At 62.9% G+C, this 48533-nt stretch carries 22 protein-coding genes (1 of these 22 running past the window's edge); 11 read left to right on the top strand and 11 right to left on the bottom strand.

The features are described 5' to 3' along the window. The 4 genes from ODQ19_RS22775 to ODQ19_RS22760 form a co-directional block, all read left to right on the top strand. A partial coding sequence (locus ODQ19_RS22775) for an RHS repeat-associated core domain-containing protein (protein WP_330211285.1) occupies positions 1-718 on the top strand: 718 nt, incomplete at its 5' end. Next, positions 715-1026: a contact-dependent growth inhibition system immunity protein gene (locus ODQ19_RS22770; protein WP_330211284.1), complete on the top strand. Its 312-nt coding sequence runs from the start codon at positions 715-717 to the stop codon at positions 1024-1026. The genes ODQ19_RS22775 and ODQ19_RS22770, both read left to right, overlap by 4 nt. 49 nt (positions 1027-1075) lie before the next feature. Then, positions 1076-1360, top strand: coding sequence for a hypothetical protein (locus tag ODQ19_RS22765; protein WP_080643481.1), 285 nt, complete (start codon positions 1076-1078; stop codon positions 1358-1360). Continuing rightward, positions 1354-1770, top strand: a complete 417-nt coding sequence (locus ODQ19_RS22760) for a hypothetical protein (RefSeq protein WP_330211283.1) — start codon at positions 1354-1356, stop codon at positions 1768-1770. Before ODQ19_RS22765 ends, ODQ19_RS22760 begins: the two co-directional genes overlap by 7 nt. A gap of 260 nt (positions 1771-2030) precedes the next feature. Here the strand turns inward: ODQ19_RS22760 and ODQ19_RS22755 are convergent, their stop codons facing one another. The 5 genes from ODQ19_RS22755 to ODQ19_RS22735 all read right to left on the bottom strand — a co-directional run bounded on the left by ODQ19_RS22755 (position 2031) and on the right by ODQ19_RS22735 (position 6227). Continuing rightward, positions 2031-3260 carry a M20/M25/M40 family metallo-hydrolase gene (locus ODQ19_RS22755; protein ID WP_330211282.1) on the bottom strand — a complete coding sequence of 410 codons (1230 nt, stop codon included), beginning with the start codon at positions 3258-3260 and terminating at the stop codon, positions 2031-2033. Positions 3261-3307: 47 nt separating this feature from the next. Next, positions 3308-4366, bottom strand: a complete 1059-nt coding sequence (locus ODQ19_RS22750; protein WP_330211281.1) for a diguanylate cyclase — start codon at positions 4364-4366, stop codon at positions 3308-3310. A 79-nt stretch (positions 4367-4445) separates the two neighbouring features. Beyond that, the gene (locus tag ODQ19_RS22745; RefSeq protein WP_116665646.1) at positions 4446-5078 is read right to left on the bottom strand and encodes a LysE family translocator; all 633 of its coding nucleotides are present in this window, start codon (positions 5076-5078) and stop codon (positions 4446-4448) included. Positions 5079-5147: 69 nt separating this feature from the next. Continuing rightward, positions 5148-6017, bottom strand: a complete 870-nt coding sequence (locus ODQ19_RS22740; protein WP_330211280.1) for a sugar phosphate isomerase/epimerase family protein — start codon at positions 6015-6017, stop codon at positions 5148-5150. A gap of 27 nt (positions 6018-6044) precedes the next feature. Further along, positions 6045-6227, bottom strand: coding sequence for a rubredoxin (locus ODQ19_RS22735; protein WP_116665644.1), 183 nt, complete (start codon positions 6225-6227; stop codon positions 6045-6047). A gap of 158 nt (positions 6228-6385) precedes the next feature. Here ODQ19_RS22735 and ODQ19_RS22730 point away from each other — a divergent pair, with 158 nt between their 5' ends. Continuing rightward, on the top strand, positions 6386-7822 hold the full coding sequence (locus tag ODQ19_RS22730; RefSeq protein ID WP_330211279.1) for an aminotransferase-like domain-containing protein: 1437 nt from the start codon (positions 6386-6388) through the stop codon (positions 7820-7822). A gap of 495 nt (positions 7823-8317) precedes the next feature. Here the strand turns inward: ODQ19_RS22730 and ODQ19_RS22725 are convergent, their stop codons facing one another. After that, positions 8318-8788: an Lrp/AsnC family transcriptional regulator gene (locus ODQ19_RS22725; protein ID WP_014718112.1), complete on the bottom strand. Its 471-nt coding sequence runs from the start codon at positions 8786-8788 to the stop codon at positions 8318-8320. A gap of 123 nt (positions 8789-8911) precedes the next feature. On the opposite strand from ODQ19_RS22725, the gene ODQ19_RS22720 reads away from it, so the two are divergent. Together ODQ19_RS22720 and ODQ19_RS22715 are read left to right on the top strand one after the other, a co-directional pair. Next, positions 8912-10156 carry a methionine gamma-lyase gene (locus ODQ19_RS22720; protein ID WP_330211278.1) on the top strand — a complete coding sequence of 415 codons (1245 nt, stop codon included), beginning with the start codon at positions 8912-8914 and terminating at the stop codon, positions 10154-10156. Between the two features lie 229 nt (positions 10157-10385). Further along, positions 10386-11057, top strand: a complete 672-nt coding sequence (locus ODQ19_RS22715) for a helix-turn-helix transcriptional regulator (protein ID WP_330211277.1) — start codon at positions 10386-10388, stop codon at positions 11055-11057. Between the two features lie 146 nt (positions 11058-11203). Here the strand turns inward: ODQ19_RS22715 and ODQ19_RS22710 are convergent, their stop codons facing one another. The 4 genes from ODQ19_RS22710 to ODQ19_RS22695 all read right to left on the bottom strand — a co-directional run bounded on the left by ODQ19_RS22710 (position 11204) and on the right by ODQ19_RS22695 (position 39474). Next, on the bottom strand, positions 11204-13162 hold the full coding sequence (locus tag ODQ19_RS22710) for a MacB family efflux pump subunit (RefSeq protein ID WP_330211276.1): 1959 nt from the start codon (positions 13160-13162) through the stop codon (positions 11204-11206). Positions 13163-13165: 3 nt separating this feature from the next. Next, positions 13166-14317, bottom strand: a complete 1152-nt coding sequence (gene macA, locus ODQ19_RS22705; protein WP_330211275.1) for a macrolide transporter subunit MacA — start codon at positions 14315-14317, stop codon at positions 13166-13168. 909 nt (positions 14318-15226) lie between these two features. Continuing rightward, complete coding sequence (locus tag ODQ19_RS22700) at positions 15227-26554, bottom strand: amino acid adenylation domain-containing protein (RefSeq protein ID WP_330211274.1); 11328 nt, start codon at positions 26552-26554, stop codon at positions 15227-15229. Next, a complete protein-coding gene (locus ODQ19_RS22695; RefSeq protein WP_330211273.1) occupies positions 26551-39474 on the bottom strand; it encodes an amino acid adenylation domain-containing protein in 12924 nt (4307 codons plus the stop codon). The genes ODQ19_RS22700 and ODQ19_RS22695 overlap by 4 nt, the downstream gene beginning before the upstream one ends. 365 nt (positions 39475-39839) lie before the next feature. Here ODQ19_RS22695 and ODQ19_RS22690 point away from each other — a divergent pair, with 365 nt between their 5' ends. The 4 genes from ODQ19_RS22690 (at position 39840) to ODQ19_RS22675 (ending at position 42670) form a co-directional block, all read left to right on the top strand. After that, the gene (locus ODQ19_RS22690) at positions 39840-41234 is read left to right on the top strand and encodes a PAAR domain-containing protein (RefSeq protein ID WP_330211272.1); all 1395 of its coding nucleotides are present in this window, start codon (positions 39840-39842) and stop codon (positions 41232-41234) included. Further along, positions 41231-41623, top strand: coding sequence for a hypothetical protein (locus ODQ19_RS22685; protein ID WP_116665307.1), 393 nt, complete (start codon positions 41231-41233; stop codon positions 41621-41623). The genes ODQ19_RS22690 and ODQ19_RS22685 overlap by 4 nt, the downstream gene beginning before the upstream one ends. A gap of 415 nt (positions 41624-42038) precedes the next feature. Continuing rightward, positions 42039-42284: a PAAR domain-containing protein gene (locus ODQ19_RS22680; RefSeq protein WP_330211271.1), complete on the top strand. Its 246-nt coding sequence runs from the start codon at positions 42039-42041 to the stop codon at positions 42282-42284. Continuing rightward, complete coding sequence (locus ODQ19_RS22675) at positions 42281-42670, top strand: hypothetical protein (protein ID WP_116665305.1); 390 nt, start codon at positions 42281-42283, stop codon at positions 42668-42670. Before ODQ19_RS22680 ends, ODQ19_RS22675 begins: the two co-directional genes overlap by 4 nt. Positions 42671-42874: 204 nt before the next feature. Here ODQ19_RS22675 and ODQ19_RS22670 read toward each other — a convergent pair whose 3' ends face one another. Next, positions 42875-48533, bottom strand: the 3' portion of a protein-coding gene (locus ODQ19_RS22670) for an autotransporter-associated beta strand repeat-containing protein (RefSeq protein ID WP_330211270.1). The gene runs 5729 nt beyond the window's last position; 5659 of the gene's 11388 nt are visible here — the last part of the coding sequence; its start codon lies beyond the right edge, outside the window — the gene reads right to left on this strand; its stop codon occupies positions 42875-42877.

Raw genomic sequence — 48533 nt, 5'->3', positions numbered from 1 at the left:
TCCGCAAGAACTGACCGACACCGAAGGCGAAATCGTCTGGTCCGCCCACTACCGCGCCTACGGCCAGATCGCCCGGCTCGACGTGGGCAAAATCGACAACCCGCTGCGGTTTCAAGGGCAGTATTTCGATCAGGAAAGCGGCCTGCACTACAACCGCCATCGCTACTACAATCCGGATATTGGTCGCTACCTGACACCGGATCCGGTGAAGTTGGCGGGTGGGATCAATGGGTACCGGTACGTGCCCAACCCGACGGGATGGGTAGATCCCTTAGGGCTGAGCTGTAAGGTTGGAATTTGTCCTGGCTCAAAAATCGACGCTCCAGCAAAAAAAATACCCAGCGGCGTACTAGACGGGCATGAAAAAGCAGGCGGACATCTGATTAAGAAGCACGTAGAGCGGACTGACTATCAATTGGTAGAAAGGCTTGAGGTGGAGCCACATATACCTGCAGCGTCTACGTTCAAAACTTTAGAAGACGCAGAAGCACTTGTATCCAAAAGCTTGGCTTCGCACAGTCAGGAAATATCCAAATTCCTACAAGGAACGAAGGACAAGCATATTATCAGAGAGCATTCGAGCCAACCCGTAGGGTTGAGCGTTATAAGAGGCACCACAGAATCCATACCTGTTTATAAGTTTATGCTAGTTTTAATTCGAAAACCAAAAATGCCAGACGGCTACCTTTTACTGACAGGATACCCAATAGAAAAATGAACAAACAACTAACTGAACTTCAGCAATTCTTTGGAGCTTACTTCCATCAAGACTGGGTAGATGAGCACGCCACAGCTGACGAGGTCATTGATGCTTTTCTACTAGACTCATCTACGGATGTAATCATCACCGTAAAAGAAGAAATTCTAGAACTGCTCAAATACTATACAAACGAATCAAATCTTTTGGAGAACCTGCTACACAAACAGTATTGCTATTATTACTATCCGCACGAGTGGGCATCAGGGCCGCTTTGGCTGAGCCACATCGTAAGAAAAATTGAGAACTACTTACTCCTCAAAAAATAATCGATCGCCCCCCTAAACAAATCAGCACCGCCACTAAAGGAAAAATCCTATGCAGTTAAGTACGCAGTTTAAAAGTCATCGAGCGCAACTCGCTGTACTAAATGAGGTAACCACCAGAGCAGAACGCAACCTACCGCCTTTTACCGGGGAAGATTACTACGGCAACCCAGTTGTCCGAATCGAAATGCAGGGTTGCGGAAGAGGATACATACCAAACCCTTCTGACCGAAACAATCCAATACTTGATGAAAACATGGATGCAGCGATCGCAAAATTTGATCGCGAAACCAAAGAACTTTATACCGTATTCCCTGTGAGTAATGACCAATGCTGAAACACCCTTTTCTAGATATCCCGTACGCACCGAAACTTCGACACTTACTCAGCCCGTTCGATATTTATGATCGCGAAGAGACTTTAGGTGAAGAGTTTGCACGTTACGACATCAACCTTGACACAGACAGAAGACGACTGATCAAAAAATACATAATTGAGAAATCTTCAGATCTAAGCTATCGACATCGCAAGGTTTTATGCGACAAATTGGGGGCTGCACTTAGCGACGAAACCTTTGATTTTTCGCACTTATTGAGACAGGCTCCCGGCTATTATTGCACCCTGCCGTGGGGATGGAGTGAAATGGACAATCCAAAAGGTTTTTTCGAAGAAATTTATAGATTAACTAATGAATGGTGGAAAGAAGACCTCCAAAAAGCCAGCCTCGAAGACCCTGCCACAGGGTGACTTCCACATTGAATACACCGAGTACTCAATGTGGGACGGGGCAAGCCCCAATGCCAATCAGTCAAGCGAACACAACGCTCAAATCAACAAATACCAAATGTGGGAGCTGGCTTGCCTGCGAAAGCGGTAGTGCAGTGATAGATTCTGCGACTGACACACCGCCTTCGCGGGCAAGCCCGCTCCCACAGGGGATCTGCGTTTGCCTGAGGGGCATTCCTCCCACATTCAAATCTGCTTCGTTAGATCATCCAGTGCTCTGATCAGCGCTTGGACAACTCCATAATCATCCGACTCAACAAATAAACCCGCGGTACCACACTCTCCACCTCTGCATATTCCTCCGGCGTATGAATATTGCCCCCCACTATCCCAAACCCATCCAACGTCGGCGTGCCTACCCCGGCGGACAAGCTGGCATCCGCCGCGCCGCCGCTGCCTTCGATGGTCAACTTGCGTCCCAGTTCGCCATAAATCCCTTGGGCCATCGCCACCAACTTATCCGACTCGGCCGTCTGTGGCATCGGTGGCAGGCCGCGCTGCAGGCTGGTTTTCACTTCGGTTTCCGGGATCAATTTGTTGGCTGAAACCCGGGCCAGGTCTTTCTCGATCCGGTCGAACTCTTCCGGCAAGGCCGCACGCACGTCGGCCTTGGCGGTGGCCTGGTCAGGGATGACGTTGGTGCGGTCACCGGCCTTGAGCACGGTGAAGTTGATGGTGGTTTTCTTGTCTTCATCGCCCAGCTTGCCCAGCTGTAGGATCTGGTGTGCAGCTTCCATCGCGGCGTTGCGTCCCAGTTCCGGGGCGACGCCGGCGTGGGCGGCCTTGCCTTTGACTTCGACCACGGCGGTGGCGCTGCCTTTGCGCCACACCACCAGGCCGTCGGCGGGGCGGCCAGGTTCCAGGTTCAAGGTCACGTCGTGGCCCTTGGCAGTGTTGCGGATCAGTTCGGAGGCGGCGTCGGAGCCGGTTTCTTCGCTGGCGTCGAGCAGGAAGGTGATCTGCGCGTAATCCTTGAATCCCTGGTTTTTGAGGACTTTGAGCGCGTAGATGCCCGCGACGATGCCGCCCTTGTCATCCATCACGCCGGGGCCGTAGGCGCGGCCGTCCTTGATGTGGAAGGGGCGCTCGGCAGCCGAGCCTTCCTTGAATACGGTGTCCATATGGGCCATCAACAGGATCTTGGCCTTGCCGGTGCCTTTGAGGGTGGCAACCACATGGCTGTTATTGGCGGCTTTATCCGGCACCAGTTCGATGGTGAAACCCAACTGTTTCAACTCATCCACGGCGATATCGCGCACTTGGGTCAGGCCCGGCTCGTAGCCTGAACCCGAGTCGATATTCACCAGGCGCTCCAGCAGCTTCAAGGCTTGGGCCTTGTATTGTTCGGCCTGTTGCTGGATCTGTTTATGAGGCTGGGCGCTGTAGGCCGGCAGGCTGAAAGACAAGGCCAGGGTAGCGGCCAACAGGGTACGCGGGAAGGTGAAGAGCATGGACCGATCCTTGTTTTTTGTTGGAGGGTGCCCGCCACCCTACCCCACTAAACTGACCGCAACCAACTGCCCTGTACCGAACTGACCCGGTTGCGCCCGCTGCTCTTGGCCTCGTACAGCGCCTGGTCGGCATCGTTGAGCCAACTGATGGAGTCGGCGTGGCTCGGCTGGTACGGCGCCAGCCCGATGCTCAAGCTCACCCGCAGCGTAGGGTCCTGAGCGTAGGCCAAGGCGTTGAAGCGACCGCGCAAGGCCTCCATCACCTCGGTGGCACGGTTGAGGGGCATGTCTGGCAGGATTACACAGAACTCATCGCCGCCATAACGGCCGGCCAGGTCGGTGGCGCGCAGGTTCTGGCGCAGCACTTTGCTCAGTTGGCGCAGGACGATATCGCCGGTCACATGGCCGTAGGTGTCGTTGATGGTCTTGAAGTGGTCGATGTCGATCAACGCGATGGCGGCACCGGCCGGGCCACGGCGGCAACGTTGAAACTCGAGATCCAGATGGTCCTTCCAGGCGCCGTGGTTGAGCAGGCCCGACAGGCTGTCGGTGCGGCTCAAGGCCAGCAGTTCACGTTTATGCCGGGCCAAGGTGACGGCCTGGCGATAGCAGATCCAACCCAGGGCCAGGGGATACAGCATCAGGATCGGCAGGCAGGCATACAGCTGGGGCTGGGTGGTCACGGCGATAAACCCAGGTGTGAACAGCAGCAACGCGGTGCCCAGCCCCAGCGCCTGCGCCGCCCAACCCGCGAACAGGAAGCGCGGCCCGCCGATGGCGACGTTGTTCATGCTCATCATCGACAGGGTGGTGACGCTGGGCAGCGGGTTGAAGTGCATCGCGCCAACCCAGAACCCACCGCAAAAGGAATCGAACAACAGGCTGCGGCGTTCGCTGCGCAAGGTATTGGCCGAGCGCAACGAGCATTGAAAAGCCAGGTGCGGCCACGCAAAGGCATTGATCAGCATCCAGGCCCACACCCACAGGGAGGGGTTCAACGGATACATGCCGAACGCCACGCACACAAAGCCGAGCGTCAGCCCCAGCAGACGAGATTTGTACAAGCGCAAAGCGAGTGGAAGTCCTTTTCCTCCGACGGCTGGCATGGTGGGGGCGATCCTGGGTGAATGCCTGGAGTCTAACAGGGCGACGTCAAATCGCCACTACCGCTTATTGGCTAATACTTCAGTGCGAAAACCCACGTGCCAGCATCAAGGCGACGCCCAGCAGCAACACCGCTGTGATCCGCTGCAACAGCACCCGGCGCTTGGGGTTTTCCAGCACGTGCTTGATGCGCTGGCCGAAATAGCAATACAGGCAACCGCTGGCAAATTGCAGCAGCAGGAAGGTTGCCCCGAGAATGGCGATGTCCGCCGCCGAGCTGTGTTCACCGGCGCCGGCAAACTGCGGGAACACGGCGCTGAACATGATGATGGTCTTGGGGTTGGAAAACCCGGTCAACAGCCCTTTGCCAAACAGGCTGCGCGAGCCCTCCACAGCACCCGCGTTGTTGATCGACACACCGCTGCTGGTCCACTGCTTGTAGGCCAGGTAGAGAATATAGGCCACACCGACAAACTGGATGGTCTGGGTAATGGCAAGGTTGCCCTTGATCAGTTCCGAGAAGCCCACGGCAAAGATCAGGATGGAAATCAGGTAAGACACACTGGCGCCGATCTGCGCCGGGATCGAACTGCGCAGGCCGTCCTTCAGGCCCAGGCTCAGCAACAACAAGGTCATGGGGCCGGGGCTGAAGGTCATGGTGGCGCAAAACAGCAAAAAGTAGAGAAACGACGACAGGGTTAACGCACTTGTCATGGCCAGGGACCTTGAATTAAGAGAACAACAGCAACGGGGCGAGTGCCTCAAGCGCCCGCCCCAGGCCGGTCAGGCGACGGCGATTTCAGTCGTCAGGGACTCGCGGTACATCACCGCCAGGTCAGCCAGCGCGGCCTTGGCGGTCTGGTTACGGGTTTCAAACGCCACCAGGCCCTTCCAGTTGGTCTCGACAATGGCCTGCACTACATCGGCGTAATCACAGTTACCGTCATGGATCCCGAAGTGCTGGTCTTGCACGCCGTTGTTGTTGCTGAAAGAGATGCCCTTGATCAGGTGGTGATACTTGCGCACCACTTCTGCCGGCAGGCCGTTCTCAATGTTGGCGTGGCCAGCATCGAGGAAGAAGTACACATTGCGGTGGGCTTGCAGGCGCTCGAACACAAAGGCGTATTCCGCTTCATGGGTAAAAATGTAGTGGAACGGCCGATAGTTGACGTAGTTGGACAGGTTTTCCAGGTAGATATCCGTGCCCTTGGCCTCGGCGTAGCGCGCCAGTTCCTGCACCGACTTGAGGTAATGTTCCAGGGCAACCTTCTTGGCCATCAGCACCATTTTCGGCTCGACGATGCAACCGCCGTGAATGATCAACGGCGCGCCCAGGCGGCTGGCGATGTCGATTTCTTTCTTCACATACTCCACGGCCGCGCTACGGAAGGCTTCGACATCACTGCCCAACGGCGCCTTGAAGTTGCCGTGAAAGATCGGCTTGGCGCCAGTGGCTGCGATTTGTGCTTGCAGGGCTTCGATACGCGCATCGGTCCAGTCGTCGACCATTTCGCCAAACAGGCTGCCGTCGATATACCAGTGGGTGCACTCACCTTCGATGGCGGTTTGCAGGCCCTTTTCGGCGCCGAGGTATTTCTGATGAGCTACGCCGGTGCAGAACGGTACGGTGGCGTTGATCAGTTTGCTTTCCATGGAGCGATTCCTTTCGTTGATGGAGTGTCAGGCGAATTGACGTTCAGGAAGATTGATGGCCATGAAATCAGCCTTGGTCACGCCGCAATCCGGGCATGTCCAGTCGTCAGGCACCTCTTCCCAAGGGGTGCCTGCGGGAATTCCGTCCTCCGGAATACCCAATTCTTCTACGTACATAAAACCGCAGGGTGCGCACATATAAGTCTTCATGGAAATGCAGAATCCATTGCTCAGGTGTAGGAAATTTCGCCATCTCCTGGCGAGATGCCGCGCAGTCTAGGGGAGTGGCATTGCGCAAGGCAGGTAAAGTAATGCCTAATCCGGCCTAACTTCACCGGTAAAAGCACCGGCAAACACAAGGACGCGTCATGTTTGTATCCGCCATCGATTTTGTAGAAGGCACGCCCAAGGTCCAGCAGATCGTCGAAGCGTTCAGCCACGCCATCGAAAATGGCGAATGGGCACCGGGAAGCAAACTGCCATCCGTGCGTGAGCTGACCCAGATCCTCGGCGTCAGCAAGTTCACCCTCAATGAGGCACTGGACCGCCTGCGCGGTCGCCATTTGCTCACCTCAAGCCAGGGCCGTGGCTACTTCGTGGCGATGGACAGCGCCCGGCCGGCGACGGCGACCTGGGTCGACTTGTTGCCCCAGGACCTGCTCAGCGTATTGCGTCGCCCGCTGGTCACCGCCAGTGGCGAACTGCGCCCCGGCGGCGGGCACTTGCCGGAGGACTGGCTCAATGGCGAAGCGATCCGCCAGGCCATGCGCAGCGTGGTGCGTGCGCCGTCGCTGCGCATCGCCGGGCTGGGCACGCCGGCGGGGCTGTTGCCGTTGCGCCAGGCGCTGCAACAGAAACTCCATGGCGAAGGCTTGTCGGTGCCGGTGGAACAAATCATCACCACCCCCAATACCGTGCAGGGCCTGGACATGCTCATGCGTCTGCTCGCCCGCCCTGGCGACACGGTGTTGCTCGACGCGCCGTGCTATTTCAACTTCCACGCCAACCTGGCGCTGCATGGGGTCAAGGTCGTTACCATTGAGCGCCGCCCCGATGGGTTCGATTTCGCGGCCCTCGAACAGTTGCTGGCCGAACACCGCCCCAGCCTTTACCTGACCACCAGCGTTCTGCATAACCCCACCGGGCATTCCTTCAGCCCCAGCCAGGCGTTTCGCCTGCTGCAACTGACCCAGCAATATCACTGCCATATCGTCGAGGATGATCTTTATGGCGACCTTCACCCCAACCCACCCCCACGCCTGGCCGCCGTCGCCGGGCTGGAGCAGGTCACCTACCTGTCGGGGTTCTCCAAGATCCTCAGCGCCAACACCCGCGTCAGCTACGTCGTGGCCGCGCCGCAACTGGCCGCCAACCTCACCAATATGAAATTGATGAGCGGCGGCGTGACCTCCGAACTGTTCGAGCAGATCGTCTACCGCATGCTCAGCGAAGGCAGCTACGCCAAACACCGCAAACGCATGGTGCAGCGCCTGATGGAAGCCGGAGGGCGCGTCGAACAATGGCTCAAACGCTGCGGGTGCGAACTGCCCATGGCGTATGAAGGCGGGATGTTCATCTGGGCGCGCCTGCCGAAGGGGGTGAACGGAGAACTGCTGGCCCAGGAGGCGTTGAAACGCAGCATGGTGCTGGCGCCCGGTGCACTGTTCGGCTACGACCCGGCCCATCGCGACTCGATGCGCTTCAATGTGGCCCACAGTGATGAACCACGGGTGCAGCGGGTGTTTGAGGCGCTGTTGTTGCATGGGGTGGCACACAAAAGCAAAAGCCCCCCACCCCCGACCTAACCACGATGCGAAGCGAGTAGCTCTTGATCTTGATCTGCTTGTGATCTTGATCTCAGGCGCCCCGTTAAACCACGCTGGCCGAACGCAGGCTTGAATTCGTGGGTAACCCGGCAGGACGCCGGGTTAGCCGCCCCGCGCCATGGATGGCGCGTGGCGGCGGCCCACGGATTCAAGCCTGCGTTCGGGCACACCGAGCCCTAGCGAGGTGCCGAGTGGTGGGGCAAGAGCGTTTTGCTTACTTTGCCGCTTTTGCAAAGTGAGCCGCCGTCAGGGCGGAACCCTAGGTGGCCGTTACCGCAGGAATGGATATGTACACAATCCAACTGTGTCGCCTGCCAGGCCGCCTTCGCGAGCAAGCCCGCTCCCACAGGTTAATCGTGGGGTGCCAGGTAGATAGGTGGCGGCTGGCAGGCCGCCATCGCAGGCAAGCCAGCTCCCACAGTTGGATCGCGGGCGTCAGGTGCATACACATCGGCTCGCGCCGTAAGCCCCCCGTCAACCCGGCAGTGGAATCACCCGTAACGGCCGCACCGACTTGTATGAAAAACTCGAATAGATCTCCTTGACGCAGGGCAAGGTCTGCAAAACCTCCCGGGCAAACTCGCCAAACGATTCCAGGTCTTTGGCCACCACTTCCAGCAAAAAATCATAGCGGCCCGAGACGTTATGGCACGCCACAATCTCCGGAATCGCCAACAGGCGCTGCTCGAACGCGCGGGCGATTTCCTGGGTGTGGCTCTCCATCATGATGCTGACAAACGCGGTCACCCCATAACCCAGCGCCTTGGGAGAAAGGATCGCCTGGTAGCCACTGATCACCCCGCTCTCCTCCAGGGTGCGCACCCGGCGCCAACACGGTGAGGTGGTGAGGGCCACCCGCTCGGCCAACTCGGCCACGGTCAGGCGGGCGTTGCCTTGCAGCGCGTTTAAAAGGGCTTTGTCCGTACGGTCCAGCTTGATGGGCATAACGTGCCTCTAATCATTATTTTTATCGATGTTTGATCCACAAACGCGGGTTTTTCCAGGCTTTTATGCAAAGTTCATCTGTGGTTATGAGCATAGCATTGTAGGAAATAAGGAGCGCCCGACATGCACACTAAACACACCAGCTTCGGCTTTTGCACCCGTGCCATTCACCATGGCTATGACCCTGTTGACCATCACGGCGCCCTCGTTCCACCCATCTACTTGTCTGCCACCTTCGCCTTCCCCACCGTCGAATACGGCGCCGCCTGCTTTGCCGGCGAAGCCAGCGGCCACTTCTATACACGCATTTCCAACCCCACCCTGGCCCTGCTGGAGTCACGCATGGCCAGCCTGGAAAACGGCGAGGCCGCCGTAGCATTCAGCTCCGGCATGGGCGCGATTGCCGCAACGTTCTGGACCCTGTTGCGCCCGGGCGACGAGATCATCGTCAGCCAAACGCTTTACGGCTGTACCTTCGCCCTGTTGCACCATGGCCTGGGCGAATTCGGCATCAAGGTGCGGCATGTCGACCTGACCGACCTCACCGCCCTGCAAGCAGCCCTCTCCCCGGCCACCCGCATGCTCTACTGCGAGACCCCGGCCAACCCCAACCTGCGCCTGATCGACATCGCCGCCGTGGCCGAGCTGGCCCATCAACAGCCGAACGTCACCGTGGTGGTCGATAACACTTACTGCACCCCCTACCTGCAACGGCCCCTGGAACTGGGCGCCGATGTGGTGGTGCACTCGGCCACCAAATACCTCAGCGGCCACGGCGACATCACCGCGGGCATCGCCGTGAGCAACCAAACCCTGGCGCAGCGTATTCGCCTGCAAGGGCTCAAGGACCTGACCGGCGCGGTGATGTCACCCCAGGACGCGTCGTTGTTGATGCGCGGCCTCAAGACCCTGGCCCTGCGCATGGACCGCCATTGCAGCAACGCCCAGGCGGTGGCCGAGGCATTGCAGGCACACCCGGCCGTGCAGTGGGTGACCTACCCCGGTCTGCGTTCCTTCCCACAGTACGAACTGGCAACCCGGCAAATGAAACTGCCTGGCGGCATGATTGCCTTTGAACTCAAGGGTGGCATCGAAACCGGCCAGCGCTTCATGAACGCGCTGCAACTGTTCACCCGTGCGGTCAGCCTGGGGGATGCCGAATCACTGGCCCAACACCCGGCGAGCATGACCCACTCCACCTACACCCCCGAGCAACTTGCGCAGCACGGTATCAGCGAGGGCCTGGTGCGTTTGTCGGTGGGGCTTGAAGACGTGACCGACCTGCTGGCGGATATCCAACAGGCCCTGGCCAAGTGCAGCGGTGCCAACCTGCGGCCAGCCGCGACAGCGGCTTATGCGATGAAATAGCGCCTCAAGCCGTGCGTTTTGCGGTGCCTGGGCGGCGGTCGGAAGGATCCGACTGCCGTTCTACTTGTTTAATGCTTTTTTTCGCAGATTGGATCCCCCTCCTTTAGCCAGCCTGTACTAGCATGTCAGCGGCGGGACGCATTATCACTACAGGTTATTCACATTGGTTACCTTCTTAACCCCCGTCGCTATAAGGCCGAATACCTGCACGAAACTCATGGACGAATTGATGAACTCACACCTGTTCCCACAGATAGGCAAGGTCATCGCCAGCACCGGCAGCCGCCATTTCCCACGTATGCTGCATGACCTGATCCTCACCCAACTGGCAGTGGACGCCACCCATATCACCCAATTGCACGTCAGCCGCGAAGGCCTTGGCCGCCGCAAGATCAGCCCGGTGTACACCGATTCGGCGGCGGCCCTGGGCAGCGAGCCACTTGCCGCCCAATTGCACCTCACGCGCCGCAAGGACGATGTGCGCTACGTACTGTCGGTGTACCGTTCGCACCCCTGCGACAGTTTTTCTGCGCAGGAACGCAGCATGCTCCAGGACTTCTCCACGCTGTTGCTGCCCATGGTGGAAAAACACATCACCGCGCTGCAGCCATCGCTCCCAGACAGCCCGTGCGCAGTGCCTCAACACCAGGGCATCGACACCTTACGCCGACGCATCCAGGAGCGTCTGGTGCAATCGGGGCTGACCCTGTCCAACCGTGAACTGGAAGTGTGCGTGGGCCTGCTGGCCGGGCGCACCGCGCCGGAGTTGGCCGAGCAACTGGCGTTGAAGGTCAACACCATCGAGAGCTACCTCAAGCGTGCGGCGATCAAGTTGGGGATCAGCGGGCGACATTCGTTGTTGCGGTGGATGTACTCGACCGAGTCCGACACGGCCCTATAAGATCGTTCCCACGCTCCGCGTGGGAACGGATCCCGTGACGCTCTGCGTCACCGTGGACGCAGAGCGTCCATGGCGGCATTCCCACGCAGAGCGTGGGAACGATCATTACAATCCCATGTGGGAGCTGGCTTGCCAGCTCCCACAGATCAGTCCCGGGCCAGTGCCTCTATCGGGTCCAACCGCGCCGCATTCCGCGCCGGTACAAAACCAAACACAATGCCGATCAACGTCGAACAGGCGAACGCGGTAATGATCGAGCCCACCGAAAACACCATTTCCCACTCCTTCACAAACAACGAAAACAGGTAACCGATGGCGTAGGACAACGAGATCCCGATGATCCCGCCGATCAGGCATACCATCACCGCCTCCACCAGAAACTGCTGGCGAATATCCGATTGCCGCGCCCCCACCGCCATGCGAATCCCGATTTCACGGGTGCGCTCGGTGACCGACACCAGCATGATATTCATCACGCCAATACCGCCCACCAGCAAAGAAATCACCGCAATCAACGACAGCAACAGCGCCAGGGAGCGGCTGGTTTTCTGCACCGTCTGCATAATGCTGTCGAGGTTGTTGGTGAAGAAATCCTTGGTGCCGTGGCGTTGCAGCATGAGCTTATTGACGTTGTCCTCCACCACCTTGCTCGGCTGGCCGTCCTTGATGCGCACGGTGATGCTGTCCAGATGACGCTGGCCCAGCAGACGGCCCGCCGCGGTTTCGTACGGCACCCACACGTTCAGGGCCTTGCTGGCGGCGAACATGTTTTTATTGTCCGCCGTCACCCCGATCACCGTGCACGGCAGGTTGCCTATCAGGATCACCTGGCCCAGCGGGTCGATGTTCGGCCCGAACAGGCGCTGGCGGGTGTTGTGGTCGATCACCACCACCTGGGCCTGGCGCCGAGCATCGCTTTCGCTGAAGGCAATGCCGGCTTCAAGCTTGAGGCCCTTGACCTTGAAGTAGCGATCGCTGACGCCATTGACCTGGGCATCCAGGTCGATATTGCCGTAGCGCAACAACAGGTTGCGCCCCACCACCGGCGTGGCGCTGTCGACGTAATACAGCTGGTTCAAGGCCTCCACATCCGAGGGCATCAGGGTCTCGATGGCCGAGGCGCGGCTGTCGCCAAAACTGGTGCCGGAAAAGATATCGATGGTGTTGCTGCCAATGGCCTGGATGTCCTTGAGCACATAGCGCTTGGCGCCTTCGCCAATGGCCGAGATCGACACCACCGAGGTGATGCCGATGACAATCCCAAGCATGGTCAGCAGGGTGCGCATGCGGTGGGAGATCAGCGCCACCCACGCCATGTTGAACGCTTCCTTGAACAACCCCAGGCTCGCCACCAGGCGCCGCGCACCGCTGCGGCGGGGCTCGACCGGCGCCTCGGCGGGCAGCTCCAGGCCGACACTGTCGTTGGCCTTGTCACTGATGATCTCGCCATCACACACCTCGACAATGCGCTGGGCGTTCGCCGCGACCTTGGGGTCGTGGGTGACGATAATTACCGTATGCCCCGCCGCGTGCAGCTCGGCGAGGATGCGCATCACCTCCTTGCCGCTGTGGGTGTCGAGGGCGCCGGTGGGTTCGTCGGCCAGGATCACTTCACCGCCATTCATCAAGGCCCGCGCGATACTCACCCGCTGCTGTTGCCCGCCGGACAGTTGGCTGGGCCGGTGGCTGGTGTGGCCCGACAGGCCCAGGCGTGCCAGCAGTTCCCCAGCGCGGCTATGGCGCTGGCTTTGCGGGGTGCCGGCGTAGATCGCCGGCATCTCCACGTTGTGCAAAGCGCTCAGGTGCGCGAGCAAATGGTAGCGCTGGAAGATAAACCCGAAGTAATCGCGCCGCAGCTCCGCCAGTTGCTCATCGCCCAGGGAGCGGGTTTCGATGCCATTGATCTTGTAGCTGCCGGCAGTGGCGTAATCCAGGCCGCCGAGGATGTTCATCAGGGTTGATTTACCCGAACCGGAGGCGCCGATAATCGCCAGCATTTCCCCGGCATGGATGGTCAGGTCGATGCCCTTGAGCGCAATGAATTCGCGCTCGCCGGCCATGAAGCTGCGGGTGATGCCCTTGAGTTCCAACAGAGGCTGGGTCATGACTCAGCTCCCCGCCACGGCAGGCGTGGCGTCGCCGATCACCACGGTGTCGCCCTCGGCCAGGCCGTCCAGGATCTGCACCTTGACGTTGTTATTGATACCAGTCTTCACCGTGCGGGCCACCGCCTTGCCCTTGGCATCCAGCACCCGCACTTCGTAGCGACCATCGGCATTGCGCACGCCCAACGCCGCCACGGGCACCATCAGCGCGGCCTGGGCGGTGTCGAGCACAATGCGCACCTGGGCGGTCATGGCGATGCGCAGGCGGTGGTCGGGGTTGGGCACGTCGAACAACGCGTTGTAAAACACCGCAGTGTTTTGCTTCGGCGTGCCGGCGGTCTGGGTTTCAAGGAAGTTCTGCGGCGCCGGCTCAGTGCCGCGCAGCTTGGCGTAATAGCGCTTGTCTGCCTCGCCGAGGATGGTGAAGTACACCTGCTGACCGGGGCTGATATGAATCACATCCGCTTCCGACACTTGGGCTTTGACAGTCATGGTGTCCAGGTCTGCCAGCTTGAGCAGCACGGGCGCCAACTGGCTGGCGATCACGGTCTGGCCTTCCTGGGTGACAATGCCCACCACGTCGCCGTCGATGGGCGCGTTGATGCGGGTATAGGCCAGGTTGACCTTGGCGGTATCGATCTGGATGTGCGCGCTTTTGATCTGTGCATCCAGGGACAACAGGTTGGCCTGCTGCACCTGGTAGGTCGATTCGGCGTCTTCGAAATCCTGGCGCGACACCGACTCGTCGGCCTGCAAGCCTTTGTAGCGCTCATACACAGACTTGGCCTGCTTGAGTTGCGCGGCTGTCGCGCGGCGTTGGGCCTGGAGGTTTTCTTCATCGACCTGGGCTTTGCGCAGGGTGTTCTGCAGGATCAAGGGGTCGATTTCAGCCAGCCATTGGCCCTTCTTTACCTTGTCGCCGACTTTGACTTTCAGCGACTTGAGCTGGCCAGAGACCTGGGCGCCGACGTCGACTTGTTTGACGCCTTCGAGCAGGCCGGTGGCCAATACCGCGTTTTCGATATCGCCGCGTTCGGCGGTAGCGGTGAGGTATTGGGGGGCGTCGGCGGGGGCGTTTACGGTGTAGATAATCAGGCCTATTGCGACGGCCGCTATAGCCAGAATGCCGATTTTGCGGAATTTAGACGTTTGCATGGTTGGCTTCTTGATTGAGTACAAATGCGTGGCTAGGGAGCTTGTTGTGGGAGCTGGCTTGCCGGCGATGACGGCCTGACAGCCTCTTCCTATCTACCTGACACCCCGCGATCCAACTGTGGGAGCTGGCTTGCCTGCGATGGCGGCCTGACAGCCGACCAGGATGTTGGATCTGACCGCGTACATATCCGTTATTCAGGTAACGGCCACTTAGGGTTCCGCTCTTACAGCGGCTCACTTTTGAAAAGCGCAAAAGTAAGCAAAACGCTCTTGCCCCACCACTCGGCACCTCGCCTAGGCTCGGTGTGCCCGTAATCCGCCAGTGATTTGGGGGGCCGCCGCCACGCGCCATCCATGGCGCGGGGCGGCTAAACCGGCATCCCTGCCGGTTTACCCCCCAAATCCCTGTCGAATTCCGGCCAGCGTGGTTTAACGGGGCGCCTGAGATCAAGATCACAAGCAGATCAAGATCAAGAGCCGCTCGCTTCGCATCGTGGTTACCGGGGGCAGGTTTGCCCCCAAATGTCTCACTGAGTTCACCCTCAAAAACCGGTCGGCTATAAGGCCGCCGCGCTCTGTTTTTGATCTGAAATCGCCCCGTTAAACCACGCTGGCCGAACGCAGGTTTTGCAGCGTGGGTAACCCGGCAGGACGCCGGGTTAGCCGCACTGGGCCAGGGATGGCCCATTGCGGCGGCCCACGCTGCAAAGCCTGCGTTCGGGCACACCGAGCCTAGGCGAGGTGCCGAGTGGTGGGGCGAAGGCCTTTTGGTTACTTTTGGGCCTTTCCAAAAGTGACCCGCTGTAAGAGCGGAACCATAAGTGGCCGTTACCGCAGCAATGGATATGTACGCAGACAAACCGTTATCGCAGGCAAGCCAGCTCCCACACTTGGATCGGTGCACACCCCTCAAGACACCACCTCCCCAACGCCAACAACTTCCAACCACCACCTGGCCAACCCCAAAACATTCGGCGCCTTGAGCAACGTAAAGTGATTCCCCGCGCCATACCAAACCTCCAACCCAACCCCCTGCCCTCGCCACCCCTCGATCATCACCCCCTGCTCACGCTGGTTCCCCGCCGCATCCAGCGCCGGGTCCTGCGCCAAGACCAGGCGCACCACCCCGTCATACCGCCCTTGCGGCTGATACACCGTGCGCAACGCCGCCGCGTAAGTGCGCGCCGGCCCATCCATCGCCTCCACCGCCGCACGCGCCGGCAACAACCCCACACTCACCATCCCCCCATGCAACGCTTGTCGCTGCGCCACCTCATCGCGCCCGGCAAAGTCAGCAGGATCAATCCCCAGCGACTTCCCAGCCGCCAACTGCATCGCCTCGATCAACCGCAACAACGCCGCCGTCGAGGTATAAGGCTTGCCCGCACGCCCCGGCGACTCGCTGTCGATCACGGTCAAAGAGCCCACCTCACGCCCCATCGCCTGTAAACGCAGCGCCATTTCCAGCGCCACCCAGCCGCCGAACGAATGCCCGACCAGATGCACCGGCCCCTCGGGGCATTCCTGTTCCAGCGCCGCCAGGTAACACTGGGCCGCTGCTTCCACCTGGCTATGGGGCACCGCCTCGCCATCCAGCCCTCGCGGCTGCAAGCCATACAGCGGCCAGTCGCGCCCCAGCGCTTCGCTCAAACCTACAAAGCCGGTGACGCTGTCTCCCGCGCCTGGCACGCAGAACACCGGCGCATAACCGGCGCGCCCGCTCTGGATACGCAGCAAGGGTGAGTGCGCCGCGCAACTCACCGGGGTGCTCGCCGCCAGCGCTTGGCTCATGGCCTGGCCAAGGCTCTGGATATGCGGTGCCTGCATCATGCTCTGGTGATCCCCCGGGACCTGCACCTGGCGCAGTTGCCCAGGCGCCAGGGCGGTGTCCCACCCCAGCGCGGCACTGCGGCGCGACAGTTCGGTGGGCCGCTGTTCGGCGCTGAACAGGTGCACCGGAATCGGCAGCGGGAACAGGCTGTAGTGGGCCAACGCATGCCCATGGCCGACTTCCCGTTGCAAAAAGCTCAACAGGTCGGCGTCCGACGCCGCTGCCATTTGCGCGTATAGCAAACCTTGATCGCGACAGCGTTGCAGCAGAGCCGCAATGTCCAGCTGTCCAAGGCCTGCCTCCAGTTGTTCCAGGCTCGCCAGCTCATCCACACCTCCCTGTGCCTTCCAATAGGCCGTGCACTGCAACAACAAATGCCGCTTGAGGGCGTCCGGCCCGCTCCAGCGGGCCTTGCCCTGGTCGGTCATGCGCGGCACGTAGCTGTCGATCAAGCCGAGAAACGCCACGGCCTCATCCTGCCCCAGCAACTGCATGGCAACTTCATAGGCCAGCACACCACCAAAGGACCACCCCGCCAGCCGGTAAGGACCGTGGGGCTGGATCTGGCGAATCAACTCGACCATGCGCGCGGCCAAGCCTTCCATGCTGTCCAGATGCGCCTCGCCCAGGGCCAGGCCCGGCAGGCCATAAATCGGGTAATCGCCAGGCAGGTGCTGGCCCAGCGCCGGGAAGTACACGTCCATGCCACTGAACTCATGCACCAGGAATAACGGTGCCTGCGCCCCACGGCTGCGCACTGTGATCACCGCCGTCTCAGGCAGCACGTCGTCACCGCGCAGGCGCAGCAGCGCAGCGACCGAGGCCACGCTGGCATGCTCGAACAGCTCGGCCAACGACACCGGCAACCCGGCCTCGTCCAGCCGATTGACCAGGCGAATCGCCAACAAGGAATGCCCGCCCAGTTCGAAGAAACTGTCATGGCGCCCCACCTGCTCAAGCTTCAGCACCTCGGCCCACAGCTGGGCCAAGGTCTGTTCCAGTGCATCGACCGGAGCTTCAAATGTGCCGCTGGTCGAAGCGTCCCACGTTGGTACCGGCAAGGCTTTGCGATCGACCTTGCCATTGGCCGTCAACGGCAGTTGCTCCAGTGCTACAAAGGCCGAGGGCACCATGTAGGCCGGCAAGTGCGCCTGCAGATAAGCACGCACCGGCTCGATGCCGACCGGCTCGCCCGTCCAGGTGAAGTAGGCCACCAGGCGTTTGTCCCCCGGCACGTCTTCGCGGGCCAGCACCACCCCTTCGCGGATGGCGTCGCACGCAGCCAAGCGTGCTTCGATCTCACCCAACTCAATGCGAAAGCCGCGGATCTTCACTTGGTCGTCATTACGCCCGATGCACTCCAGCAGGCCGTCTGCGGTCCAGCGTCCGAGGTCGCCGGTGCGGTACAGCAAGGCGCCTGGGTTGAACGGGTTCTGCACGAACTTTTCAGCCGTCAACTCAAGGCGGTTCAGGTAGCCCTGGGCGACACCGTCACCGCCGATGCAGATTTCGCCGCTCACCCCCAGGGGCAGCAGGTGCAACTGCGCATCCAGCACGTAGATCTGCGTGTTGGAAATGGGTCGCCCTACCGGCACGCTGTCGGCGTCAGCGGCAATGGTGCGCACTTCATGGGTGGTGGCGTAGGTGGTGGTTTCGGTCGGCCCGTAGCAATGCACCAGGCGCAGCCCCGGTGCCAATGCCAGCAGGTTGCGGAACGCCGCCGGGTCGGCACGCTCGCCGCCGCACAGCAAAATACGCAAGCCGGCCAGGGCCTGGGGAATCAGTTGCACATACTGGTTGAACAGCGCCGTGGTAACGAACAGCACCGTCACGCCCTTAAGTGCCGCGCCGAACGCCAGCGGATCGAGCAAGGTGGCGTGGTCAATCACCTGCACCTGACCGCCGTTGAGCAACGGCCCCCAGACGTCCATGGTGCTGGCATCGAAGGCCGGGTTCGAGGCGAAGGCCACGCGGTCATTGGGATTGAAATCGGCGTAGCCGTTGTTGAGCACCAGGCGCGTGATGCCACGGTGAGGCACCAATACGCCTTTGGGCATACCGGTGGAGCCGGAGGTGTACATGATGTACGCCACGCTCTGCGAGGATTGCGGCAGGCCCGGGTTGTGGTCGGGGTGTGAGTCAAGGGCCAGGGTGTCCAGGTCCAGGCGCTGCGTCGCGCTCTCCACGCTGCAGTCGCTGCCGGTCAACAGCCAGGCCGCGCCGCTGTCCCGCAGCATGAAGCCCTGGCGTTCGGCCGGCGCGCTGATGTCCAGAGGCACATAGGCGGCGGCGCATTTGAGAATCGCCAGTTGGCTGACCAGCAACGCCACCGAGCGTGGCAGCAGGATCGCCACGTTATCGCCGGGGCACACACCCAGGCCGAGTAGGTGATGGGCCAGGCGGTTGGCGCGGCGGTTGAGTTCGCCATAGCTTATCCGTTGTTCGCCATGCAGCACCGCCACCGCGTCAGGGCGCGCCTGGGCCTGGGCTTCGAACAGCTGTTGCACGCTGTGTTCACGGGGGAACGCGCGGGCCGTGACGTTGAAGCCTTCAAGCAATTGCTGGCGCTCGGCCTGGGGCAGGATCGGCAAGCAATTGAGGGCGATGTCGCTGCGCTCTTCCAGTGCCTGCACCACCTGCGTCAAGGCGTTATGCAGGTAGTCGCCCAAGCGTCGGGCCCCCTGCCCCATGGCTGTGAGGCTGAAACCTTCACCCAGGTCATCCACGCTCACCGACACGCCGTAGTGGGTGTGTTCCTCGGTCTTGAGCACCTCGATCCCCTGCCACGCCTCGGCCACGCCCCCGGCCTGGGGCGCGCTGTGGCGGTAGTTGAACAGCACGCTGAACAACGGCGTGGCCATGGGTACGCCGCTGCAACGCTGGGCCAGCGCCAAAGGCGCGTGTTCATGGCTGAGCAGTTGGGTCAGGCGCCCATGGGTGGCGCGCAGCGCGGTCAGTACCGAGTGTTCACCCAGGTCGACTCGCAACGGCAAGGTATTGATAAACACGCCCATGGCACGCTCGGCGCCTTCGCCACCTTGCAGGCGGCCGAGCATCACCGTGCCGAACACCACCTGTTCACGGGCGCAGACCGTGCCCAGCACATGGGCCCAGGCCAGGTGCATAAGGCTGGCGGCGCTGACTCCCGCTTGACGCGCCTGGTTGCGCAGGCGCCGACTCAACCCGAGTTCGAGGTTCAGATGCGCATGCTCATCGGCACCCAGGTGCGGTACGTCGGTGGGTTCCTCGACCTCAGCGAGCATCTCGCGCAAAAACGTCTCGTGGTCCTCAGCGCCCAGACGGGTCTGGGCCACGTAGTTGCGGTACGGCACGGGCGCGGCCAAGGTGTCTTGCGTGCCCAACAGGAAGGCCTGCATTTCGTGTTGCAGGATGTCCAACGCGATATGGTCCATCACCAGATGGTGGAACAGCAACGTCGCCACCACCCGTTGCGACTCCTCGGCATACACCAAGCGCATCAAGGGTGCCTGGGCGAGGTCCAGGCGTGGCGGCACCGGGCCGTTTTCAACCCGTAATGAGGCGGTGCGCCACACCACTTGCACCGGTTCCTCCAGCCCGTCCCAGTGGAAGGATGAACGCAGGATGTCATGACGTTGGATCACCGCCTGCAAGGCATGGGCAAAGGCGTCCAGGCGCAGGCGGCTGTCGAAGGCAAACTGCGCCTGCAGCACATAGGCGTCGTCTCCCTGCACGGCGCGATGCTGATACAGGATGCCGGCCTGCAAGGGTGCCAGCGGGTAGATGTCCTGCACATTGGCCGCGCCGCCGGGGATGCAGGCGACGATGCGCTCGATGGCAGCGGGGTCCAGGGTGATCAGCGTAAGCATGTCCGGCGTAATCCGGGTGCAATCGGCCGCGATACGATTGGCCGGCACCGTCACTTCTCGCCCACCGCCCAAGGCCGCGGCCAGGGCGGACAAGGTCGGTTGGCCAAACAGTACTTTTACATCTGCCGACAAGCCCAGGCGGCGCATGCGCCCCATCAGGCTGACTGCCAGCAATGAGTGGCCACCCAATTCAAAGAAATTGTCATGCCGGCCCACGCGCTCCACGTTGAGCAATTCGGCCCAAAGTGCGGCCAGGGTGATTTCCGTATCACCCACGGGCGCTTCATAGTCGCGCACACTCAACGCGTCCAGGCCCGGCGCCGGCAGCGCCTTGCGGTCGAGCTTGCCGTTGGGGCTCAGCGGCAGCATCTGAAGATGCACAAAGCTCACCGGCAGCATGAATTCCGGCAGGTGTTGCAGCAGGTGGGCGCGCAGGCTTTCGACCTCGCTCGGCACGCCGGTGTAATAGGCGATCAGGCGCTGCTCGCGGGCAATCACGGCAGCTTCCTGCACCGCTGGATGCTCGGTCAGGCGCGCCTGGATTTCCCCCAGTTCGATGCGCAGGCCACGAATCTTCACCTGGTCATCATTGCGCCCCAGGTACTCGAGAGTGCCGTCGGGCAAGTAGCGGCCCACGTCACCGGTGCGGTACATGCGCCCCGGGGTGAACGGGTCGTCGAGGAAGCGTTCGGCGGTCAGCTCGGGGCGGTTGAGGTAACCCCGCGCCACCTGCACGCCCGCGATGAACAATTCACCGACCACCCCCAACGGCACCGGCTGCAACTGCCCGTCCAGTACATACAGGCGCGTATTGGCAATCGGCTTGCCGATGGGGGTGTTATCCGGCACTACGGCACCCGCGCAGTCCCACGCGGTGACATCCACCGCCGCTTCGGTGGGGCCATACAGGTTGTACAAGCCAATCCCCGGCAATTGCTGCTTGAAACGCCGCACCAGGCTGCCCGGCAGGGCTTCGCCGCTGCACATCACCCGCACCAGCCCGGCGGGCTGGCTGACATCGCCGTGGGCCAGGAACACGTCGAGCATCGACGGCACAAAATGCAGCGTTGTGACCCGTTCGGCCTCGATCACCTGGCACAGGTAGTCAGGGTCTTTATGCCCGCCAGGGCGAGCCATGACCAGGCGTGCGCCGGTGAACAGCGGCCAGAAGAACTCCCACACCGAGACGTCGAAGCTGAACGGGGTTTTCTGCAAGACCGTATCGCTGGCGGTCAGCCCGTATTCATCCTGCATCCACAGCAGGCGGTTGACCACCCCAGGGTGTTCGTTGATCACGCCCTTGGGCTGGCCGGTGGAACCGGAGGTGTAGATCACGTAGGCCGCCACGCTGGCCGCCTGCGGGTTATGGGTGGGCTGGTGCTGCCAGGTGGGTGAATCGAGGTTGACCACCGGCACCTCGCCCAGCAACCCAAGGGTGCTGACCTGGGCCAGCACCACCGTCGGCGCGCTGTCGTGCAGCATGTAGGCGATGCGTTCCAGCGGGTAGGCCGGGTCCAGCGGCACATAGGCGGCACCGGCCTTGAGGATCGCGTACAGGCCAATGACCATGTCCAGGCCACGCTCCACGCAGATCGCCACCCGCGCCTGTGACTGCACACCCAGGGCTTGCAGGTGATGAGCCAGTTGATTGGCGCGCGCGTTCAGTTCGGCATAGCTCAGTTGCTGCTCGCCCGCCTGCAGGGCGATCGCATGGGGTGTGCGCAGCACTTGGGCTTCAAACATGCCGTGCAGGGTCTGGTCGAGGTTGTAGCTAACGGCGGTGGCGTTGAAATCCACCAGCAGTTGCCGACGTTCGCGCGCATCCACCAGCGGCACCTGCGCAAGCACCGCCTGGTCGTTATCGACCATGGCCTGCAACACGCGGGTGAAATAGCCGACGTAACGCTGCATCGTCGATTCGTCAAACAGGGCCACGGCATATTCCAGCGCACCGAGGATGCTGCCCTGCACTTCCCCCAGGTTCAACGACAGGTCGAACTTGGCGAAATGGCTGTGCTCGACAATGCTCTCCAGGGCCAGGTCGCCCAGGGCCAGGGTCGGCGCGCTGCTGTCCTGCCAGCTCAGCAGGGTCTGAAACAGTGGGCTGTGGGCCAGGCTGCGCGGCGGCCGGGTGATTTCCACCACCTGCTCGAAGGGCAAGTCCTGATGGGCCTGGGCTTGCAGCGTCAGCGCCTTGACCCGCGCCAGCAACGCCTCGGTGCTCAGCTCGCCCGAGGTGTCGATACGCAGCGCCAGGGTGTTGACGAACAGGCCAATCAGCCCTTCGACTTCGGTGCGCATGCGGTTGGCCACCGGCGTGCCGATCACCAACTCGGGTTGCCCGGACAAGCGCGCCAACAGCGAAGCCCAGGCGCTCATCAAGGTCATGTACAAGGTGGTGCCATGGCGTTGGCTCAAGGCCTTGAGCCCGGCGGTGAGGCGCTCATCCAGGCGCACTTCGACACTGCTGCCAGCGTAGTCCTGCTGCACCGGGCGCGGGCGGTCGGTGGGCAAGGTCAGCAACGCCGGCGCACCGACCAACGCCTGTTGCCAGTAGCTGCTTTGGCGCTGCAGCACCTCACCGCTCAGCCACAGGCGTTGCCACACGGCAAAGTCGGCGTATTGGATCGGCAAGGGCGGCAACGGGTCGGCGTGGCCGTGGCTGAAGGCCTGGTACAGCGCCATCAGCTCGCGGGTCAGCACGCCCATGGACCAGCCGTCAGAGACGATATGGTGCAGGGTCAGCAACAGCACATGGTGATCATCGGCCATCATCACCAGGCGCCCGCGCAGCAACGGGCCGCGCTCAAGGTCGAACGGTGCCGAGGCTTCGCCGTGGATCAGCGCGTCCAGGGCCTGTTGCGGTTGCGGGTGGCGACGCAGGTCCTGCACTTGCAGCGCCAACACCTCTTCGGCCGGCACGACCAGCACCCGGGCCTGGTCACCCTGCTGGGCGAAGCGACTGCGCAGGGTTTCATGCCGCGCCACAATGCGCGCCAGGGCCCGTTGCAACGCTTGCACATGCAACTGCCCGCGCAACCGCAGACCGATGGGAATGTTGTAGGCGGTGTTGGCCCCTTCCATCAAGGCCAGGAACCACAGGCGTTGTTGGGCGAAGGACAGCGGCAGGTCCTCATCACGGTTGGCCGGCAAGATATCCGGCAGGGTGCTGCGACCGGCCTGGGCCAGCACCTCGGCGACCGCCGCCAGTTCGGCGTTGGCAAACAGGTCGCCCAGCGCCAATTCGACGCCCAGCCGCTGGCGCACCTGAGACACCATGCGCATGGCCAGCAACGAATGCCCGCCCAGCTCAAAGAAATGGTCATAGCGCCCCACGCGCTGCACCTGCAACACCTCGGCCCAGATCTGCGCCAGCACGGTTTCGATTTCGCCCAGGGGCGCGGCGTACTCGCGGGTAAATACTGCGGCCATGTCCGGCGCCGGCAGGGCCTTGCGGTCAAGCTTGCCATTGGCAGTCAGTGGCAATGCATCGAGCTTCATGAACGCGACGGGCACCATGTAGTCCGGCAGATGCGCCACCAAGTGGGCGCGAATCTGGGCCACCGTCAGCGGGTCCAGTTGTGGGTTTTCGGTGAAGTAGGCCACCAGCCGTTCCTCACGCACCACCGCCACTGCTTCCAGGATGCCGGGCAATTGGTTGAGCTGGGTTTCGATTTCGCCCAGTTCGATGCGCACGCCACGGATTTTCACCTGGTCATCGTTGCGCCCCAGGTAGTCGAGCGTGCCGTCCGGCAACCAGCGCACCAGGTCGCCGGTGCGGTACATGCGCCCTGCATTGAACGGGTCGCGCACAAAACGCTCGGCGGTCAGTTCCGGGCGGTTGAGGTAACCGCGTGCCACGCCCTTGCCGCCCACGTACAACTCCCCCGCCACCCCCAGCGGCACCGGGCGCTGGTGTGGGTCGAGCACGTAGACCTTGGCATTGGCGATCGGCTTGCCGATATGCAACGGCTGGCCCGCCTCAACCGTGCCGGAAGTGGCCACCACTGTGGCTTCGGTGGGCCCGTAGTTATTGATCAGCTCAAAGCGCTGTGCCCGCCCGAACTGGCGCAGGCGGTCCCCACCGACCAGCAAGGTGCGCAAGGTCGGGTGCTCGATGTTCTGGCTGAAGGCGTATTCCGCCACCGGCGTTGGCAGAAAGCTCACGTCCAAAGGCTGAGCGCACCACCAGGCCAGCAGCGCGTCGATATCTTCGCTGCCCTCATGGGCCGGTGGCAGGTGCAAGGTGGCGCCCACACACAGCGCCGGCCACACTTCCCAGGCCATCGCGTCAAAGCCGAAACCAGCGACACTGGCGGTGTGCCGCCCGGCGCGCAGGTCGAAGGCGCTGCAATGCCAGTCCACCAGGTTGGCGACGCTGTGGTGTTCCACCATCACCCCTTTGGGCAGGCCGGTGGAGCCGGAGGTGTAGATCACATAGGCCAGGTTCGTCGGGCCGACCGCAATTGTGGGGTTGCTCGCCGAGTGGTGCTGCCAGGTGAAACGGTCCAGGTTGATCACCGGCACTTCCAGGGCTGGCAGGCGCTCCAGCAGCGCGTGTTGGGTGAGTACCGCCACCGGCGCGCTGTCGCTGAGCAGATAGTGGAGGCGCTCGGCCGGATGGGACGGGTCCACCGGCACATAACCGGCACCGGCCTTGAGAATCGCCAGCAACCCGGCCAGGGTGTCGAGGCCGCGCCGCGCCACAATCGCCACGCGGTCGTCGGGCTTGACCCCCAGCGCCAACAGATGATGCGCCAGCAGGTTGGCTTGCTGGTTCAGTTCGGCATAGGTCAGTTGCCGGCCCTGATGCACAGCGGCGATGGCGTCCGGCGTGAGCGCGGCCTGGGCTTCGACGCGGCCATGCAGGGTGGTGCCTTGGGGGAAGACGGTCTGGGTGGTGTTGAACTGTTCCAGCAGCAAGCGCTGTTCGGCAGCGGGCACCACCGACAGTTGGTCGAGCGCGGTATGGGGGGCCTGCTCCAGTGCGCTCACCAGGTTTTCCAACGCGGTGTGCAGGTAGGCGCAGACGCGCTGAGGGTCGACCAGGGTGCTGGCCAGCAAACTCAGGCCGAAGCCCTCGCCCAGGTCGTCCACGCTCAGGGTCAGCGGGTAGTTAGTGCGCTCCTCGGCGCGCAGTGCGGTGATGCCCTGCCAGGCCGACACCGCCTCGGCGCTGGCAGCGGGCGCGCTGTGGCGATAGTTGAGCAGTGCGCTGAACAGCGGCGTCGGCGCGAGCACACCACTGCAACGCTGGGCCAGGGCCAAGGCCGCGTGTTCATGGCGCAGCAAAGTGGTCAGGCGCGCGTGGGTGGCCTTGACGGCGGTGCGCACGTCCTGGGCGTCTACGTCCACGCGAAACGGTAAGGTATTGATGAAAATGCCCAGGGCGCGGTCGGTGTCATGGCTGCCCTGCATGCGCCCCATCAATACGGTGCCGAACACCACCTGGGCCTTGCCGGCCACCACCCCCAGCACCTGGGCCCAACCCAGGTGAAACAGGCTGGCGGCGCTCACGCCCAGTTGGCGCGCCTGCCCGCGCAAGCGCTGGGCCAGTGCCGGCGCCAATGCCAGGCTGACTTCAGCAATGCCGCGCGCATCGCCCTGCACGTCCTGCAAACCGAACGGCAAGGTGGGTTCGCTGATATCGCCGAGCATCTGCCGGAAGAAACGTTCGTGCTCCTGCTCACTGATCCCCAACCGCGCCTGCGCCACATAGTTGCGAAACGGTACGGCCTGGCCCAGGGCCGCGCCGTGGCCCAACAGGCACGCCTGCATTTCGTGGCACACCACTTCCAGGGCGCTGTGGTCGAGCGCCATGTGATGGAACAACAGGGTGGCGACGATGCGCTGGTTGGCCGGGTCTTCAGCGTGCACCAGGCGCAGCAACGGCGCCTGGGTGACGTCGAGGCGATAGTGGCGGGCATCAAACAGGTCATGCAGTTGCGCGGCGATATCGCCGTCGGCCGGGTCCAGCCTCAAGGCTTGCACCGGCAGGCGTGCCTGGCGCCACACCACTTGCGAGGGTTGCGTCAGGCCATCCCAGACCACCCCGGTACGCAGGATGTCGTGACGGTCCATCACCTGTTGCAGCGCCTGGGCAAACGCATCGAAACGCGCAAGGTTGTCAAAGGCGAACTGCGACTGCATCACATAGGGGTCACCCTGCTCGGCACTGACATGGTGGAACAGGATGCCTTCCTGCAACGGCGCCAGCGGGTAGATGTCCTGAATATTCGCCACGCCGCCCTGCACCGTGGCGACAATACGCTCGATCTCGTCCTGGCTCAGGGTCGACAGGGTCAGCATGTCGGGGGTGATGCGCTCGGCATTGGCCGGGATGCCATTGGCCGGCACCTGCACCTCACCGGCCTTGGTCGCGGTGTATTCACCGGCCTTGATCAGCTCGATCAGCGCCGGCTTGTGTTCACGCAAGGCGACCAAGATCGACGGGTCGCTCAAGGCTTGCTTGTTGCCGTTCACCGACAACTGCTCGCCCTTGAGCGCCAGTTGCACATCCTTGGTTTTCAGGGTTGCCAGCAGCTCGAGGATGTTCACAGGACGATCTCCATTCGTTCGGTCATTGCGGCGTAGCCAGCCAGGGTCGGTTGTTCGAACAAGCCCCGCACATCGGCTTCCATGCCTTCCTGGCGCAGGCGCCCGATCAAGCTCACGGCAAGCAGAGAGTGCCCGCCCAGTTCAAAGAAGTTGTCGTGGCGCCCTACCCGTTCCACCTTGAGCAGCTCGGCCCAGAGCTGGGCCAGGAGGACCTCGGTGTCGCCTTCGGGCGCTGCGTATTCACGTACCTGCAACGCGTCCATACCCGGTACAGGCAGGGCCTTGCGGTCGAGCTTGCCGTTGGGGCTCAGGGGCAAGGCGTCCAGGTGCATGAACAGCGCCGGCACCATAAAGTCAGGCAGGTGCTGCAACAGCTGGGCGCGCAGGCTTTCGATATCGGTGGGCACGCCGGTGTAATACGCGACCAGGCGCTGGTCCCGGGCGACGACCACGGCGTCCTTGACCGCCGGATGCTCGATCAGGCGCGCCTGAATTTCTCCCAGCTCAATGCGCAGGCCACGGATCTTCACCTGATCGTCATTGCGCCCCAGGTACTCGAGAGTGCCGTCGGGCAAGTAGCGGCCCAGGTCACCGGTGCGGTACATGCGCCCCGGGGTGAATGGGTCGTCGAGGAAGCGTTCGGCGGTCAGCTCAGGGCGGTTCAGGTAACCCCGCGCCACTTGCACGCCTGCGATGAACAGCTCACCGACCACGCCCAACGGCACCGGCTGTAACTGCCCGTCGAGTACATACAGGCGGGTGTTGGCAATCGGCTTGCCGATCGGGGTGTTGTCCGGCACCTCAGGGCGGGCGCAGTTCCAGGCCGTCACGTCCACTGCCGCTTCGGTGGGGCCATACAGGTTGTACAAACCAATCCCCGGCAACTGCTGCTTGAAACGCCGCACCAGGCTGCCCAGCAAGGCCTCGCCGCTGCACATCACCCGCACCAACCCCGCCGCTTGGCTGACATCGCCGTGGGCCAGGAACACATCAAGCATCGACGGCACAAAGTGCAAGGTCGTAATGTGCTCCGCGGCGATCACCTCGCACAGGTACGCCGGGTCCTTGTGCCCTTCAGGGCGCGCCATCACCAGGCGCGCCCCGGTGAACAGCGGCCAAAAGAACTCCCACACCGACACGTCGAAGCTGAACGGGGTTTTCTGCAACACCGCATCGTGGGCCTTGAGGCCATAGGCGTCCTGCATCCACAACAGGCGGTTGACCACCCCGGCATGTTCGTTGATCACACCCTTGGGTTGGCCAGTGGAACCGGAGGTGTAGATCACATAGGCCGCGTGCCGGGCAAGGAGGCCCGGTACTTGCGGGTTGGTGACAGGTTGGTGCTGCCAGGTGCTGTGGTCGAGGTCGATCACCACCGCGTCACCCAGCAAGGCGCGGGTGGCGCTTTGGGCCAGCACCACCACCGGCGCGCTGTCGTGCAGCATGTAGGCGATGCGCTCTGGCGGGTACGCCGGGTCCAGCGGCACATAGGCACCGCCGGCCTTGAGGATGGCGAACAGGCCGATGACCATGTCCAGGCCGCGCTCGACGCAGATGCCCACCCGTGCATCCGGGCGCACACCGCTGTCACGTAGGTGATGGGCCAGACGGTTGGCGCGTTCATTGAGTTGCTGGTAGCTCAAGGTGTGCTCGCCGGCCTTCACTGCCATTGCCTGCGGGGTGCGCACAACCTGGGCTTCAAACATTCCGTGCAGGGTCTGGTCGAGGTTGTAGTTCACCTCGGTGGCGTTGAACTGCACCAGCAGCTGTTGCCGCTCTTGCAGCCCCAGCACCGGCAGGCGGTTCAGCGCCTGGTGCGGCGCCTGCTCAAGAGCCTCGACCAGGCCGCTCAATGCGTTATGCATATACCCGCACACCCGTTGCGCATCCACCTGGGCCAGGGCGGTGAACGCGTAGCCGTCGCCCAGGTCGTCCACGTTCAAGGTCAGGGGGTAATTGGTGCGCCCGTCATTGACCAAGGTTTGCATGCCTTCCCATGCCAACTGCGCATCCGCCGAGCGGGTGGCGGCGCCGCGATGGCGATAGTTGAGCATCGAGCTGAACAATGGCGCCGGGGCCGCTACCCCACTGCAGCGCTGGGCCAAGGCCAGGGAGGCGTGTTCATGGCCGAGCAATTCGGTCAGCCGCGCATGGGTGGCCCGCACGGCGGCGCGGGCGCCCTGGGCGTCGATGTCCAGGCGCAGCGGCAAGGTATTGATAAACACGCCCAGGGCGCGGTCGGCGCCCTCGCCGCCTTGCAGACGGCCCACCAGCACGGTGCCGAACACCACCGTATGGCGCGCCGATACCGCGGCCAGCACCTGTGCCCAGGCCAGATGGAACAGGCTGGCAGCGCTGACCCCCAGCAGCCGCGCCTGGCTGCGCAGGCGGCGGTTGAGCTGGCTGTCCAATTGCAGGCTATGTTCGTCGATGGCATTGCCATCGCCGCGCACGTCCTGCCAGCCGAACGGCAACGTCGGTTCGTCGACATCGCCCAGCATCTGGCGGAAGAACTGCTCATGCTCCTGTTCGCTGACACCCAAACGGGCCTGGGCCACATAGTTGCGATACGGCATTGGCGCGGCGGTGGGCGCAGCGTGGCCCAACAGGTGGCCCTGCATTTCGCGCAGGACCACGTCGAAGGCGGTGTGGTCCAACACGATATGGTGATAGAGCAGCACCGCCACCACGCGCTGGTTGGCCGGGTCCTGGGCGTACATCAGGCGAATCAACGGCGCCTGGCTGATCTCCAGGCGATAGCGCCGCGCATCAAACCGCTCGTGCAGGCCGGCGAGTACGTCGCCTTGCAGGTTAAGTTCCTGCACGCACAGCTGCGCCTGGCGCCACACCACTTGCAGCGGTTGCGCCAGGCCCTCCCACACCACCCCGGTGCGCAGGATGTCGTGGCGGTTGATCACCTGTTGCAGGGCGCGCACAAAGGCGTGCAGGCGCTCGACATTGTCAAACGCCAGGTGCGATTGCAGCAGGTAAGGATCGCCCTGCGCCGCCGTGAGGTAGTGATAGAAAATCCCTTCCTGCAACGGCGCCAGCGGGTAAATGTCCTGCACGTTGGCAGCGCCGCCAGGCACCTGAGCCACCACCTGGTCGATCGCCGACTGGTCGAGGTTCACCAGGGCCAGCATGTCCGGGGTGATGCGCTGGCAACCGGCACTGATGCGATTGGCCGGCACCGGCACTTCGCGGCCACTGCCGACAGCGGCGGCCAGCGCGGCCAGGGTTGGCTGGCTGAACAGCACGCGCACATCAGCGCTGAGGCCGGCCTGGCGCATGCGCTCGATGAGGTTGACGGCCAGCAATGAATGGCCGCCCAGTTCGAAGAAGTGGTCATGGCGGCCCACTTGCTCCACCAGCAACACCTCGGCCCAGAGCCGCGCCAGGGTGGTTTCGACGTCACCTTGGGGGGCTTGGTATTCACGGCTGAGCAAGGCGCACTGGTCTGGCTCTGGCAATGCCTTGCGGTCCAGTTTGCCATTGGCGGTCAGGGGCAACTGGTCAAGCCGCATGTAGGCGACCGGTACCAGCGCCTCGGGAAGTTGGGTTTGCAGGTGCGCACGCAAGGTCTCGATCTGCAGCGGGCGCTGTTCGGTGAACCAGGCCAGCAGGCGACCTTCGCGCACCAGCACCACGGCCTCCCGGACGCCATCCAGTGCCGCCAGGCGGCTTTCGATTTCACCCAGTTCCACCCGCACGCCGCGCAGTTTTACCTGGTCGTCGTTACGGCCCAGGTATTCAAGGTTGCCATCGGGCAGCCAACGCACCAGGTCACCGGTGCGGTACATGCGCCCTGGGTTGAACGGGTCTTGCAGGAAGCGTTCGGCCGTCAGCTCGGCACGGTTGAGGTAACCCCGCGCCACGCCGCTGCCGCCCAGATAGAGTTCACCGGCCACCCCCACCGGTACCGGGCGCAGTTGCACATCCAGCACATAGCTGGAGGCATTGGCGATGGGCCGGCCAATATGCAACACCTGCCCGGCCCGCACGCGGCCGGAGGTGGCAACCACCGTGGCTTCGGTGGGGCCGTAGTTGTTGACCACCGCAAAGCGCCGCTCCTGGGTGAACTGACGCAAACGGTCACCGCCGATCAGCAGGATGCGTAAGGTGGGGTGCTGCTGGGGCAGGCTGAACGCGTACTCGGCCACCGGCGTCGGCAGGAAGCTCACGTCCAACGGCTGTGCCAGCCACCAGGCCAGCAACTCATCGATGTTTTCGTTGCCCATTTCGGCGGGTGGCAGGTGCAGGGTCGCGCCGACGCAGAGGGCCGGCCAGACTTCCCAGGCCATGGCATCAAACCCCATGCCGGCCACGCTGCTGGTGTGGCTTACCGCTGTGAGACCAAAGGCCTCACAGTGCCAATGCACCAGGTTTTCCACGGTGCGGTGTTCCACCATCACGCCCTTGGGCTGGCCGGTGGAGCCGGAGGTGTAGATCACATACGCCAGGTGCGCGGGCGTCAGGGCGGGCAGTTGCGGATTGCTGACGGCGTGGCGCTGCCAACTGGGGTCATGCAGATCGACCAGGGCGACGGGCCCCAGCAGCTCCCGAGTGCTGGTCTCGGCCAGCACCGCCACGGGCGCGCTGTCTTGCAACAAGTAGGCGATACGCTCGGCGGGGTACGCCGGGTCGATCGGCACATAGCCCGCGCCAGCCTTGAGAATGCCCAACAGCCCCACCAGCATCTGCGGGCCGCGACGGCAACACAGTGCCACACGGTCATCGGCTTGCACGCCGAGTTCCAGCAAGTGACGAGCCAACTGGTTGGCCCGTTGATTGAGCTGCTGATACGTCAGCGCCTCGCTGCCTTGCTGCACGGCAATGCGATGGGGTTGGCGCTCGGCCTGCACCTCAAACGCACCGTGCACAGTCTGGCCACGGGGGAAGTCGTGGGCAGTGGCGTTGAACTCGCGCAGCACCATGTCGCGCTCTGTGGCGGGCAGAATCGGTAACTGGCGCAGCGCGCTGTGGGGCGCCGTCTCAAGGGTGGCAACCAATTGCTCCACGGCGCTGAGCATGTAGTCGCACAGGCGTTGCGCGCCGATCTGCGGCACGGCCAGCACGCTCAGGCCAAAGCCTGCGCCCAGGTCATCCACGCTCAGGGTCAGCGGGTAGTTGCTGCGCTCTTCGCCGCCCAGCAGTTGCACGCCTTCCCAGATGCCATGGCCGTCGCGGGCCATTTCGTTGGGGTTACTGTGGCGGTAATTGAGCAAGGCGCTGAACAGCGGCGTGCTGGTCGGCACACCGCTGCAACGCTGGGCCAGGGCCAGTGACGCATGCTCATGCCCGAGCAAGGCGCTCAAGCGCGCATGGGTGGCTTTGACCGCCTGCGTTGTGCCGCCTGCAACATCGACCCGCAGCGGCAAGGTGTTAATAAACATCCCCAGCGCACGGTCTGCGCCCTCACCGGCTTGCATACGGCCCATCAGCACCGTGCCGAACACCACCTCATCGCGGCCCGAGACCAGGCCCAACACCTGGGCCCAGGCCAGGTGCATCAGGCTGGCGGCGCTGACGCCCAGTTGGCGCGCCTGCTGGCGTACGCGCCGGGCCAGGCCCGCTTCCAGGTGCACCTCGGCTTCTTCGATTGCACGGCCATCGCCCTGCACATCTTGCAGGCCAAACGGCAAGGTAGGTTCATCGACCTCGGCGAGCATGTCGCGGAAAAACTGCTCATGCTGCGCCACACTGACGCCCAGTCGCGCCTGGGCCACATAGTTGCGAAACGGCGCGGCAGCGGGCAAGTCCTGGGCCTGGTTGAACATAAAGGCACGCATTTCCTGGCCGACCACTTCCATGGCGGTGTGGTCCAGCGCCAGGTGGTGGAACAGCAGGATCGCCGCGACCCGGTTGTGCGCCAGGTCCTGGGCATAGACCATGCGCAGCAAGGGCGCCTGGGTAATGTCCAGGCGGTAGTGACGCGCATCGAAACGCCCATGCAGTTGCGCCATCACGTCGCCGCCGGCCGGGTCGAGCATCACTTCGTGCACCCCCAACTGGGCGGTGCGCCACACCACTTGCACCGGGCTGTCGAGCCCTTCCCACACCACAGCGGTACGCAGAATGTCGTGGCGCGCCACCACCTGTTGCAGCGCGCCCATAAAGCCGTGCAGGCGCTCGACAGTGTCAAAGGCCATGCGCGATTGCAGCAGGTACGGGTCGCCCTGCTCGGCGCTGATGTGGTGGTAGAGAATGCCTTCCTGTAGCGGTGCCAGCGGGTAGATATCCTGGATATTCGCTGCCCCACCCGGCACGCTGGCGACAATGCGCGCGATGGCCTGCGGGGTGAGTTGCACCAGGCTCAGCATCGACGGTGTGATCTGTGTGCAGCCGGCGGGGATGCCATTGGCGGGCACCACGATTTCCCTGCCGCTGCCCACGGCTGCCGCCAGCGCGGCCAGGCTTGGCTGGCTGAACAACACGCGCACATCGGCGCTCAGGCCCACTTGGCGCATACGTTCGATCAGGCTGACCGCCAGCAACGAATGCCCGCCCAATTCGAAGAAATGATCATGGCGCCCCACGCGTTCAAGCTTGAGCACGTCCTGCCAGATCTGCGCCAGCAGGCTTTCCACCTCGCCTTGCGGGGCCTCGTAGCCACGGCTGATCAAGGCGGACTGGTCGGGCGCCGGCAATGCCTTGCGATCCAGCTTGCCGTTGTTGGTCAACGGCAGGCTGGCAAGCGGCATATAGGCCGACGGCAGCATGTAGTCCGGCAGTTGGCCTTGCAGGTGCGCGTGTACCTGGTCAATGCCCAGGTCTGCGCCGGCCCAGGTGAAATAGGCCACCAGGCGCTTGTCCCCCGGCACGTCTTCACGGGCCAGCACGGCAACTTCCTGAATGCCCGCACAACTGGCCAGGCGCGCCTCGATCTCGCCCAGTTCGATACGGAAACCGCGGATTTTGACTTGGTCGTCATTGCGCCCCAGGCACTCCAGCAGGCCATCTTCCGACCAGCGCCCGAGGTCGCCAGTGCGATACATCAGTGCCCCAGGCTGATCGACAAAGGGGTTGTTCACGAACTTCTCGGCGGTCAACTGCGCACGGTTCAAGTAGCCCTTGGCAACGCCCTCCCCGCCAATGCAGATTTCACCGGTGATGCCCAGCGGGACCGGCTGCAACTGTGGGTCCAGCACATAGATCTGCGTATTGGAAATGGGCCGCCCCACCGGCACGCTGTCGGCATCTGAGGCCAGCGCACGCACTTCATAGGTGGCGGCGTAGGTGGTGGTTTCGGTGGGCCCGTAGCAATGCACCAGACGCAACGCCGGGGCCTGCGCCAACAGGCTGCGGAAGGCCGCCGGGTCGGCACGTTCGCCGCCGCACAGTAAAATGCGCAGGCCGGCCAAGGCCTGTGGAATCAGCTGCACATATTGGTTGAACAGCGCGGTGGTGACGAACAGCACCGTAGCACCCTTGAGTTCAGCGCCAAACGCCAGCGGGTCGAGCAAGGTGGCGTGGTCGATCACCTGGACCTGGCCGCCGTTGAGCAGCGCGCCCCACACATCCATGGTGCTGGCGTCGAACGCCGGGTTGGACGCAAAGGCGATGCGGTCATGGGGGTTGAAGTCGGCATAGCCGTTATTGATCACCAGCCGGCTGATGCCGCGATGGGTCACCAACACGCCTTTGGGCGTTCCGGTGGAGCCGGAGGTGTACATGATGTACGCCACGCTGTCCGAGCTCTGGGCCACAGCGGGGTTGGTCGCTGGCAATGCGTCCAGGTTCAGCTCGGCCAGGTTGTCCAGCCGCTGGCGGGCGCCGCTGTCCTGCACCATGAAGGCTTGGCGTTCAGGTGGCGCGTCAATGTCCAGCGGTACGTAGACCGCCGCGCATTTGAGTACAGCCAATTGGCCGACGATCAGGTCGATGGAACGCGGCAGCGCCAGGGCGACCGGCTCACCCGGCTGTACGCCCTGGTTGAGCAAATAATGGGCGAGCCGGTTGGCACGGTGGTTGAGGTCGCGGTAGCTCAGGGCGCGTTCGCCATGCACCACCGCCGTAGCTTCAGGCCGGGCCAGTGCCTGGGCTTCAAACAGTTGGGCGACGCGCAGGTGCGACGGAAATTCACGGGCGCTGGCATTGAAGTCCAGCAGCAGTTTGCGCCGCTCCGCCGGTGGCACGATCGATACGCTGTGCAACGCGGTGGTCGGCGCCTGTTGCAGCGCAGTCACCAGGTGGCGCAGCGCAGTGAGCATGTAGTTGCCCACCCGTTGCACATCCAGTTCAGCCACGCCTTGCACGGTCAAGCGCATGCCCGTGCCGAGGTCATCGACGTTGAGCACCAGCGGGTAGTTGCTGCGTTCTTCGGAGCTGAGAATTTCGATACCGGAGGCGGCAAAGGGGTTGTCCCCCGGGGCTTCATCGGCTGCGCTGTGCCGGTAGTTGAGCAAGGTGCTGAACAGCGGCAGTGAGCCCGGCACGCCGCTGCAACGCTGGGCCAGGGACAACGAGGCATGTTCGTGCCCGAGCAGTTGCGCCAGGCGCGCATGGGTGGCACGCACGCCGGCCTGCACGCCGACGCTGCCAAGGCTGACTCGCAGCGGCAAGGTGTTGATAAACATCCCCAGCGCCCGGTCCGCGCCCTCGCCGCCCTGCATACGGCCCAGCAACACGGTGCCGAATACCACCTCCTGCTGGCCGGACACCTGGCCCAGCACTTGGGCCCAGGCCAGGTGTACCAGGCTCGCGGTGCTCACACCCAGTTGGCGCGCCTGTTCGCGCAAGCCCAGGTTGAGCGCCGGCTCCAGCGGCAGGCGCGCTTCATGGATGCCGCTGCCGTCACCATTCACGTCCTGCAAACCGAAGGCCAGGGTCGGCTCGTCGATGTCGCCCAGCATCTGGCTGAAGAAAGCTTCGTGCTGGGCCTGGGTGACACCGAGACGGGCCTGGGCCACGTAGTTGCGATACTGCACCGCGTCAGGCAATTGCGCGCTGTGGCCGTGCAGGCTGGCACTCATTTCTTCGACCAGCACATGCAGGGCCGTGTGGTCGAGGAGGATATGGTGCAGCAGCAAAATGCCGACCACGCCGTGGCTGTCCTGCGCATACGCCAGGCGCATCAGCGAGGCGCGTGACAGGTCCAGGCGATAGTGGCGTGGGTCGAAACGCTGTTGCAGGTGCGCCAGTGCATCGCCGCCCAGGGCATCCAGGCGTTCGACCACCAAGGGCGCCTGGCGCAACACCACTTGCACCGGCTCCTCCAGGCCCTCCCAGAGGATGGCGGTGCGCAGGATATCGTTGCGCTCGATCACCGTGTGCAGCGCGTTGACAAACCCGTCGACGGCGCCCTGGTCGTTAAAGCGCAACTGCACCTGCAACACGTAGGGATCGCCCTCGGTGGTCGCCAGGTGGTGGTAGAGAATGCCGGCCTGCAACGGCGCCAGGCCGTAGATGTCCTGCACGTTGGCAACGCCACCGGGCACGGCCTCAAGGATATGGTCGATAGCGGCCTGATCCAGCTCGACCAGGGGCAGCATGTCCGGGGTGATGGCTTGCGTGTCTGCTTGAATAGGGTTGGCCGGCACCTGCACGGTCTGCGGGCCGCCCACCGCCGCAGCGAGCGCCGCCAAGGTGGGTTGGCCGAACAGCACGCGCACATCGGCGCTGAGGTCGACCTGGCGCATGCGCTCGATCAGTTTGACCGCCAACAGCGAATGGCCGCCGAGTTCGAAGAAATTGTCCTCACGACCGACACGGTCGACGTTGAGCAGGTCTTGCCAGAGCATGGCGAGGGTGGTTTCCACCGCACCCTGGGGCGCCGCATACTCGCGCCGTGCCACGGCGTCGGCATCGGGTGCGGGCAAGGCCTTGCGGTCAAGCTTGCCGTTGGTGGTCAGCGGCAGCTTATCCAGGCGCACGAAGGCGCTGGGCACCATGTGTTCGGCCAGGCTCGTCAGCAGATGGTCACGCAGGGCGGCCACGTTGAGTTCGCCATCGCTGAGCACATAGGCCACCAGGCGTTGGTCGCCCGGCTGATCTTCACGGGCGATCACCACCGCATCGCGCACGCCGCTGGCAGTGGCCAGGTGCGCCTGGATTTCACCCAGTTCGATACGGAAACCACGGACCTTGACCTGGTCATCGTTACGCCCCAGGTACTCGACACTGCCATCGGCCAGCAGGCGGCCGAGGTCGCCGGTCTTGTACATACGCAGGCCGGTCGCCGGGTCGGCAAGGAAGCGTTCGGCATTCAGCGCCTCGCGGTTCAGGTAACCGCGCGCCACCCCGGCACCGCCCACGTACAACTCGCCCACCACACCCAGGGGCAAGGGCTCACGGCGTTCATCCAGCACATACAACTGCAAATCGGGAATACGCACGCCAATCGGGCTCACGCCGACCAAGTGCGCGTCGGCCGCTTCCAGCGCACGGTAGGTCACATGCACGGTGGTTTCAGTGATGCCGTACATGTTCACCAGTTGCGTACCGGCATTCACCGCCCGTGCGTACCACGGCTTGAGCATGCCCGGCTCAAGGGCTTCGCCGCCGAAAATCACCTGGCGCAGGGAATGGGACTGGGCGCTGTTGCCCTGGGCCGCGATCAACTGGCGGAACGCGCTCGGCGTCTGGTTGAGGATGCTCACCCGGGCGTCGCACAGCAGCGCGTAGCACTCATCCGGCGAGCGGCTGACCAGTTGCGGCACGATCAGCAACTGGCCGCCGTGCATCAGCGCGCCCCAGATTTCCCACACGGAAAAGTCGAACGCAAAGGAATGGAACAGCGCCCACACATCGTGCGGGTTGAAACCGAACCACTGTTGGGTGGCGCTGAACAGGCGCGCGACCTGGCGATGTTCGATCATCACGCCCTTGGGCTGGCCGGTGGAGCCAGAGGTGTAGATCACATAGGCCAGGTTGGCCGGGCTCAGGTGCAGCCGTGGGTTGGTGATGGGCAACGGGCCCAGATGGTCGAGGTCGATCTGGGCCAGCGCGCCGACCCGCTGCGCCGTGTTGGCCTGCACCAGCACCGCCACCGGTTGGCTGTCGGCCAGGGTGTAGGCGATACGCTCCTGGGGATAGGCCGGGTCGATGGGCACATAGCCCGCGCCGGCCTTGAGGATGCCGAGCAGGCCGATGATCATCTGCGGGCCGCGCTCCACGCAGATCGCCACGCGCGCGTCAGGGCACACGCCGTGGGCCAGGAGCGCGTGGGCGACCTGGTTGGCGCGTTCGTTGAGTTGACGGTAGGTCAGGGCCTGTTGCTCGAAGTGCAACGCAATGGCATCGGGCTGGGCGGCGGCGTGGGTTTCGACTTGCTGGTGGATTAACTGGGTGTCGGCGTAATGCGTGGGGCAATGGTTCAAGGCGTGCAGCAAGTGGTGGCGTTCAGCGTCAGGCAGGATGTTCAGGCCGCAGAGCGGCATATCCGGTCGTTGTTCGAGGGCGTCGGCCAGGCTTTCCAAGGCCGTATGCAGATAGCCCGCAACCCGCTGCGCGCCAATAGAGGCATCGACCATCACGGTCAGGGCGAAGCCTTCCCCCAGGTCATCGACGTTCACCGTCAACGGGTAATTCGTGCGCTCTTCGGCGCCCAATACCTGGATACCGTCGGCGACTTCGATCACCGCCGCCATATCGGTGGCGGCGCTGTGACGGTAGTTGAGTATCGCGCTGAACAGCGGCGTAGGCGCGGCCACGCCACTGCAGCGCTGAGCCAGCGCCAGGGACGCATGTTCGTGATCGAGCAAGCCAGTGAGGCGCTCATGGGTGACCTTGACCGCGGCGCGCACGCCCTGCTCACCGACATCCACGCGCAGCGGCAAGGTGTTGATGAACATGCCCAAGGCCCGCTCACCGCCCTCGCCTGCGCCCATGCGCCCGAGCATCACGGTGCCAAATACCACCGCCTCCCGCCCGGAAACCACACCCAGCACCCGCGCCAAGGCCAGGTGCATCAGGCTCGCCACACTCACCCCCAGCGGGCGCGCCATGCTGCGCAGGCGGTGGCTCAAAGCGCTGTCGACGGGAATGCGTACTTCGTCGATACCCTGGCCATCGCCCTGCACATCCTGCAGGCCGAACGGCAGCGTCGGTTCATCGATATCCGCCAGCATGTCGCGGAAGAACGTCTCATGGGCCTGCTCGCTGACGCCATGGCGCACCTGGGCGATATAGCTGCGAAACGCTACCGGTGCAGCGGCCTGGGCTTGCTGCCCGGCCAGATACAGCTGGATTTCATGCCGCACCCCATCCAGGGCCGTGTGATCGAGAATGGTGTGGTGGAACAGCAGCATCGCCACCACCCGCTGGTTGGCCGGGTCATCAGCGAATACCAGGCGCAGCAGCGGCGCCTGGCCCAGGTCCATGCGATAGGCGCGGGCATCATAGCGAGCGAGCAATTGAGCGAGGCGGTCAACACCGTCCAGATGCGCCTCTTCGCAGGCCAGCACAGCCTTGCGCCACACCACTTGCAGCGGTTCGTCCAAGCGCTCCCAGACCATCGAAGTGCGCAAAATATCGTGACGGTCGATGACCCATTGCAGCGCCTCGGCAAAAGCGTCAAGGCGTGCGCGGCTGTCGAACACGAACTGCGCGTGCAGCACGTAGGGGTCGCCCTTTTGCGCCGAAAGATGGTGATAGAGCATGCCTTCCTGGAGGGGTGCCAGGGGGTAGATATCCTGCACATTCGCCGCACCGCCGGGGACCGCCGCGACGATGCGGTCGATGGCCGGCTGGTCGAGGTTGACCAGGGCCAGCATGTCCGGGGTGATGCGGTAGGCCGGGCTCAGCCAGTCACCGCCATGTTCGGCGACCAACTGCAGGAGTTGGGGTTTGTGTGCGATCAATTGATCCCAGAGCGCGTCGTCCAACGCTTGGTCATCGCCAAGCACGATCAGATCGTCTTCTTCCGTTTGCAGACGGATCGCGTGGGTGGAGATCGCTGCCAGTAAGTCGCTGAACTGCATGGGGAACCTGCCTGATAATTCACGGTTGACGAGAATGTCCGTATTCAGTTTTGCCGCTTGGATCGGCAGTACCGCGCGCCTGTAAAAAATTGCGGGCGCAGCCGTAGGCCTGGAGGGGCTTCCGGCAGGCTTGAAAATTAAGGGATCTGTGGGCTGGGGGGTGACATGGGAAGCGGGGACAAGGAGCGGTACTGCTCGCGCGAGGGACTGTATCGGGTGCTGCGGGCCGATCAGATTTGTACGACGAAAAGCCCGGAAACGTCTGACTTTACCCTCAGGTAATCCCTCTCCAAAGTTTGGTTTGCCGCTGACTTTCTCACCTCGGAAAGTACGGCCAAACACTCGAATGGATAAAGGGCAAAACAATGAGCGTGGGTTATTTCATTGGCAAAGGTGACAAGACCACCTGCGGCGGCGAAGTGCTGGACGGTGATGACAGAGTCAACATGTATGGCCTGCTCCATGCCCGTGCAGGGGATCGGGTCAGTTGCGGGAAAGATGGGCAAATCTATCGGATCGTCGGAGGTATTCATTTCATTCACAGTCATGGCCGGCTCACTGCCGGTACGCTGGATAGCCACAGTGACTGCCCCTGTAAAGCTCGGCTGATCCCTTCGGTTCACAAGGCTACGTATAGGAGCCGAAACGCAGCCCTGCCAACCACCACCGCGGAAACGGCGAACAGCACCCCAGTGGCGCGTTCTCAGCCTACCTACACCCCTTCAAGCAATGGGGCTGCGAATGTCTTTAACGGTGTGATGGGCCAGGAGCCAGGTTTTTACATCGTGCCCAAAAGCATGAGTCGCGAAGCGCTGGAAGCCATACTTTTTCCAGCGCTCGACACGGCTGTAATGCGCAAGTTTCAAGCACTGAATCCCAATACGAGCCACGTCAAAGCCGGCTCGATGATCGTGCTCAGCGATCCGAACAACACCTCCTGCACCTATCAGGAAGCGCAACTGATGCAGGCTGCACAACACGTCAGCGCATCTCTGGAGGAGCTGACGCCGGACGAGGCTGACTTTCTCTATCGCCACGGTGCCGAGATCGCTGGATTTATCGGCCATACCTCAACCTGGCTCGGCGTCAGCGCTGTGGTGATGGAAACGCACATGAACAACCTGCGCGACACCCTCCAAGCTATCGAACGTGTACATCAAGACAATTATCGCCAACACGGCCACCTCAAGTCGTCGCAGTTCTTCATCGAACGCCAGCGTCTCATGAACCAGCTGGACGCCCATCTGCTCAACTCAACCCGCTTACGTGGCCAAACCACCCTGGGCGACCATCCCAAGTTAAAAACAGCCCTGGGCATTTCCAGTCGCAGTCTGGTGCATCACTGGGACAAAGCGGGTGGGCCTGGGCAGATTCCGGGTTATTCGGCGCATGTGGAAGCCACCAGCCGTGCGGCCAGATACATGAAGGCAGGTGGGTATATCGGAATTGCCCTTGGCGGCGTATCCGCCTCATTGGCAATACAGCAGGTTTGCAATAACGATTCCGGAGCGGCTTGCGAAAAGATCAAGTTTACCGAGGCTGGAAAGTTCGCTGGCTCGGTTGGCGGCGGTGCTGCTGGCGGGTGGGTCGGTGGTGTTGCTGGTAGTACGATCTGCCTGGGGCTGGGTGTTACGACAGGTATAGGGGGCGTTATCTGTGTAGCGGCTCTGGTTGGCACAGGCGCTTGGGCGGGTACGACGATCGGTGGCAAAGGTGGCGAAATGGGCGGAGAAATTTTGTATGAGAAATCTTTGCCATGACGACGGAAGAGTTTTGGAAGTCCTGGCTGGCTTTCTGGATGGTTGCCGGGGGACCGCTTCTGCTTGGCTTTGCCGGCCTCGCATTCAGTATGTACCTCACCCACCGTCACCTGGACGCCATTAAGGAAGCTTTGAAAAACAGCCGTTATATCTACCTTTGGGGAGACAGCCTTGGGAAGCGCGGTTTGATTTGGTCTCTTTTGGAAATGTCACAAATAGCCGGAATGATCCTGATGCCAAAGTTGCATATCCGGCATGGCAAATTGGACCCCGTGGACTATGAAAACTTCCCACCCTATCTAAAGCGTCTTCTCACAATCGTTACGACGATGATCTCTACCGCCCTGATTTGGATGGCTGTTGTAGCCATTGCATTGGAGTTCAGGTAACCCAAACGGGCCTCACCCGAGGCCCCACATCAACACAGCCGAGTGCAATCTCCTGTAATTCACGGTTGACGAGACTGTCCGTATTCAGTTTTACCGCTTGGATCGGCAGTAGCGCGCGCCTGTAAAAAACTGCGGGCGCAGCCGTAGGCCTGGAGGGGCTTCCGGCAGGCTTGAAAATTAAGGGATCTGTGGGCTGGGGGGTGACATGGGAAGCGGGGACAAGGAGCGGTACTGCTCGCGCGGGGGACTGTATCGGGTGCTGCGGGACGATCAGATTTGTACGACGAAAAGCCCGGAAACGTCTGACTTTACCCTCAGGAAATCCCTCTCCAAAATTTGGTTTGCCGCTGACTTTCTCTTACTCGGCCACCTCGGAAAGTGCGGCCAAAACCTCTAATGGATAAAGGGCAAAACAATGAGCGTGGGTTATCTCATTGGCAAAGGTGACAAGACCACCTGCGGCGACGAAGTGCTGGACGGTGATGACAGAGTCAACATGTATGGCCTGCTCCATGCCCGTGCAGGGGATCGAGTCAGTTGCGGGAAAGATGGGCAAATCTATCGGATCGTCGGAGGTATTCATTTCATTCACAGTCATGGCCGGCGTACTGCCGGTACGCTGGATGTGGGAGACAAGATTTATGAGATTTCTCAACCATGACCAGTATCGACAATTGGTCTCCCTGGGTTGCGATTATTGTCGCGGGCGGCTGGCTTGTCCTTGGCTATGCGGGTCTCGGACTTAGCCTGTATCTTACCCATCGTCATCTGAACGCCATAAAGGAAGCGTTGAAGAACAGTCGTTATATCTATCTTTGGGGAGACAGCCTTGGGAAGCGCGGTTTGATTTGGTCTCTTTTGGAAATGTCACAAATAGCCGGAATGATCCTGATGCCAAAGTTGCATATCCGGCATGGCAAATTGGATCCGGTGGACTATGAGAACTTCCCTCCCTATCTAAAACGTCTTCTCACAATCGTTACGACGATGATCCTCACCGCTGCGATTTGGTTGGCGGCTATATCCATTCTGCTGGAGTTCAGGTAACCCAAACGGGCCTCACCCGAGGCACCACATCAACACGGCCAAGTCCAACCTCCTGTAGGAGCGAGCTTGCTCGCGAAAAAATCACAGGCGCCGCGTTTAATCAGGATGCCGGCGTTATCGTTGACGTTTTTCGCGAGCGAGCTCGCTCCTACATGGGGCAAAAAAAACCGCCCTTGCGGGCGGTTCAAGAAAACTCGGCCGTGATCAGAAACCGAGGGAGAAACTCACCGTCACCGCGTGGTCCTTGTCGTTGCGCGAGAGTTGGCCGGAATAGCCCAGGCCCAGTCTGCCGTTCTGGCTGATCTGGTAATCCAGGCCTGCTTCCACCACCGCGCTGTCCTTGGCAATCGGCACGCCCTGGGTGCTGAACGAGCCACCGCCATTGATAAAGCTCAGGTCGGCGTCGGGCTTGGTGTCACCGAAGGCATGGCGCCAGCCGATGCTGCCCCGTGGGGTGATTTTCGAGCCGTTGCCCAGGGTGATGGTCTGGCCAATGCGCACGCCCAAGGTCGAGTAGGTGATGTCCTGGTCGGCATCGCCACGCAGGGCTGCCGAGCCGCCTTTTTCCTTGATCGTGTCGCTGTCGTAGTTGACGTAGGCCAGGCCGGCGAACGGTTCCAGGGCCACGCTAGGGGTTTGGATGGTGTAGCCGACTTCACCGAACACCTGCGCACTGCGTGCCTTGTAGTCGGCTTTGAGGCGTTGGCCCTCGCCGCCGACGGCCACGTTGCGTTTGCTTTCGACGTCATGCCAGCTGTACGCCACGCCCATGCGTGCGGCGAAGGCTTCCTGCTGGTAGGCGGTGTAGGCCATCAGGTGGTAGCTGTCCACATCGGCGCTGGAATTGCGGCGCTTGGCGTCCAGGTCGCTGCGGGTGTAGCCGGCGGCCACGCCCACGCGCCAGGCGTCGTCCACTTGCTTGTCGGTACCGAGCAGGAAGCCACTGAGGTTGCGGTCCAGCTTGGCGGTGTTGCTGTCACCGCCCATGTGGCCCCAGGTGCCGAGCACGCGCATCCAACCGACCATCTCGCCGTGGCAACCGGCGCTGCTCAGGTGGTTTTCGCTGGGTGCCAGGGCATTGCGCGGGTCGTCCTCGCGGTAGCAACCGGGTTGGCGCATACGCTCGTTGACCGCATCACGCACGTAACGGGAGTCTTCAAGCATGGCGCTGGCGGTGCTGGCGTGGATTTCGCCGGACAAGCTGTCGAAGGCCGCACGTGCCGCCGCTGCATCACCGTTAAGCAGTGCATTTTGCACCGCTGCGCCACCGACTGCGGTACCTGTGCCCAACGCCGCCGCCACGCCGCGTTGGTTACCGGTGGCCGCCACGCTGGCGTAGCTGACGTCGTTGCGGCTGACCGCCAGGGCCACTTGGGTTGGGCTGTAGTTCAACGCGGTAGTGAGGAATGCCAGGTTCTCCAGGTTGGTGGTGGCGAAGGTGCCGTTGACCGCGCCCGCCGTCAGCAGGGTGTAGGTGGTGGCGCCGGCATAGGGTGCCAGGTTGATCACATTCAAGGTGCCGCCCAGGTTGGCGGTGCCGCCCACGGCCAGGGAGCCGGTGGTGGATGGGGTGATCACCAGGTTCAGCGCACCGGTGCTGGCGTTGGTGAAGTTGCCGGCCACGGTCAGCTTGCCACCGTCGGGCGTCACCGAGCCGTTGTTGACCAGCGAACCGACACTGCCGTTGCCGGTCAGCCCCGCACCGTTGGCCACAGTGACTTGGCCGCCAAGCACCGCGCCTGGGTTGGCCGCGTTACCCACTTGCAACACGCCCTCTTCCACTGCCACGGTGCCGCTGAACGGCTGGTTGCCGGTCAGCAACAGCGCGCCCGCGCCTTGCTTAATCAGCGCACCCGTGCCGCTCAAGGTACCGCTGAACTGGCCATTGGTGCGTTGGGCGAACAACAACCGCGCGTTGTTGAGGATCCTGCCACGCAGGCTGGTGGTGGTGCCCGCCAGCGTACCGCCACTGACGGTGGTGCCGCCGGTGTAGGTATTGGCGCCAGTCAGCAGCAAGGTGCCCGCATCCAGCTTGTTGATGCCCCCGGTTCCCACCAGCGGTGCATCAATCTGGGCAGTCACGCCGGAATTAACCCGCACTGGCGCCAGGCTGCCATCCGCCGCATTGGTCGGGCTCAAGCTGCCGCCTGCGCCGGCGGTCAGCGTGTAGCCGGCGTCCAGCACTTGCAGGCCGGTGAAGCCTTGGTTGCCGACTACGGTCACGGTGCCGCCCTGCCCGCCAAATACCGCGAACTGATTGGTGGACGCCTGCCCTTGGGTGCCGGTGGGGTCGGTCCAGTTGGTGCCTGGGCCCCAGGTGCCGCTGCCGCCGCTGATGCTGCCATCGGGGTTGGTGGTGCCGCCATTCCAGAACTGGATCTGCCCTGGCGCGGTTTGCACCACCAGGTTGAGCTGGTTAGCCAGCGCCGTTTGCAGGCTCAGGTTGCCCAGCGCCACCGGCAAGGTGCCAAAGGTAAGGCCGTTATCGGTCAAGCTGCCGCCGTAGCGAAACAGCTGGTACACGCCGACGCCGAAGCCGCCCGTATCGCTGACGTTAAGCGTGCCATCCAGGGTCAGGTTGCCCGCCACGTTCACCGCTGTACTGGAGGCACCCGGCGCACCGAGGGCGAAGTCCAGGGTGGTGCCCGACGACAACGCCAGCGAACCCACCGACAGCGGCGTCGCGGCACCGGCCTGGAGCACCGAGCCGTCGGCCATGTTCACCGCACCGCCCAGGGTACCGCTGCCGCCGAGGGTCGCGCCGCTGGCGACTTGCACTGCGGCGCTGTTCAAGGTGCCGTTGACCAGCAGGCTGCCGGTGTTGACGTTGGTGTTGCCGGTGAAGGTGTTAGTGCCGCTGAGCAGCAACGCGCCGGTGCCGGTTTTGTTCAGCACGCCGGTACCGGTGAGGTTGCCGGTGTAGGTGCCGTCGATGGCTTGCTCAAAGGTCAACGCCGCGTTGTTGGCGATAGCGCCTTGCAGGCTGGTGGTGTTGCCGGTGGTGCTGCCGCCGTTGAGCGTGGTACCACCGCTGTAGGTGTTGGCAGCGGTCAGCAACAACGCGCCGCTGCCGTTTTTCACCAGGCTGCCGCTGCCGCTGACCACGCCGTTGAGGGCCAGGTCGTGGCTGCCGGCCAGGGTCAGCGGGCCGCCCAGGTTGAGGGCATTGGCCAGTTGCAGGTCGGTGCTGCCATCCAGTTGCGCTGCGCCGCCGACCGTCAAGGCACCACTGCCCAGGGCAGCATTATTGCCGAGGATCAATTGACCGGCGTTCAGGCCTGTGCCGCCGCTGTAGCTGTTGACGCCATTGAGCGTCAGCGCTGCCGCACCGTTTTTCACCAGGCTGCCGCTGCCGCTGATAACCCCGTCGAGGGTCAGCGCGTTGCTGCCTGCCACCGCCAAGGCACCGTTGAGCACAGCGGCATTGGCCAGGCTGACGGCCGCGTTGCTGTCCAGGGTGGTGCCGCCGGCCGCCGTCAGAGCGCCTGTGCCCAGGGCACTGTTGTTGCCCACCACCAGGGTGCCGCCATTGAGCGCGGTACCGCCGGTGTAGCCATTGCTGCCGTTGAGTACCAGGGTGCCGCTGTCGAGCTTGGCCAGGGTGCCAGCGCCGTTGAGGGTCACGCCCAGGGTCGCGGTGGCGTTGGAATCGACGCGTACCGCGGTGTTGCCGGTGCCGCCATTGACCAGGTTGAGCACGCCCGCCGTGCCGGCGCCCAGGGTGTAGCCATCGGTGACGAACTGCATGCCGGTGATGTTTTGCGTGCCGTCCACCGTCACGTTGCCTGCCGCGCCTTGGAACACCGCGAAGCTGTTGGCCCAGCCCTGATTGAGGGTGCCGTCGACATTGGTCCAGTTAGTATTGCCGGCGTTCCAAGTGCCGTTGCCGCCGTCAATCGCGCCGTTGCCGATCAGGCTGCTGCCATCCCAGAACTGCACGGTGGTGTTGGGCGCAGTCACCAGCAGGTTGACCTTGTTGGTGATCGCGGTCTGCACTTGCAGGTCGCCCGGCACCACGCTGCCTGGCAGTGTGCCGAGCGCCAGGCCGTTATCGGTCAAGGCCCCGGTGTAGTTGATGAGGTTGTAGACGCCGCTGCCAAAGCCGCCAATATCGGTGACATTGAGGTTACCGTCCAGGGTCAGGTCGCCACCGACATTCAGCAGGCCTGTGCCGCCACCCAGCACCGGGGTGCCGAGACCGACATCCAGGTTCGAGTTGCCGCCCAGCACCAACGAGCCCACCGACAGCGTGCTGCCGGAGGCCAGGCCGATGTGCCCACCGTCGGCCACAGTCACCGCACCGCCCAATGAGCCGCTGCCGGCCAGGGTTGCGCCGCTGTTCACCGCCACCGTGCCGCTGGCCAGGGAACCTGTGACATTCAAGGTACCGCCGTTGACGTTGGCCGCGCCGCTGATGCCATTGGTGCCGCTCAGGTTGAGCACCCCGCTGCCGTTTTTATCCAGGTTGCCGGCACCGTTGAGCGCACCGCCAAAACTGTTATCCAGATTGCTGCCACCCACCGCCAGCGTAGCGCCGCCAGCCACCTGCACCGTGCCGGTGCCGGCCAGGCTGTTGAGGTTGGCATTGCCACCCAGGTTGAGACTGGCGCCGCTGCCGACAGTGACGCCGGAGGTGGTGCCCAGCGCACCATTACCCGCCGTGGTCACGCTGCCGGCCGCCACGGTCAGTGGGCCGCTGAAGCTGTTGTTGCCGGTCAGCAGCAGGTCCGCCGCGCCATTCTTGATCAGCGCTGCATTGCCAGCGAGTACACCGGCCAGGGTCAAGTTGTTGTTGCCAGCAACAGTGAGGTCGCCATTGAGGTTGACCGCATTGGCCAGCACCAGCGGCGTGCTATTGGCCAGGGTCGCCGCACCGCCGACGGTCAATGCGCCCGAGCCCAGGGCCGTGGTGCTGCCGAGGGTCAGCGTACCGGCATTGAGCGCCGTGCCGCCGCTGTAGGTGTTGGCGCCGTTGAGGGTCAGGTTGGCGCCACCGGCCTTGGTCAACGAACCACCGCCGTCCACTACACCGTTGAGGCTCAGATCGTTGCTGCCGCCGACGGTGAGCGCGGCATTCAGGCTGGTGTTATTGGCCAGGGCCAACGCCGTGTTGGTGTCCAGGGTGGCTGCACCATTGACCGCCAAGGCACCGCTGCCCAGGGCCGACGCATTGCCCAGGGTCAGGGAGCCGGCATTCAATTGCGTGCCACCCAGGTAGGCATTGGCGCCGTTGAGCGTGAGGTTGCCCGCGCCGGTTTTGGTCAGCCCACCGCTACCGCTGACCAGGCCGTTCAGGCTCAGGTCGGCGGTGCCCAGAATGCCCAGGTTGCCGGCCAGATTGACCGTATTGGCCAGGGCGACCGCCGTGCTGCTGTCGAGGGTGGTGCCGGCGGCCGCGTTCAGGGCGCCACTGCCCAGGGCAGTGTTGGAAGCCAGGATCAGGCCGCCTGCGTTGAGTGCGGTTGGGCCGGCATAGGTGTTGTTGCCACTGAGGGTCAGGTTGGCGATGCCATTCTTGATCAGGCTGCCCGTGCCCGCCACGGTGCCGGCCAGGGTCAGGGCATTGCTGCCGCCGAGGGTCAGGCTACCGTTGACGTTGAGTGCATTGGCCAGGCTGACCGCGGCGTTGCTGTCCAGGGTGGTGCCGTTGGCGGTGGTCAGTACGCCGCTGCCCAGGGCACTGTTATTGCCGACCACCAGGGTGCCGCCATTAAGGGCGGTGCCGCCGGTGTAGCTGTTGGCACCGTTAAGCACCAGGGTACCGGTGTCGAGCTTGGCCAGGGTGCCGCCGCCGTTAAGCGCGACGCCCAGGGTGGCGGTGACGCCGGGATCGACACGTACGGCGGTGTTGCCACCCACACCA

The organism is Pseudomonas sp. AM4(2022) (assembly GCF_036346515.1).
GTDB classification, from domain to species: Bacteria; Pseudomonadota; Gammaproteobacteria; order Pseudomonadales; family Pseudomonadaceae; genus Aquipseudomonas; species Aquipseudomonas paracarnis.
Note: the sequence above shows the minus strand (reverse complement) of the source record. Positions and strands in the feature narration are given on the sequence as shown.

Coding starts and splice junctions, on each gene's coding strand:
- ODQ19_RS22770 (WP_330211284.1), top strand. CDS start 715: ATGAACAAACAACTAACTGAACTTCAGCAATTCTTTGGAGCTTACTTC.
- ODQ19_RS22765 (WP_080643481.1), top strand. CDS start 1,076: ATGCAGTTAAGTACGCAGTTTAAAAGTCATCGAGCGCAACTCGCTGTA.
- ODQ19_RS22760 (WP_330211283.1), top strand. CDS start 1,354: ATGCTGAAACACCCTTTTCTAGATATCCCGTACGCACCGAAACTTCGA.
- ODQ19_RS22755 (WP_330211282.1), bottom strand. CDS start 3,260: ATGCTCTTCACCTTCCCGCGTACCCTGTTGGCCGCTACCCTGGCCTTG.
- ODQ19_RS22750 (WP_330211281.1), bottom strand. CDS start 4,366: ATGCCAGCCGTCGGAGGAAAAGGACTTCCACTCGCTTTGCGCTTGTAC.
- ODQ19_RS22745 (WP_116665646.1), bottom strand. CDS start 5,078: ATGACAAGTGCGTTAACCCTGTCGTCGTTTCTCTACTTTTTGCTGTTT.
- ODQ19_RS22740 (WP_330211280.1), bottom strand. CDS start 6,017: ATGGAAAGCAAACTGATCAACGCCACCGTACCGTTCTGCACCGGCGTA.
- ODQ19_RS22735 (WP_116665644.1), bottom strand. CDS start 6,227: ATGAAGACTTATATGTGCGCACCCTGCGGTTTTATGTACGTAGAAGAA.
- ODQ19_RS22730 (WP_330211279.1), top strand. CDS start 6,386: ATGTTTGTATCCGCCATCGATTTTGTAGAAGGCACGCCCAAGGTCCAG.
- ODQ19_RS22725 (WP_014718112.1), bottom strand. CDS start 8,788: ATGCCCATCAAGCTGGACCGTACGGACAAAGCCCTTTTAAACGCGCTG.
- ODQ19_RS22720 (WP_330211278.1), top strand. CDS start 8,912: ATGCACACTAAACACACCAGCTTCGGCTTTTGCACCCGTGCCATTCAC.
- ODQ19_RS22715 (WP_330211277.1), top strand. CDS start 10,386: ATGAACTCACACCTGTTCCCACAGATAGGCAAGGTCATCGCCAGCACC.
- ODQ19_RS22710 (WP_330211276.1), bottom strand. CDS start 13,162: ATGACCCAGCCTCTGTTGGAACTCAAGGGCATCACCCGCAGCTTCATG.
- macA (WP_330211275.1), bottom strand. CDS start 14,317: ATGCAAACGTCTAAATTCCGCAAAATCGGCATTCTGGCTATAGCGGCC.
- ODQ19_RS22695 (WP_330211273.1), bottom strand. CDS start 39,474: ATGCAGTTCAGCGACTTACTGGCAGCGATCTCCACCCACGCGATCCGT.
- ODQ19_RS22690 (WP_330211272.1), top strand. CDS start 39,840: ATGAGCGTGGGTTATTTCATTGGCAAAGGTGACAAGACCACCTGCGGC.
- ODQ19_RS22685 (WP_116665307.1), top strand. CDS start 41,231: ATGACGACGGAAGAGTTTTGGAAGTCCTGGCTGGCTTTCTGGATGGTT.
- ODQ19_RS22680 (WP_330211271.1), top strand. CDS start 42,039: ATGAGCGTGGGTTATCTCATTGGCAAAGGTGACAAGACCACCTGCGGC.
- ODQ19_RS22675 (WP_116665305.1), top strand. CDS start 42,281: ATGACCAGTATCGACAATTGGTCTCCCTGGGTTGCGATTATTGTCGCG.